The 57,671-nt window shown below is 41.8% G+C and carries 52 protein-coding genes, 2 tRNA genes and 4 pseudogenes (1 of these 58 running past the window's edge); 10 read left to right on the forward strand and 48 right to left on the reverse strand.

The window, feature by feature from the left end; genetic code table 11:
- From DU53_RS09425 to DU53_RS09450, 6 genes are all read right to left on the reverse strand, one after another.
- Nucleotides 1-152 (reverse strand): transposase (locus DU53_RS09425; protein WP_153020852.1); only part of this gene is annotated, 152 nt, incomplete at its 3' end.
- Nucleotides 153-394: 242 nt separating this feature from the next.
- The gene (gene ispD / locus DU53_RS09430; RefSeq protein ID WP_015869114.1) at nt 395-1,102 is read right to left on the reverse strand and encodes a 2-C-methyl-D-erythritol 4-phosphate cytidylyltransferase; all 708 of its coding nucleotides are present in this window, start codon (nt 1,100-1,102) and stop codon (nt 395-397) included.
- Nucleotides 1,099-2,340, reverse strand: coding sequence for a DUF1015 domain-containing protein (locus tag DU53_RS09435; RefSeq protein WP_015869113.1), 1,242 nt, complete (start codon nt 2,338-2,340; stop codon nt 1,099-1,101). Before DU53_RS09435 ends, ispD begins: the two co-directional genes overlap by 4 nt.
- Nucleotides 2,341-2,371: 31 nt before the next feature.
- Nucleotides 2,372-2,809: an rRNA maturation RNase YbeY gene (gene ybeY / locus DU53_RS09440; protein ID WP_015869112.1), complete on the reverse strand. Its 438-nt coding sequence runs from the start codon at nt 2,807-2,809 to the stop codon at nt 2,372-2,374.
- Entirely contained in the window at nt 2,790-4,229 is a 1,440-nt protein-coding gene (locus DU53_RS09445) for an HDIG domain-containing metalloprotein (protein ID WP_049753273.1), read from the reverse strand. Before DU53_RS09445 ends, ybeY begins: the two co-directional genes overlap by 20 nt.
- Nucleotides 4,198-5,178: a PhoH family protein gene (locus tag DU53_RS09450; protein ID WP_015869110.1), complete on the reverse strand. Its 981-nt coding sequence runs from the start codon at nt 5,176-5,178 to the stop codon at nt 4,198-4,200. Before DU53_RS09450 ends, DU53_RS09445 begins: the two co-directional genes overlap by 32 nt.
- A 164-nt stretch (nt 5,179-5,342) precedes the next feature.
- Between DU53_RS09450 and DU53_RS09455 the strand changes: the two genes are divergently transcribed.
- Nucleotides 5,343-6,194, forward strand: a complete 852-nt coding sequence (locus tag DU53_RS09455; RefSeq protein WP_063728486.1) for a DegV family protein — start codon at nt 5,343-5,345, stop codon at nt 6,192-6,194.
- 640 nt (nt 6,195-6,834) lie between these two features.
- Here the strand turns inward: DU53_RS09455 and DU53_RS09460 are convergent.
- The 10 genes and pseudogenes from DU53_RS09460 to DU53_RS09505 all read right to left on the reverse strand — a co-directional run bounded on the left by DU53_RS09460 (nt 6,835) and on the right by DU53_RS09505 (nt 14,683).
- Nucleotides 6,835-8,268 (reverse strand): proton-conducting transporter membrane subunit, encoded by a 1,434-nt coding sequence (locus DU53_RS09460; RefSeq protein ID WP_082853909.1) that lies wholly within the window; start codon nt 8,266-8,268, stop codon nt 6,835-6,837.
- The gene (locus DU53_RS09465; protein ID WP_015869107.1) at nt 8,265-8,627 is read right to left on the reverse strand and encodes a Na+/H+ antiporter subunit C; all 363 of its coding nucleotides are present in this window, start codon (nt 8,625-8,627) and stop codon (nt 8,265-8,267) included. Before DU53_RS09465 ends, DU53_RS09460 begins: the two co-directional genes overlap by 4 nt.
- Nucleotides 8,624-9,319: an MnhB domain-containing protein gene (locus DU53_RS09470; RefSeq protein ID WP_063728488.1), complete on the reverse strand. Its 696-nt coding sequence runs from the start codon at nt 9,317-9,319 to the stop codon at nt 8,624-8,626. Before DU53_RS09470 ends, DU53_RS09465 begins: the two co-directional genes overlap by 4 nt.
- On the reverse strand, nt 9,316-10,011 hold the full coding sequence (locus tag DU53_RS09475; RefSeq protein WP_063728490.1) for a hydrogenase subunit MbhD domain-containing protein: 696 nt from the start codon (nt 10,009-10,011) through the stop codon (nt 9,316-9,318). The genes DU53_RS09470 and DU53_RS09475 overlap by 4 nt, the downstream gene beginning before the upstream one ends.
- Before the next feature lies 1 nt (nt 10,012).
- The gene (locus tag DU53_RS09480; protein ID WP_015869104.1) at nt 10,013-10,285 is read right to left on the reverse strand and encodes a monovalent cation/H(+) antiporter subunit G; all 273 of its coding nucleotides are present in this window, start codon (nt 10,283-10,285) and stop codon (nt 10,013-10,015) included.
- The gene (locus DU53_RS09485) at nt 10,282-10,536 is read right to left on the reverse strand and encodes a hypothetical protein (protein WP_063728492.1); all 255 of its coding nucleotides are present in this window, start codon (nt 10,534-10,536) and stop codon (nt 10,282-10,284) included. Before DU53_RS09485 ends, DU53_RS09480 begins: the two co-directional genes overlap by 4 nt.
- Nucleotides 10,533-10,889 carry a hypothetical protein gene (locus DU53_RS09490; RefSeq protein WP_063728493.1) on the reverse strand — a complete coding sequence of 119 codons (357 nt, stop codon included), beginning with the start codon at nt 10,887-10,889 and terminating at the stop codon, nt 10,533-10,535. The genes DU53_RS09485 and DU53_RS09490 overlap by 4 nt, the downstream gene beginning before the upstream one ends.
- Nucleotides 10,886-11,836: a radical SAM protein gene (locus DU53_RS09495; protein ID WP_063728495.1), complete on the reverse strand. Its 951-nt coding sequence runs from the start codon at nt 11,834-11,836 to the stop codon at nt 10,886-10,888. Before DU53_RS09495 ends, DU53_RS09490 begins: the two co-directional genes overlap by 4 nt.
- A 9-nt stretch (nt 11,837-11,845) precedes the next feature.
- A pseudogene (murA, locus tag DU53_RS09500) lies at nt 11,846-13,112 on the reverse strand (UDP-N-acetylglucosamine 1-carboxyvinyltransferase).
- A gap of 332 nt (nt 13,113-13,444) precedes the next feature.
- Nucleotides 13,445-14,683: a competence/damage-inducible protein A gene (locus tag DU53_RS09505; protein ID WP_015869099.1), complete on the reverse strand. Its 1,239-nt coding sequence runs from the start codon at nt 14,681-14,683 to the stop codon at nt 13,445-13,447.
- 151 nt (nt 14,684-14,834) lie between these two features.
- Between DU53_RS09505 and DU53_RS09510 the strand changes: the two are divergent.
- The 3 genes and pseudogenes from DU53_RS09510 (at nt 14,835) to DU53_RS09520 (ending at nt 17,883) form a co-directional block, all read left to right on the forward strand.
- Nucleotides 14,835-16,177 (forward strand): annotated as a pseudogene (locus tag DU53_RS09510) (GntP family permease).
- Between the two features lie 15 nt (nt 16,178-16,192).
- A complete protein-coding gene (locus DU53_RS09515; protein WP_015869097.1) occupies nt 16,193-17,440 on the forward strand; it encodes a glycerate kinase in 1,248 nt (415 codons plus the stop codon).
- A gap of 23 nt (nt 17,441-17,463) precedes the next feature.
- Nucleotides 17,464-17,883, forward strand: a complete 420-nt coding sequence (locus tag DU53_RS09520) for an RNase H family protein (RefSeq protein WP_015869096.1) — start codon at nt 17,464-17,466, stop codon at nt 17,881-17,883.
- Here DU53_RS09520 and DU53_RS09525 read toward each other — a convergent pair whose 3' ends face one another.
- The 4 genes from DU53_RS09525 to DU53_RS09540 all read right to left on the reverse strand — a co-directional run bounded on the left by DU53_RS09525 (nt 17,884) and on the right by DU53_RS09540 (nt 20,644).
- Nucleotides 17,884-18,174: a hypothetical protein gene (locus tag DU53_RS09525; RefSeq protein ID WP_063728499.1), complete on the reverse strand. Its 291-nt coding sequence runs from the start codon at nt 18,172-18,174 to the stop codon at nt 17,884-17,886. It lies immediately after the preceding gene.
- Nucleotides 18,171-18,533 carry a hypothetical protein gene (locus DU53_RS09530; RefSeq protein WP_063728500.1) on the reverse strand — a complete coding sequence of 121 codons (363 nt, stop codon included), beginning with the start codon at nt 18,531-18,533 and terminating at the stop codon, nt 18,171-18,173. The genes DU53_RS09525 and DU53_RS09530 overlap by 4 nt, the downstream gene beginning before the upstream one ends.
- Nucleotides 18,493-19,215 carry a hypothetical protein gene (locus tag DU53_RS09535; protein WP_015869094.1) on the reverse strand — a complete coding sequence of 241 codons (723 nt, stop codon included), beginning with the start codon at nt 19,213-19,215 and terminating at the stop codon, nt 18,493-18,495. Before DU53_RS09535 ends, DU53_RS09530 begins: the two co-directional genes overlap by 41 nt.
- A gap of 208 nt (nt 19,216-19,423) precedes the next feature.
- Nucleotides 19,424-20,644 (reverse strand): ATP-grasp domain-containing protein, encoded by a 1,221-nt coding sequence (locus DU53_RS09540; protein ID WP_235599803.1) that lies wholly within the window; start codon nt 20,642-20,644, stop codon nt 19,424-19,426.
- A 169-nt stretch (nt 20,645-20,813) separates the two neighbouring features.
- On the opposite strand from DU53_RS09540, the gene DU53_RS09545 reads away from it, so the two are divergent.
- Both DU53_RS09545 and DU53_RS09550 read left to right on the forward strand, forming a co-directional pair.
- On the forward strand, nt 20,814-21,476 hold the full coding sequence (locus DU53_RS09545) for an HAD family hydrolase (protein WP_015869092.1): 663 nt from the start codon (nt 20,814-20,816) through the stop codon (nt 21,474-21,476).
- Between the two features lie 178 nt (nt 21,477-21,654).
- Nucleotides 21,655-22,587: a magnesium transporter CorA family protein gene (locus DU53_RS09550; RefSeq protein ID WP_015869091.1), complete on the forward strand. Its 933-nt coding sequence runs from the start codon at nt 21,655-21,657 to the stop codon at nt 22,585-22,587.
- On the opposite strand, the gene DU53_RS09555 is transcribed toward DU53_RS09550, so the two are convergent.
- From DU53_RS09555 to DU53_RS09570, 4 genes are all read right to left on the reverse strand, one after another.
- Entirely contained in the window at nt 22,580-23,479 is a 900-nt protein-coding gene (locus tag DU53_RS09555) for a glycosyltransferase family 4 protein (RefSeq protein ID WP_015869090.1), read from the reverse strand. The two genes, DU53_RS09550 and DU53_RS09555, sit on opposite strands and share 8 nt — an antisense overlap.
- A gap of 5 nt (nt 23,480-23,484) precedes the next feature.
- Nucleotides 23,485-24,648, reverse strand: a complete 1,164-nt coding sequence (locus DU53_RS09560; protein ID WP_015869089.1) for a DegT/DnrJ/EryC1/StrS aminotransferase family protein — start codon at nt 24,646-24,648, stop codon at nt 23,485-23,487.
- Nucleotides 24,649-24,690: 42 nt separating this feature from the next.
- Entirely contained in the window at nt 24,691-26,595 is a 1,905-nt protein-coding gene (locus DU53_RS09565; RefSeq protein WP_287809233.1) for a nucleoside-diphosphate sugar epimerase/dehydratase, read from the reverse strand.
- Nucleotides 26,596-26,743: 148 nt separating this feature from the next.
- Entirely contained in the window at nt 26,744-27,241 is a 498-nt protein-coding gene (locus DU53_RS09570) for a zinc ribbon domain-containing protein (RefSeq protein WP_063728504.1), read from the reverse strand.
- Nucleotides 27,242-27,382: 141 nt separating this feature from the next.
- Here DU53_RS09570 and DU53_RS09575 point away from each other — a divergent pair, with 141 nt between their 5' ends.
- Both DU53_RS09575 and DU53_RS09580 read left to right on the forward strand, forming a co-directional pair.
- Nucleotides 27,383-28,195: an aldo/keto reductase gene (locus DU53_RS09575; RefSeq protein ID WP_063728506.1), complete on the forward strand. Its 813-nt coding sequence runs from the start codon at nt 27,383-27,385 to the stop codon at nt 28,193-28,195.
- Nucleotides 28,196-28,338: 143 nt separating this feature from the next.
- Nucleotides 28,339-28,782 carry an OsmC family protein gene (locus tag DU53_RS09580; RefSeq protein WP_063728508.1) on the forward strand — a complete coding sequence of 148 codons (444 nt, stop codon included), beginning with the start codon at nt 28,339-28,341 and terminating at the stop codon, nt 28,780-28,782.
- A 171-nt stretch (nt 28,783-28,953) separates the two neighbouring features.
- Here the strand turns inward: DU53_RS09580 and DU53_RS09585 are convergent.
- From DU53_RS09585 to DU53_RS09690, 22 genes and pseudogenes are all read right to left on the reverse strand, one after another.
- Nucleotides 28,954-30,666 (reverse strand): annotated as a pseudogene (locus tag DU53_RS09585) (DNA-directed RNA polymerase subunit beta'); the annotation flags it as partial.
- Between the two features lie 24 nt (nt 30,667-30,690).
- Nucleotides 30,691-34,212, reverse strand: a complete 3,522-nt coding sequence (locus DU53_RS09590; RefSeq protein ID WP_015869163.1) for a DNA-directed RNA polymerase subunit beta — start codon at nt 34,210-34,212, stop codon at nt 30,691-30,693.
- A gap of 107 nt (nt 34,213-34,319) precedes the next feature.
- Complete coding sequence (gene rplL / locus DU53_RS09595) at nt 34,320-34,706, reverse strand: 50S ribosomal protein L7/L12 (RefSeq protein WP_015869164.1); 387 nt, start codon at nt 34,704-34,706, stop codon at nt 34,320-34,322.
- A gap of 21 nt (nt 34,707-34,727) precedes the next feature.
- Nucleotides 34,728-35,267 (reverse strand): 50S ribosomal protein L10, encoded by a 540-nt coding sequence (rplJ, locus tag DU53_RS09600; protein WP_015869165.1) that lies wholly within the window; start codon nt 35,265-35,267, stop codon nt 34,728-34,730.
- A 175-nt stretch (nt 35,268-35,442) separates the two neighbouring features.
- On the reverse strand, nt 35,443-36,138 hold the full coding sequence (rplA, locus tag DU53_RS09605; protein ID WP_015869166.1) for a 50S ribosomal protein L1: 696 nt from the start codon (nt 36,136-36,138) through the stop codon (nt 35,443-35,445).
- A gap of 12 nt (nt 36,139-36,150) precedes the next feature.
- Entirely contained in the window at nt 36,151-36,576 is a 426-nt protein-coding gene (gene rplK, locus DU53_RS09610) for a 50S ribosomal protein L11 (protein ID WP_015869167.1), read from the reverse strand.
- A gap of 70 nt (nt 36,577-36,646) precedes the next feature.
- Nucleotides 36,647-37,711: a transcription termination/antitermination protein NusG gene (nusG, locus tag DU53_RS09615; RefSeq protein ID WP_015869168.1), complete on the reverse strand. Its 1,065-nt coding sequence runs from the start codon at nt 37,709-37,711 to the stop codon at nt 36,647-36,649.
- Nucleotides 37,712-37,737: 26 nt separating this feature from the next.
- Complete coding sequence (secE, locus tag DU53_RS09620; protein ID WP_063728510.1) at nt 37,738-37,944, reverse strand: preprotein translocase subunit SecE; 207 nt, start codon at nt 37,942-37,944, stop codon at nt 37,738-37,740.
- 30 nt (nt 37,945-37,974) lie between these two features.
- Complete coding sequence (gene rpmG / locus DU53_RS09625; protein WP_015869170.1) at nt 37,975-38,142, reverse strand: 50S ribosomal protein L33; 168 nt, start codon at nt 38,140-38,142, stop codon at nt 37,975-37,977.
- A gap of 44 nt (nt 38,143-38,186) precedes the next feature.
- Nucleotides 38,187-38,273: transfer RNA gene (locus tag DU53_RS09630), tRNA-Tyr, on the reverse strand.
- A gap of 13 nt (nt 38,274-38,286) precedes the next feature.
- A tRNA-Thr gene (locus DU53_RS09635) sits at nt 38,287-38,362 on the reverse strand.
- 84 nt (nt 38,363-38,446) lie between these two features.
- Entirely contained in the window at nt 38,447-39,658 is a 1,212-nt protein-coding gene (gene coaBC / locus DU53_RS09640; RefSeq protein WP_015869171.1) for a bifunctional phosphopantothenoylcysteine decarboxylase/phosphopantothenate--cysteine ligase CoaBC, read from the reverse strand.
- Nucleotides 39,655-39,894, reverse strand: coding sequence for a DNA-directed RNA polymerase subunit omega (gene rpoZ, locus DU53_RS09645; RefSeq protein ID WP_015869172.1), 240 nt, complete (start codon nt 39,892-39,894; stop codon nt 39,655-39,657). Before rpoZ ends, coaBC begins: the two co-directional genes overlap by 4 nt.
- Nucleotides 39,878-40,510: a guanylate kinase gene (gene gmk / locus DU53_RS09650; RefSeq protein ID WP_015869173.1), complete on the reverse strand. Its 633-nt coding sequence runs from the start codon at nt 40,508-40,510 to the stop codon at nt 39,878-39,880. The genes rpoZ and gmk overlap by 17 nt, the downstream gene beginning before the upstream one ends.
- The gene (locus DU53_RS09655) at nt 40,507-40,806 is read right to left on the reverse strand and encodes a DUF370 domain-containing protein (RefSeq protein ID WP_015869174.1); all 300 of its coding nucleotides are present in this window, start codon (nt 40,804-40,806) and stop codon (nt 40,507-40,509) included. The genes gmk and DU53_RS09655 overlap by 4 nt, the downstream gene beginning before the upstream one ends.
- Nucleotides 40,807-40,818: 12 nt before the next feature.
- Nucleotides 40,819-41,691: a YicC/YloC family endoribonuclease gene (locus DU53_RS09660; RefSeq protein ID WP_015869175.1), complete on the reverse strand. Its 873-nt coding sequence runs from the start codon at nt 41,689-41,691 to the stop codon at nt 40,819-40,821.
- Nucleotides 41,692-41,746: 55 nt separating this feature from the next.
- Nucleotides 41,747-42,874, reverse strand: coding sequence for a cysteine desulfurase family protein (locus DU53_RS09665; protein ID WP_015869176.1), 1,128 nt, complete (start codon nt 42,872-42,874; stop codon nt 41,747-41,749).
- Nucleotides 42,861-44,880 (reverse strand): annotated as a pseudogene (ligA, locus tag DU53_RS09670) (NAD-dependent DNA ligase LigA). The gene DU53_RS09665 and the pseudogene ligA overlap by 14 nt, the downstream one beginning before the upstream one ends.
- Complete coding sequence (gene acpS, locus DU53_RS09675; RefSeq protein WP_015869178.1) at nt 44,877-45,227, reverse strand: holo-ACP synthase; 351 nt, start codon at nt 45,225-45,227, stop codon at nt 44,877-44,879. The pseudogene ligA and the gene acpS overlap by 4 nt, the downstream one beginning before the upstream one ends.
- 2 nt (nt 45,228-45,229) lie before the next feature.
- Nucleotides 45,230-47,548, reverse strand: a complete 2,319-nt coding sequence (locus tag DU53_RS09680) for an endonuclease MutS2 (RefSeq protein ID WP_063728511.1) — start codon at nt 47,546-47,548, stop codon at nt 45,230-45,232.
- Nucleotides 47,526-47,969 (reverse strand): SoxR reducing system RseC family protein, encoded by a 444-nt coding sequence (locus DU53_RS09685; RefSeq protein ID WP_015869180.1) that lies wholly within the window; start codon nt 47,967-47,969, stop codon nt 47,526-47,528. The genes DU53_RS09680 and DU53_RS09685 overlap by 23 nt, the downstream gene beginning before the upstream one ends.
- 10 nt (nt 47,970-47,979) lie before the next feature.
- Nucleotides 47,980-48,483, reverse strand: coding sequence for a hypothetical protein (locus DU53_RS09690; protein ID WP_015869181.1), 504 nt, complete (start codon nt 48,481-48,483; stop codon nt 47,980-47,982).
- 73 nt (nt 48,484-48,556) lie between these two features.
- On the opposite strand from DU53_RS09690, the gene DU53_RS09695 reads away from it, so the two are divergent.
- Both DU53_RS09695 and DU53_RS09700 read left to right on the forward strand, forming a co-directional pair.
- Nucleotides 48,557-49,243 carry a response regulator transcription factor gene (locus DU53_RS09695; protein WP_015869182.1) on the forward strand — a complete coding sequence of 229 codons (687 nt, stop codon included), beginning with the start codon at nt 48,557-48,559 and terminating at the stop codon, nt 49,241-49,243.
- Entirely contained in the window at nt 49,221-50,501 is a 1,281-nt protein-coding gene (locus DU53_RS09700) for a HAMP domain-containing sensor histidine kinase (protein WP_015869183.1), read from the forward strand. The genes DU53_RS09695 and DU53_RS09700 overlap by 23 nt, the downstream gene beginning before the upstream one ends.
- Here the strand turns inward: DU53_RS09700 and amrB are convergent.
- Together amrB and DU53_RS09710 are read right to left on the reverse strand one after the other, a co-directional pair.
- Nucleotides 50,494-51,327: an AmmeMemoRadiSam system protein B gene (gene amrB, locus DU53_RS09705; RefSeq protein ID WP_063728513.1), complete on the reverse strand. Its 834-nt coding sequence runs from the start codon at nt 51,325-51,327 to the stop codon at nt 50,494-50,496. The two genes, DU53_RS09700 and amrB, sit on opposite strands and share 8 nt — an antisense overlap.
- Nucleotides 51,327-57,671, reverse strand: the 3' portion of a protein-coding gene (locus tag DU53_RS09710) for a type II secretion system protein GspD (protein ID WP_063728515.1). 489 nt of this gene lie beyond the right edge of the window; only the last 6,345 of its 6,834 coding nucleotides appear in the window; its start codon lies beyond the right edge, outside the window — the gene reads right to left on this strand; its stop codon occupies nt 51,327-51,329. The genes amrB and DU53_RS09710 overlap by 1 nt, the downstream gene beginning before the upstream one ends.

Raw genomic sequence — 57,671 nt, forward strand, 5'->3', positions numbered from 1 at the left:
CTTTCGTAGCGCTTTACCCAACTCATGATAAGTGAAGCATCCACATCATATTCGACTCCCAATTCTCTGTAACTCTTGTTTGTTCCTAAATACTCCTTAACCAACTTGATTTTGAATTCTGAACTGTATCTTCGCGGTGTTTTTCCTTTCATTCCTTTTACCCCCTTTTTCTTTCCTTTATTCTATGCTGTTGGGCTTCTTTTGTCCAATCCTTTTAGGGGGTAAATATGTCGATTGTCACGTACAACCTACAACGCACAACCCACAACGTTTTTTTATCAACCACGTAGTGGTTCGGAACAACTCCAAAGGAGTTCGTAACACCGGCGTAGCTGGTCGTGTCAATCCCGAAGGGATTCTTGTCGCTGCGCAGCAGCTACCGGTTCTCGGTTTCTCAATTCTCGGATCTCGGTTTATTTAATTTTAATACACACGAAGCTTCTGCCAAATCTTGAGCAGTAGTTATTTTAGGGTTTTTCCCGCCACATTCAAGAATTTTTACTTTTTTGCCAACTCTGAGGAAAAGCTGAGAGTCATCGGTAGCGTTGGTTATTCCCTGTTCCAGTGCGTGAAGATGAGCTTCAAGAATTTCTGCGAAGAAGAAACTCTGAGGGGTTTTAGCGTGCCAGTAAAAAGATCTGTCCGGAACTTTCTCCACAAAACCATCTTTTACGATATATAGAGTTTCTTTTGCGGGTTCAGTTACAACAACACCAATTTCGGGTTCAACTGAAGCAATAATTTTAGGAATGCAATTTTTCTCGAAAAGCGGGCGTGCCGCATCATGAATCATCACAATGTCAGGTTTGACAGGCTCAAGAGCTTTAAGACCATTCAATACTGACAGCTGACGTGTTTCACCACCAGAAACTACTACGACATCATCCAATTCATAACAAGAAAGAATCTCTTTTGCTTTGTCAATCCAGTCTGGATTCATCACAAGAACTGTATGTGAAATAAAAGGAGACCCGTGGAAGATTTCCACGGATCTCACAAATATTTCCTTTCCTTCAAGCTTGATAAATTGTTTAGGAACATTCGCGCCAAAGCGTGTTCCCTTACCACCAGCAACTATGACGGCCGCTACCTTTATTCTCATTTCAACAAATGCACGAAGAGTCCACTTCTGAGTTTTGGTTCAAACCATGTGGATTTTGGTGGCATTATCATGCCCTTATCCGCCACCGTCATGAGCTCATCAATCGATGTTGGGAACATTGAAAAAGCTACTGCCCAACCTTCATTAACCCTCTTTTCAAGTGCGCCAAGTCCTCTAATTCCACCTATAAAATCAATTCTGGGATCTTTTCTGGGATTCTCAATGCCGAGTATCGGGTGCAACAGATTTTCCTGAAGTATGGAAGCATCCAGACTTTTCACAGGATCATTTTCATCGAAGCTACCGGGCTTAGCTCGCAAAACGTACCATTTGCCGTCAAGGTACATTCCAAATTCATGTTTTTTCTTGGGCTTGTACGGAGCCTCAGGTGCCTCTGAAACCTCGAACTTTTCACCAATCTTTTCAAGGAATTCCTCTTTGCTGAGCCCATTCAGATCTTTAACAACTCTGTTGTAATCAAGAACTTGAAGGTGACTGTGAGGAAATATAACGGAAAGGAAGAAATTGTATTCTTCCGTACCCGTATGAGCTGGGTTTTCTGATTTCATCATTTCCCTGACGCGGGAAGCAGATGCCGCTCTGTGATGACCATCAGCTATATAGAGAGCGGGAATCTCTTCAAAAGCTTTCTCTACTTTTTCTATGTCTTCTTTTTCTTTTACAGGATACACTCTGTGAATTACACCATTTTCATCAGTAAAGTCATAAATTGGGGTTAGCTTTTCGACGAGCTCTTTAAGAAGGTTGTCAAATTTCCCGGTAGAGCGGAAAGTTAAGAACACAGGACCGGTATTCGCTCCAACCGTATAAACATGGTTGGCTCTATCATCTTCCTTGTCCTGTCTTGTGAGTTCATGCTTTTTGATGAGACCTTTCTGGTATTCGTCAACCGATGCACATCCAACAACACCTATCTGAACGTGGTCTCCCATCTTTTGCCAATAAATGTAGTACCGCGGTTCGTCATCTTGAACGAGAATTCCTTTTTCAATGAATTCTCTCAGGTTATCACGCGCTTTTTCATAAACAGGTTTTCCGTAATGAGGTGTTCCCTCTGGAAGATCGATCTCCGCACGGATGATGTGCATGAAACTTTCCGGAGTCTTTCCATATTCCTTTGCCTCTTCATAACTAACCACGTCGTAGGGAGGACAGTTCACTTTTTCAACGAGCTCGGCTTTTGGTCTTACTGCTCTAAATGGACGTACTACTGACAAGATTATCCCTCCTTCGAACTACTTAGCTGTTTTATATAGAGATGTTCTTACCGTATTTATTGAAGTAGTCTTCCTGTTTTTCAAACATTATTTTTGCCTCTTCTTCATCTCCTTCATGATCGTAACCAAGTATATGCAAAACCCCGTGTATAAGCATAAGTGAAAGCTCTTCCTGAAAGGTGTTCCCGAACTCTTTTGCCTGCTTCTCTATCGTTTCCAGAGAAATCACTATATCTCCTACCGCTTCTGGATCATCCAGTCCGTATTCGAAGGAAAGAACATCCGTTGGACCCTTTTTATGCCTGTAAGTTTCGTTGTAATAAGTCATCTCTTCATCAGTTGTGAGCAATACATTCAAAGTTGAATCTGGTAATTCGTCCAATTCACTTTCCAATATTTTCACGATCAATTCTTTTAATCTGTCTGTATCAACTTCCTTGCTTGTAGCATTATTTATGATTATTTTCATTGATTCTTACCACCTTTTCAACCTTCTCTTTTGGATATTCTATCCTTGCCTGACTCATACTTATGAGGACTCGAGTAAAAGCTTCTATGATCTTTTCAAGATCTTCGAGATTCAAACCGCTCTTGTCGAGCTGTCGTTCATTGTATATCCCGTTAACAACCTCTTCTACCAGTTCCTGAATCTTTCCGGGCGTCGGATCTTTCAAACTCTTAAAAGCGGCTTCCACAGAGTCTGCAAGCATTATTATTCCCGACTCTTTGAACCTCGGTTTGGGACCAGGATATCTAAAGGAATCGGGATTATCCTCACCAGAGGTTTTCGCCTTGTGATAGAAATATTTCTTAATCCGCGTACCGTGATGTTCCCTAATGACATCTTCGACTAGTATTGGAAGCCTGTACTTTTTCGCCAATTCGACGCCTAATTTTACATGCTCGTTAATTACAAGGTTTGACATAGAAGGGCTAAGGCTTTCATGGGGATTCAATCCACGCTGGTTTTCGGTGAAATATTGAGGTCTTTTAGATTTCCCTATATCGTGAAAGTACGCCGCAACCCTTGCAAGTATAGGATTCGCACCTATCTCTTCTGCCGCGATTTCAGCGAGGTTCGCGATTGAAACGCTGTGTTGATACGTTCCCGGCGCGCTTAAAGACAGGCTCTTCAAAAGGGGGTGGGATAGATTCCCCAGCTCCAGAAGACCTATATTCGAGTATATTCTGCTTGCGTATTCTATATACGGTAGTATCCCGATTACTATTATTGCTGAAAAAACAGGGTTGAAGAAAGAGATCACGAGCTGCAGCAAACTCAATTTGACCTCAAAAAACGAACGTGCAAAGAGGATCAAAGCGAAGATAATACCAGTTTCGAATCCAGCCCGGGCAATATTTATCCTTCTCAGTATATTTCTGGTCGTCAATGTGCTGATGAGAGCAATCGTGGAAAAGATTACGAAACTCTCAATGGTTCCAATAGAAAAAGCAGAAAGGTAAGCCATAAACAAACCCGTCGCAATTCCCACCTCATAGCCAACTAAAATCGTAACGGTGGCCGTCCCAAGAAAGATAGGGGTTATTACCAGCGAGAATTCCGAGGGCACGACTACTGAAATAAAGGAATTTACGAAAACACCTATACTCACAATCATGAAAACAGTATAGCGATAACTTCTATGAAGTCTGAAAAAATGATTGGATTCAAATGACCCCTCGACAAGTATGTACCAGAAAACGATGGCACCAATGAAAAAAGTAAATTTGTTATCCGGTAAAGAGAAAAAAGAAACCCTGCTGAGCAAAGCGATCATTACCGGAAGTAACAGAAGATTCGTTACTCTATCCAGCGAAAGGCTTTTTCGTAATCTACGTAAAAAACCCACGGAGTTTTCAGCGATCATTTTCCTTTGCCTCTCTTTCATAGACATCGTAAGCTCTTATGATCTCTTTCACAATTGGATTTCTAACAACATCATGCTCCGTAAGGTAAACGAAGTCAACACTCTGAATTCCCTTCAAAATCTTTTGAATGATAACAAGACCTGAATCTCCACTGCTTTCTAAGTCTATCTGCGTTATATCACCGGTAACGACCACCCTTGAATTGAACCCTATTCTGGTTAAGAACATTTTCATCTGCTGATACGTTGTATTCTGAGCCTCATCAAGTATTATGAAAGAATTGTTCAAAGTTCTACCACGCATGTAGGCGAGGGGCACGACTTCAACAATTCCCTGCTCTTTGTAATAGCTCAACCTATCAACGGGTAAAATATCTATAAGTGAATCGTAGAGCGGTCTGAGATAGGGATCCACTTTTTCCATAAGCGTTCCGGGCAGGAACCCTAACCTCTCCCCTGCCTCTACCGCAGGTCGGGTCAAAATTATTCTCTGGACCTTTCCCGATCTCAAAAAATCAACAGCCATCGCCACAGCAAGATAAGTTTTTCCTGTTCCCGCGGGCCCTATGGCAAAAACAACTTCATTTTTTCTCATGGAATCAAGATAATGTTTTTGACCAACGGTCTTTGCTTTTACCCGACTTGCCACCAACGTGGAATTCTTAACCTCACGATAGTATCCTTTAAACTCTGATGAACCTTTTCCGTGAATCTGATGTTGCTCAACCATGTACTCAAACTCTCTCCAATCTATCAAATGACCGTCACGGTTCATTTCTATCAATTCATTTACTATTTCTTCCACCATATCCAGGTTTTCTGCATCCTCGCCTTTGATCCAAACTTCATTACCTATTATGGATAACTTTACCTTGAACCTATCCTGAAGATACTTGGCTTTTCTGTCGTACTCCCCAAAAAGCTCTCTAATCTCAACATCGTGAGGAATCGTTATTTTTCTTACTGGCAACTAATCGCCTCCTTATGGATTTGATACATTGAAATTATACAGCATTCTCCTGTTATGTACAGTTTCCGAACAGCATTGACTGTATTGGCGTACGAAAATCGAACGATTATGTGCTAAATTCCTCTGGCACCCCATTGCAACATACCTTGTGGAGGTGATAGAAAATGAAAATCGGTATTGTGACTGATAGCACTTGCGGGCTTGAAAAAGATATATTAAAAAAACTCAAAGTAAGAGTTGTATCCCTTTACATACAAAAAGGGGGAGAATATTACAAAGCAACTGAGATCGATAAGAAAACATACTACGAAGAACTGGAAAATGCTAAAATTCTGCCAATGACCTCTCAACCCAGTCCACAAGATTTTTATGAGGTTTTCAGAGAGTTATCAACGGAATACGATGCGCTTATCGTACCTGTGATTTCAGCAAAGCTCAGCGGAACCTTTGATTCAGCTTCCATCGCGGCTTCTATGCTGGATATAAATATACGCATCGTCGATTCAAAACTGACAAATTACGCGCTGGGTTTCCTCGTAATGAATTTGAAGTCAATGATAGACCAGGGAAAAAGTCTCGATGAGCTCGTTAAGTATGCCGAAGAATTCCATAAAAATATAAGATTGTATCTCTCCGTGGGTTCTCTAAATTACCTGTACAAAGGTGGCCGAATAGGAAAAGCAAAGACTCTGATGGGAAACATATTGAACGTAAAACCGGTCATTGCAGTAGAAAATGGGGAACTCGTTCCAGTTGGTAGCGTCCGCGGAAACAAACGCTTACTTGCTGAATTGATTAAAAGAGCCACCACTCCTATGGCAGGAAAAGAAATCAAGCGAATCGCTATTCTACATGTAAATAGAGAAGATGACGCAAAATACTTGGAAGAAATATTAGCGGAAAGATTCAAAGGAGCCGAGATTTTCATAACCGAACCAGAGCCCGTTGTCGTAACACACCTTGGACCCTCTGCAATCGCGCTTATTACAGAATGGAGGGAGAAGGAAAGATATTAAGAATCGAGATCCGAGAATCCGAGAGCCCGAGAAAGCTGCTTTGCGGCGTCGCGAATCCCTTTCGGAATTGACACGAACTCCTGATAAGAATCGGGAGTCCGAGAGTCCGAGAACCGAGAGGGCCGCTGTGCGGCTAGTTAGCACGCTTCGCGGGGGTGAGCCCAGCTGCGCTGGGGGTAAGCCTGACTACGTCAGGGGTGAGCACTCCTTCGGAGTGGGGAAATAATAGATGCTTGCAGACGCTGTGTCCGGCTTCGCCCTTTATAAACAGAACCCGTCATCCTGAACACCCCTAACCCGTCATCCTGAACTTGATTCAGGATCTCGCACTTGGGAAAACAAAATTCTGGATAAAAGATTTCCAGAATGACGGTGAGCGGAGAAGATTCTGGATTAAACATTTCCAGAATGACAGTTATCCGTTGACTTCTAAAGAATGACAGCGTCGCAAGCCTCAGCCTCGCGAGCGTCGCTTCATCAGCTGACAGCCTTTGCAAGCGTCCTGCTTTCCAACCACGCAGTGGTTCGGAACAACTCCGAAGGAGTTCGTTACACCGGCGCAGCCGGTCGTAGCAATCCCGAAGGGATTCGGAGCGCTGCGTAGCAGCTACCGGTTCTCGGATTCTCGGATTTTACCCTCTCAAATAATAAACGTCAGCATTATCGCGAAGAATATGAGATAAATCAGTAAAGCATTGTCAAGCCTTTCGAAGGTTTTGGGTAAAGGTCTGAAGGATTTTCTTACCATGAAATACAACGGAATTCCAGCTGCGATCATCACCAGGGCATCTAAAACATGATGTGAGTCAAATTCTATTATCCCATGAGCAAATATCGTGAAAATCATGATGGCATAAGCGAGCATAACATTCCATGGCAGTTGAGTTCTTTCTTTTGATGTGCGTATAAAGACAAATTTAGCGAAGCTGATTACCGTTCCAACAGAAGCTATCACCAGGAGATATTTTGCCGGTCCCACGATGGAATCCATTATGCCGTTCTTGGTGACGAAACCGGATGTTAAGGGTGCACCAGCGATTGCCGCTGATCCCACGAGAAGGGGGATATATTCCCTCAGGCGTACCTTCCCGTTCCATTCTTTTATATTCTGTGTACCAAGCCTCTCATAGATGTTTCCTGCTGTCATGAAAAGAAGTCCCTTAAAAACAGCGTGACTGAAAGCATGCCATGCCGCGGCGATGTTGCTCGCTGCAATTATGAAACCGATCTGCGAAAATGTATGGTAAGCCAGAATATTCTTCGCCTTCCTGGCATTCATCGCAAAGATCACACCAGCAACGGCACTGGCGGATCCCACTATGAGGTAAACTCCCCTGAGCCATTCAAAGGAACTGTATTGGAGAAAACGTATTACAAGGTAATCCTCTATTTTGACCATTAATCCGGAAAGTACGGGAGAAATCTCAGTTATGGCGTTGGCATGCGCATCCGGAAGCCACATTGAAAGCAAGAACAAACCCGATTTTACGGAAAGGCCCACAAATATAAGCATAGCAGGTAGTTTATCCATGTTATCCATAGCAGAAAAAGAGAAGGTCCCGCTTCGCATGTAAACGAGCCCTATTCCGATGAGGTAGAAATTAAAGCCAAGGGCTGATATCAACATATATTTCAACGAAGCCCAGATCTGTTTTCCTTTCCTACCATAAGCTATCAATATGAAACTTATTATCGATGCAAGTTCAAAGGTAACATACACATTGAAAAGATCCCGCGTTATAAAAACCGCGTTCAATGAGCCCAAAAGCAAGGTTATGAGAGCATAAAAAATTCCATCATAATCCTTGTGAAGGGAATTCAAAGTCACAGCAAAAAGAACTACCACTACAGCAAGAAGGAAAGGCAAAGCTATTTCATCGTACCCTATGGATATACCTAACGTTCCCCAATTTCCTATCACTGTCTCGTAACTGTTACCGATATTAAGGATCAATATTATCGCTGAAGATACCAACGATACGAACGTCAAGGCCACGGTTATTTTCCTGTGACGATTGAGTATAAGCGATAGGCCACCGAGAAAAAGCGGAATAAGGCTTATGTAAAGTATCATTTCTCCTCTCCTTCGAGAATCTTTTCTATCAGATTTACATCAACGGTATGATACCTGTTGTGAAGCATTATGGTGAAAACGAGCAATAAACTCAAAATTGTAAAACCTATAACTATGCTGGTTATTACCACTGCTTGAGGTACAGGATCAGCATACCGCAACCTCTCGATAGGCAAATAAGGGATTATCGGCGCACTGGTACCGCTTTTCGAAGATATCGCTGTATAGAAAAGCGTGACTGAAGTTTCCACGATACCAAGAGCCAGTATCTTTTTTATCAAATTGGGCGTCAAAAGCATGCCCAATGTTCCCAGAAAGGCTCCGATCAACGAGGTGTATATGGCTACCTCACTTATCATAATGTCCCCCTTCTCACGACAAATTCACTCGTCATTTTCCAGGAACCCGCATAGACTTTGATCCCAACCAAAAGATTTACCAGCGGAATAACCCCTCCGCTGAGAATGCTACCATAGCTCTGTTTCTCATTTATAGCAAGGATAAAATCGGGGAAAGTGACGCTCATTGTCATAATAGAAAGGGTGATTATCAACGCAAGGTTTTCTATGATCTTCACACGCATATTCTCATAGTGAGATAACGCCCTTATAAAGTTCGAGGAAACTCCATAAAGCACTATGCTGCTGGCGAGTATTACTCCACCTGCGAAACCTCCTCCGGGCGACAGATGCCCATTAAGAACCACGTAAAGGAAGACTGTAATGGAAATGGCAACAATACCTGAGCTATATACCTCAGCCGTTCCAAAAACAGTTTGTTCGGATATTTCGCTTTTGGGTTCAGATTTCAGCATACTCGTAACACCAACAACAGCAACCGAAAAAACAAGCACTTCAAAAAGGGTATCGTAAACCCTCGATTGAAGATAAACAGAGGTAACCGTATTTGGGATTCTTACTTTCTCCACGAGGGTTTCTATTTTCCCTTCAACCGCTTCAGCAGCCTTTGTGGCTGAAAAATCAATCTGAAAAATAAACAGAGTAAAAATATAAACCACAAGAATGACCGCAGCAATTTTTTTCAGATTCATAGATACCTCTCCACTATTTTTTTGAGCTCCCCTGTTGCTTCAAGCCCCTTCAGATCAGATATCACAAAGTTCTTCAAATCTTCAGCCGTTTCAGCCAGCAGAAAGACATAATGCGTTTTTCGTGTAGGAACAGCCTCAACCTTCTCCTCAGTAGTTCTTAGAGATTTGAGGTGAAGGTAATCTACCTCCTTATCTCCAAGTTTGAAGAATATGGTTTTAAGATAGGGAATTTTCACAAAAAACCACGCATCTTCCACACTTTCATCTGTCAAACCGCCACAAACTATATCAACCGTTCCCGCTTTTAGAGCTTCAAGTGCCTTTTGAACATTCTCAAACTCAAAGGGTTCTATATGGTACCCTTCAAGCCCCTGTATTCTGGAGATAATTTCCCATTCCAGTCCGTCGAGGTCTTCATTACGCTTGTAGATCATGTACGGAGTGGAAATGTAACCCACCCTGACCCTTCGCTGTTTTCGGATTGCCATGATATAAACAAGGATAACAAGAGTAACACCGACTGTAAATTGGGTTAACGCAACATCAGGAGCTCCGAGTAAAAGCATCATCACAGAAGAAAAGAAACCGAGAATCCCGTACCATATAACTGCTTTGAAGTTTGTTTTCGCGCCAACAATAGCCAACGCTGCCAGAAGGTAAAGCGATGAGAAAATGAGTACGGCAAAGAGCATTCTATCTCCTCCGGGAACTTAAAAAAGCCCTGCTGATAACATGAGAAACTACCGGACCGGAAACAACAAGTATTCCTATCAACACCAGCATTTCAAGAAATGATATAAGCCCGAAAAAGAAGGCCGAAAGAGCTAATAAGCTCAGTCCAACCGTGTCAGAAGCCCCAAGAAAATGCAATGCCTGAACTATGCCATGAGCAAATATGGCTCTTAAAGTACCAATTAAAACAAGGAAACACCCACTGAAGAAAAAGAGAAATGCAAGTATTCTCATTTGCTGTTCCTCACTCCCAAAAAGTACGCGGCTATTATCGTTCCACCAGCATTTAAGAAAAGAAAAATAAGGATTATCTCAGATAGATATCTGATTTCAAACAAAAGCCCCAAAAAAAGGAGCAGCACAAGTACTTTCACGGTTATCGACGAATAGGCAACGAGAAGCTTCCAGGGATTTCTGTCTCTGGAATATAGGAAAAGGATCAAAACAGAAAAAACTGTAACGGCAAGCGCCGTATAGGTTATCATTTTTCTTTCACCCCATGGATGATAAGTTTGTTCCTGTCTTTGTGCACAACCAATTCTTCAGGTGTTAGTGTTATAGAGACAATTTTTCCGAATTCATCTATCCTGTTATCCGGTGAGACTGTTTCTGTAATTGAAAAAAGCTGTCGGGTTAAAAGCAATCTGAAAGCCTGAAAAACCGCCATCGGATATTTGAAAACCAACTTTGTTAGCACCTTGAAACCGTTTCCCTTCGGGATGACTTTTCGACCAACAAGCCAGGAAATGCTTGCGGAAAGAAGGGCAAAAAATAGATTGTCTGAACTAAGCGAAGGCTCTAGCATCATCCAGATCAAAAAGGAAAGGGGAAAAATCATATTCTCCTCCTCAACGGTTTAGCCCTAAAAGGTTCCTTGCTCTCAAAATGTTGCATCCAGCCAGTTAATCCATAAGCTTCAAGAATATCCAGGGCATTTTCATATTCCTCAACACTTATCCTACGGGATATCTCTGGATACTCCTTTGCTTTATATACCGGCCTGTATTGGGACATAAGGGATATTGGAACGGAAAGCGAAAGTTCGAAAGCAACAAATTCTGCCATTTCTCCTGTACCCGCTATCCCATTTGGCAACACAAGGTGCCTGATAATGACTCCGCGCTTCATTCCGTCAACTTCCTTGAAAGCCCCAACCTGTCTGAACATTTCTTTAACAGCCCTTTTAGTGACGCTCCAATAATCCGGAACTCTTGAATAGATTTTCCCTATCTCATCATCACAATAACGTATATCCGTCAGGTAAATATCGACTATTCCTTCAAGTAACCTGAGCGTTTCAACCTTCTCATAACCACTGGTATTATAAACAATCGGAAGCTTAAACCCTTTTTCAACGGCGTACTTTAAAGCTTTCAGTATTCCAGGCAGATTTGGCGTAGGAGTAACCAGATCAAGAGTTTCCGCCCCTTCCTTTTGAATCTCTAAAAACATCTCACCAAGTTCTTCAAAAGTAAAATTCTTACCAGTGTTGTTTTGACTGAATCCAAAATTCTGGCAATAGACACATCCCATCGAACAACCGCTGAAAAATACCGCTCCGGCTCCTCCTTCTCCTACCAGCGGTGGCTCCTCTCCAAAATGAAGCACAACACTGGAAACTCTCGGGTTTTTTTGCTGTTTACAGTAACCTGTAACTCCAGCATTTCTATTAACCCGACAGTTTTTCGGACAGAGCGTGCAGGCATCCAGTTCTTTTTCTATGGTTTCTATGAGCGAATCAAGATATCCGTTCTCAACCTTTTCTAAATACACCGGGTACTTCATCTAATTGCTTCACTCCTCAGGATATATCTCTATCTGTGCCCCTATCGCGGTTAAATTTTTCTTTCAATTTTTCGTAGCCTCTAAATATATGCGCTGCATTCTTTATCACTGTTTGACCTTCTGCTGAAAGAGCTGCAATAAGCATGCCGGCAGTCGCCCTTATATCGGGTGCATATATCTGGGCTCCACTCAGTTTTTCTACTCCTACTATATGAGCGACCCTGTTCATGACTTTTATATTTGCACTCATTCTGTTCATCTCATCTACATAACCAAACCTGTTTTCAAAAACCTTCTCTTCGATTATCGACTCTCCCGGAACTGTACAGAGTACAGCTGTGAGCATTGGCTGCAAATCCGTTGGAAAACCAGGATAAGGTGCCGTGGAAACACGAATTGGCTTTAGCTCGCCAGAAACAGAAACCTCTATACTATTTTTATCGCAAGTTATACTTACTCCAAGCTCATCCAGCACTTTCAGCAAGGCTTCGAGATGTTCCGGTATCACATTTGAGACTTTCACTCTGCCTCTGGTTGAAACACCTGCAAGTAAATAAGTTCCCGCTTCTATTCTGTCGGGTATAATGTGATACTCGATTCCATGAAGTTTCTCCACACCCTCAATTTCTATTCTATCGGTTCCTGCACCTTTAATCTTCGCACCTGCTTTGTTGAGAAAATTCTGAAGGTCCTGTATTTCAGGTTCTCTGGCGACGTTTTCTATTATCGTCTTACTTTCTGACATGAGTGCCGCTACGGTCATTAACTGTTCCGTAGCACCAACACTCGGAAAAGGCAGTTTATAATAAAGTTCTTCCTTAAAACTCGAGGGTTTTTTCGCTATGACATCACCATGTTCCTCTTTTATCAAAAATCCTAAAGCCTTCAAACCTTCAATGTGAAAGTCCACTGGTCTTTGACCTATATTGCAGCCACCCGGCTTCCCAACTTTCGCCCATCCACATACCATTGTCAGCGGGCCAAGAACGTTGAAAGAAGCCCTCATCATCCTAACCAATTCGTAAGGGACATCTCCCATAAGAACATTCCCCGGTTCCACAACAACCCTATTATCCCTGAAAGACACCTTCTTCCCGATTCTTTGGAGAATGGTTAGCATTGTGAAAACATCTTTGAGTTCCGGTACATTGTCCAATACAACCGGTTCATCTATCATAACGGCAGCTGCCAGAATGGGAAGAGCCGCATTTTTTGAGCCGCTGATTGGTACTTCGCCGATTAATTTCCTGCCACCTTCTACGACAATTTCACTCAACTTAATTCCCTCCATTCAAAGCTGATAAGAACGATTAAAGCCACTATTCCATCCAATATCATTCTAACATGGAAAACTGAAAAGCTGCCCTATACCATGATTTTATAGTAAATAACTTTTCCGCAAATTCCTTAAAAAAAAACCGGATCAACGATCCGGCGGATAATGTGGGGGGTCTATCGTTAAGGGGGATAGGGGGGTCGTACTTTCTATTTCATTCTAAATCCGAATTGTTAACTCCACATTTTTGTTAAGAATCACAACGTTTATCGGAAGTAAAACAACAATTAACAACGCATGCGGTCTACCATCGAAAATCTTCAACGATGCTTTCAAACTAAGGGCAACAGCGCTCTTCTCACAAAATCGAGCGCAAACATCGCCGCACGGTTTCTTATTTTATTCCTGTCTCCTCCCAGCTGAAGTTTTTTAACCGCTGTTTTACCGTTTACATAGAGACCGAGATAAACAAGGCCAACAGGCTTTTCAGGTGTACCACCGGTTGGTCCTGCTATTCCAGTAATTGAGAGCCCAATGTCTGTTCCGGCACTCTTCGCAATACCAGAAGCCATTTCAATAGCCGTTTCTTCACTGACAGCCCCGAATTTAGATAGAGTTTCTTTTTTCACGCCAAGTCTTTTGACTTTAGCCTCATTGCTGTATGCAATTATTCCCTCCATGAAAACCTTTGATACTCCCGCAACATTGACTATCTTCGATGCAACAAGCCCACCTGTGCATGATTCAGCCGTGGAGATAGTCAGTCCTGTTTTTCTTAAAAGATTTACCACAATCTCCTCCAGGCTTTCTTCACCCACACCATAGATGTATTCTCCAAGTTTTTCCCGGATTTGCTTTTCAATAGGGGCTATCATTCCCTCAGCCAGTTCTTTGTTATCTGCTCGAGCTGTTATTCTGAGAAGGACCTCACCTTCCTTAGCATAAGGAGCAATGGTCGGGTTGTCCTGATTTTCAATTATCTCCTTGATCTTCTCAACAACAAGACATTCACCCATTCCAAAGACTCGCAGGACCTTAGAATAGAGCACACAATTCTGGAGTTTCATAAGATATGGCATAACAGCCGTTTCAAACATCGGTTCCATTTCCTTAGGCGGTCCCGGGAGAATGATTAGTATTTTCCCGGAATCCTCGATAATACATCCAGGCGCGGTACCATAGAAATTATCGAGGACGATAGCACCTTCAGGAATATATGCCTGTTTCAGATTTCCCTCTGTTAAGTATTCCTCTCTACCTTTGAAATAATCCTTTATCGCCTGCAATGTGGGTTTATGCAAAACAAGTTTTTTTGAAAAAAACTTAGCCGCAGCTTCTTTCGTGAGATCATCTTGAGTAGGTCCGAGCCCACCTGTTGTTATTACAAGCTCACTGCGCTTAAAAGCTTCATCAAAAGCCTGAAGAATCCTATCCATATTGTCGCCCACTACCGTCTGCCTGTAAAGGAAAATACCCAGCTCTGCGAGTTTTTTTGAAAGATATTGCGCATTTGTGTTAAGAATGTCTCCAAGTAAAAGCTCAGTACCTACTGAGATGATTTCAGCCTTCATATTTTCCCATCTCCTTTCATTTTCCGGCTATTGCTCCTTTTCTTTTTCGATTTTAACTCATAGCTTTTGTTTTCTCATCCTCAAAATAGTCAGTAATTCTAACTATTTTATTCTAGAATATGAGAGTGATTCTATATCAGGGGGTGAGATTATGGGAATTTGGTTGGTTATTTTGTTGTTCCTCTCCATATTCTTCATCATCATTTCGACAGTCAGATGGAAATTACATCCTTTCCTGGCCCTGCTATTCGCTGCATTTGGATTCGGTTTGCTTTCAGGAATGAAGCTACCTGATATAATTTCTTCCATTACCGGGGGATTCGGAGGCACAGTAGGAGCAATAGGAATTGTCATCGTCGCCGGAACGATTATAGGAACCTTTCTTGAAAAATCCGGCGGTGCTTATACAATGGCCGAAAGCGTCCTGAAAGTAACCGGGAAAAAGAATGTCCCGCTTGCTATGGGCATCATAGGTTATATAGTCTCTATACCGGTCTTCTGCGACTCTGGCTTTGTTATTCTCAGTCCGCTGAATAAGGCACTCACAAAGCGAGCCGGTATATCCCTTGCTGCCAGTGCGATTGCGCTCAGTCTAGGTCTCTACGCGACTCACACGATGGTTCCACCAACACCTGGACCGATAGCAGCAGCAGGAATACTTGGAGCGGATTTAGGAGTGGTAATACTCTGGGGACTTTTAGTATCAATTCCAGCACTACTAGTAGGGTGGCTTTTTGCCGTGAGAGCAGGGAAAAGGATAAAGATCGATCCAGAACCCGAGCTTACAGAAGAAAATATAGCTGCAAAAATGAAAGAGGCACCCAGCGCTTCTAAAGCTTTCCTTCCAATAGTTGTTCCCATAATTCTCATTCTACTAAAATCCATTTCCGATTTTCCAACAAGACCTTTTGGCGATGGCGCCTTCAGGCAGTTAATCGGCTTTATCGGACATCCAGTAACCGCATTGATGATCGGTATACTCATTGCATTCACCCTGCCAAAAAAACTGGATAAAGAAATGCTTTCCACATCCGGTTGGGTAGGAGAAGCTCTGGTGAATGCCGCTATTATAATCATGATCACTGCTGCGGGCGGTGCCTTTGGTAAAGTTCTCCAAAATTCTGGAATAGCTAAAGTCATAGGAGATACCCTTGCAAGAGCCAATCTTGGCATATGGCTGCCTTTCATAATCGCTGCCGGTATCAAGACGGCACAGGGATCTTCTACGGTTTCTATCATCACAACGGCATCGCTGATGGCACCACTTATGGAACCTCTTGGATTTACCTCAACGGTAGCTAAAGCACTTGTCGTTGTAGCAATCGGTGCTGGTTCCATGGTTGTTTCACACGCTAACGATAGTTATTTCTGGGTTGTTACCCAGTTCTCACGTATGGATGTTAAACTTGGTTATAGGTTGCAAACCCTGGGCACCCTGCTTGAAGGTTGACGGCTGCGGTGCTGGTATGGATAATAAGCCTTGGAGTTTTATAATTGGAGGCGAAAAGCTTGTCAGATCTCAGAAATGACGCTTTAGATATCATTGATTATTCCATTAAGGCTGTTCTTCCTGACAACGCGGTAAAAGAAGCGATAAAAAAGAGAAAACTCCCGGATAAAATAGTTCTTGTAGCAATTGGAAAAGCCGCCTGGCGGATGGCAAAAGCCGCTCATGAAATTGTTGGCGATAAAATCAAATCTGGCGTTGTAATCACAAAATACCATCACAGCCAGGGGAAAATCGGAGATTTGAAGATATTTGAAGCAGGGCACCCTGTCCCCGATGAAAATACTATAAAAGCCAGCAGTGAAGCTCTCAAAATGGTCTCAAATCTTTCTCCGGAAGACACCGTCCTATTTCTTGTTTCGGGAGGCGGTTCCGCATTATTTGAGGTTCCTCAGGAAGGTGTAACCCTTGAAGATCTGACAGGCGTAACAAACCAGCTTTTAAGATCAGGTGCAGATATAGTTGAAATAAATACAATAAGAAAACGATTGTCGGCGGTTAAAGGGGGGCGCTTTGCCCTCCTTTGCAAGCCGGCAAAAGTTTTGGCGCTGGTTCTCTCAGACGTTTTAGGTGATAGATTGGATAGCATAGCTTCCGGTCCGGCATACCCTGATTCAACCACATGGGAAGATGCCATAAGAATCATTCAAAAGTACGGTATTCAACTACGTCCAGAACTTCTCAAAGTATTGAAAAACGAAACCCCGAAATCTCTTGACAATGTTGAAACAGAGATAATAGGCAGCGTATCCAGAGTATGTGAAGTAGCTGCAGAAAGGGCAAAAATGCTCGGTTACGAACCTATGATTTTCACCACAACGCTTGACTGTGAAGCACGGGAAGCCGGAAGCTTCATAGCGGCGATAATACGCGAGGTCGTTACCAGCAGTCGCCCCTTAAAGAAACCCTGTGCATTAATTTTCGGTGGAGAAACGGTGGTTCACGTCCGCGGTAATGGAAAAGGTGGAAGAAACCAAGAGTTAGCACTGGCAGCAGCAACAAAAATAGAGGGATTAAGAGAAGTGGTTATCGCCTCGGTAGGTACTGACGGGACTGATGGACCAACGGATGCAGCTGGTGGGATCGCTGATGGAAATACAGCCCAAAAACTCAAGAAAAAAGGAATAAATATCGAAAGCGCTCTTGCCAACAATGACTCCTATCACGCTCTCGATGCTGTTGGCAGCTTAATAAAAACAGGCCCTACAGGTACTAATGTCAATGACCTCATAATCGCTCTTTGCAAATAATACAAGATATAAGGAGTAGAGAATTGAAAAATAAAGGAACATACGAAGTTTACGTTGATGGAAGTTTTTTCAACGATTGTGTTAGTTATGCAGCTGTAATCCTGAAAGATGGGGAACTTCAAAAAACCATAAAAGGAGTCGTCAAAGAAGAAGACTTTATAAGCTCCAGACAAGTCGGTGGAGAGCTTATGGCTGTAATGAAAGCACTCGAGTGGTGTAAAGAAAACAAAATTACTTCCATAACTCTCTATTACGATTATATTGGAATAAAAGCATGGGTTACAGGCGAATGGAAAGCAAAGAAACCTCTGACAAGATTTTATGCTGATTATGTAAAAAAAAGCGGTATAAAAATATACTGGAAAAAAGTTAAGAGCCACAGTGGGAATTATTGGAATGACTATGTAGACAAACTTGCGAAAAAAAGTGCTCTGGAAGTGTGATCATTTTTTGTTGTAGAAACCCTGTTCCCATAGATCTATGACAGAATGATTTATAACATGGTACCTCAAATTTCTTCCTGAAAATATCGCAGCGGCAAAAGCCCCCTCACCTTCTTTCATACCTGGAAGGAGTAGTTCGATTCGTCCAACCTTTCTTTTTCTCCTATATTCACTCACAATCTCTTTCAGCGTAGATACAATCTGTTCATCTATCGGAATTTTTTCAACATTCAGTACAGCAATAATATAAAAGTCATATGGCTGATCTTTAGATGTTTCCGCAATCTTCAATATCCTATACGGTAGAACAGTGTCTTTTCCACCCAAAATAAAAACAATAAAGAAAACCACGCTAAAACCGCCATCACACCAAGAATGAGATAAAAATTTCTAACTCCGGAACTGTTATCAACCTCTCTAAAAGTGGGTGAAACTCCAGAATCTGACTTGTTATCAACTACCCTTAACCTTTTTTCCAGTATTTTTCCTTTTATTCTTACCCACTCTTGCTTAGCAATTTTAACGGCTGATTCTCCAAACTCTACTTTAATAAGATTCATGGTTTCATCGTAGGAGTATCCACTCTTAATAAACCACTTAACCGCTTTCCTAAACTCTTCTGGTTTGTTCTTCGGTGGGAGATTTCCCACTTTCTTCACCTGCTTCCATGAGGTTATTTAACCTTTTACGAAGCATTTCAAGTTCTTTGAAAATACTCCCAGGCCCTTCTATTTTTATGTTTTTCTGATTTATCACCCATTTCACAAATTCAAGAAGGTCATAAAAAAAGACCTTATTCCGTTCTTCGTTGAGTTTAACAATTGCGTATTTTACACAATTGTTTTCAATAATATTCCTCACATCTAACACCAACGGTTTAGCAAAACTTTTTCCGATAAGTTGGAGCTGTTTTATCTCGCCAAGATTCAGAATAACCGCGTCCTCTGAAGACTCGAATATTCCCAAAACTTTCTTTTTATAGAAGGCATACGCACAAAATAGCTCGCGAGATCCATCTTTTAGTCTTACTTTCAACATCTTTCTCTGGTTTATCGCCTGTTCTATTAACAGGATACATTTATCGATTTCTCGGAAAGATTTCTTTTCTAAAGATGCAAATAAAACGGGAAGTTCAAAGGGAACAACATACCTGTATCCCTTTTCTTTCCGCGAGTAAACAACAGGCGCTCCAAGAACATTTCTCAAATAGTGTACTTCACGCTCAGCCTGCCTTATAGAAATTCCGAATCTATTTGCAAAATCCTTCAGCGAAGGATACTTCCCTTCACTGATCATCCTGTGCAACCATAAAATACGGGAATTTTCGGGCATTATCACTCCTCCCGATTTAATATTAACATTAAACCCATACGAACTACTCCTTACTGACACACTTTCAATCAATTCTCTGAATGAGATAAACGCTCTCAGTAACACTGTATCAAAATTATTAGCGATAAATGAAAAACACCGGGAGATATTATCTTCCCGGTGCTTTGATCAATTTTAATAGAGAATATTCCTGTTTTTTCTCGAGCTTTTACACCGCTTCATATTTCCGCTGGAGTTCTTCCACAGCCTGCATTTCAGGGAAATACTCCGATTCGAACAAACAACCCGTGTAGTAAAACTCTTCCTGCCCACCAAACAATGGCCCAATTACAGCGGAGCTCAACATGGAGAAGAACATAACGAAAGCCGGAAGCGGATCTTTAGAGTCCCACACATCGTCCATCATGCCCTTTCGGCTACCAAAAAATCCTTTCAATTTTTTGAATTTTCCTTTGAACAACACAGCAAAAAACCATCCAACCTCCAGGTATCCCGTATATGATCCTGTGCCCGTTTTCGCCTTAATAGGCTTCACACTGTCAGGATCCATCAAAAGATCAACATATAGTTTCGGAAAGTCTATACCGCTGGCGTACCCTACATAAAGTCCCGGGCTCATTCTTGGATTCACATCAGTTATGAAGTAGGTGTCTCTTTTTTCGTCATAAAGAAAATCTGCACAGATGAAACCGGTGTAATCAATCTCCTCTACTATTTTCTCAACATAATCGGTAATCTCTGGTATGTCATAACTTATACGATAAGTACCAAATCCCCCAGCCTCCGGGTATTCCCTAATATTTTTGTATATCACATTGGCTATGAGCTTACCGTTGTAAGCGATCCCCGTTGTGCAGTACTGAACACGAGGTAAAGGTTCTTGAACCAGATATTCTGAAGCGTTTAATTTACCTGAAAGCTTCTTGAGTTCATTGAAATCCTTTACAAATCTGATTCCGAGAGCACCTCTATTTCTTCTTGGTTTGATTATTACAGGAAAATCCCATTCAGTGGGTTCAAAATCTCTAAACAACACTGTTTTAGGAGAAGGGATTTCGATTTTTTCTGCAAGTCTGGAAACACTGTATTTGTCATGAAGAAACGCTACTTTTGAAAAATCTGCTACCAGCAATTTCACCTTTCCCTCAAACCGATCCTTATAGTAGGAAATAACAAAAGCGTCTTCAAATCCTGGTAATAAAACGTCTATCTTGTGTTCTTCTACAATTTTCAAAATAAAATTGATGAACTCTTCTGATTGCCTGCTTACATAAGGATAGATAAAAGACTTTTTCACATACCTGGAATAAAGTCCACCAGCGCTCTTAACACTATCAGCCGCGTACACTTCATGCCCTTCCTTGTGTAACAACCTGATCGTATTCAAAGCATACATCATTCGTGCACAGGTAACGAGAACCCTTGCCAAAAAAATCACCTCGCCTTCTTAAAGCAACATTCTATACAAATTCTGACATACTACGCAACGATTATAATGTTAAAATCGATTGCAATGTGCTTGTTGTTATAAATTCACATCGTTTTAAGCTAATAATATCACATCAAACAGATTTAAAAAAAAGACTGCAGGTGATTTTATGAAAGGTATCATATTTGACCTCTTTGGAACACTTATAGACAGCGAAAGGCTCTTTTACCCCATCTCATTAACGATAGCTCAGGAAACCTCTCTAGATGTTCTTGAAATTGAAAATGCTTTTAAAAAGTTCTACCACGAGTTCTTCTCAGGATACCATCTGAAGGAGTTCAAGCCGGAGACAGCTTACTATGAGCAGTTACTCAGTAAAATAAAAAAGAGATTTCGTCTTGCTCGCGAGGTACAATATTATCTGAATTTCATGTTCACTTCTTTTGGACAGTTCAAAGCATATCATGACGTTGAGGTGCTCAAAGAGTTATTTGAAAGTTACACCATATGCATACTGACAAACGCGGACAATGTCTTTGCCGTCAAGGCCGTTGAGAAAAATTCCATTCCACACCATTTTTTGATCACTTCTGAAACAGCGCAAGCATATAAACCATCCAGAAAAATTTTTGAGTTCGCGCTGAAGAAAATGAGATCGGAGAAAACGGATGTCGTGTTTGTCGGAGATAATCCTGAAGTTGACATCGTCGGCGCGTTAAATGCTGGTATTAAGGCGTTCCTTATCGACAGAAAGGCCGAACCCCACGACAGGCATTCAGAAACTCTCCGTTTGTCAAATCTTTTTGAGTTACGAAGCCTACTTAAGGATTAATAATTCGAAAACTCATGGTATAATTTCGAGAAGAGAAAAGGAGGTGAAAATATGGAATTATACAGTAGTGAGAGTGATTTACCGCCATGAACTGGAAGTGAGGGCAAGAGCTCACCCTCCTCAGGCCTCGCATCGTAGTCAACAATCCTAACAAAACGAGGCAAAGGAGAGGAAAATTATGATTAGATATTTCATAACCGAAAAAAGAGAATTGAAAGAACTCAGCGAGTTTCGTGAAAAATCGTGGGTTTATGTGGTTTCACCTGATTCTTCGGACATCGAAGTGCTCTCAAAATTCGGCATAGACGAAGATTTTGTTTGGGACGCGTTAGACCCCGAAGAGAGAGCGAGATTCGAACAGGACGAAGATATAATATATGTTATTGCAAAAGTTCCCTATTACGATGAGAAAGACCCAGAGGTTCCATACAAAACACTTCCGATCGGCGTAGCCATCACGCCTACCGCTTTTGTAACTATTTGTCTGAATGACAACGAGATTTTCAAAGATTTCTTCCAGAACAAAATAAAGGATTTCTCTACCAAAAAACGGAACAGATTCCTGTTGAGAATATTTGAGGTCGCTGTTATCTACTACCTCAGATATTTGAAAGAGATTAGAAAGAGATCTAACGACATCGAGAAAGAACTTCACCGTTCTACAAGAAATAAGGAACTTGTAGCTATGTTGAACCTCGAAAAGTCCCTTGTATATTTCACAACCTCACTGCGTTCCAACGAGCTCATGTTTGAAAAACTCAAAATGGCGAGTATTCTCACACTCTACGAAGATGATGAAGACCTTTTTGAAGACATAATCATAGACAACCGTCAGGCCATAGAAATGGCGAAGATTTATAGCGACATCCTCAGCGGAATGATGGATGCCTTCGCTTCAGTCATATCGAATAACCTGAATGTTGTAATGAAGGTGTTGACCATAGTCACTCTGGTCCTCCAGATACCAATGCTCACAGCATCCATGTGGGGAATGAACATAAAACTACCGCTCAGTGGTAACGATTATGCTTTCGCCATAACAATGGGAATTTCCGCGGTTGCCGCGGTGATATTTGGCTTTACGCTCTTTAAAATAAAGTGGTTCAAATAGACTGCTGTTTTAAGAGTTTAAGCTTGAACACTAGAACCACTGAAAGCAAGCATAAAAGCGATACACTCATGATAGCGTTGGGAAGAAGCCCCAAAACCGACCACAAAAAAGCCATCATAATAGAAAGTATTGTGGTGGCTTTTTTGTTTTCTTTTGTGAGTGAGAAGAGCTTATCGTAAAAATGATCCCTATCCCCTTCAAAGGGAGACTTTCCGGCAATAATCCTCCGTAAGAAACCAGCTGATAGATCAAGTAACGGCAACCATACCACCGCTAAAACCGGTATAAATGATTCAGTACCGTAACTGTTTAAAAGCATCATTCCCATAAACGCACCGGCTATATAAGAACCCTGATCACCAAGGAATATCTTCGCTGGAGGAAAGTTCCAGACGAAAAAACCAAAAAAAGTCCCGGCAAAAGCAAGCAAAAGTGGATGTAACTGAAACACTATAACAAGAACCAGCGCAGATACAACAACCACTCCGCTGCAAACACCATCCATCCCATCTATCATGTTGAAGGCATTTACCACAGCCGCAAACAGGAAAGCAAGAAACAGAGATTCAAAAAAAGAGTTGTTTAGATAATAGAGAGAAAATAAAAAACCTGCTAAAAGTTCAATCATTAACCTTAAAGACGGATTCAATCCTTTAACATCATCTATAAACCCTATCGCCCAGAGTGAAACAACAACAACCATATAACCCGGTTCATGGATCAGCCAAGGGATAAGGCTCAAAAGTATGGCTGTACCCCCGGTATAGGGAATAGCTGTTTCATGAGGTTTGAGTTTCCCGGCAGGTTTATCTAAAAATCCAAATTTTATTCCAATATGCCTGAAGACAAAAGTCATGAAGATGGACAGTGAACAAGCTAATAAAAATTCCATGGCCTTCACCCTGCAAATTCTATTGCTTTTTTTAGCGTTTCGACAACGTATTCTTGTTCTTCAAGGGTTAAAGCGTTGAAAAAAGGAATCGCAAGAGTTCTTTTGGATACTTTTTCAGTAATTTCAAAGGTACCGGGTTCATATCCAAACTGCTCTCTATAGAAGGGTTGCAAATGTACGGGCTTGAAATATTCACGACATTGCACGCCGTTTTTCTGAAGGTATTCCCTTACCTTATTTCTATCGATTTCGGGAGCAAGTTTAACAACGTAAACAAACCAGCTCTTCCTGCTGACGTAACTATCCACAAAGGGAGTTTCGATTCCGTCAACATTCTTCAGTAGCTCATTGTACCTTTTTGCTACCAATTCTCTTTTTTCCAGAATTTCCTCTATACGCTTCATTTGCTCCACACCTATCGCAGCGGAAACTTCGTCAAGCCGGTAATTATAACCAATTCTAACGTGTTCAAGCCAGTTTTCGTTCTCTCCCCTGCCCTGATTTCTCATGCTTTTCACGAGTTTTGCTATTTCGGGATCGTCCGTTACAACTATCCCGCCTTCACCGGTGGTTATCTGTTTGTTGGGATAGAAAGCAAAAGTCCCGGCTGCCCCGAAGCTACCTATCCTTTTCCCTTTGTATTCACTTCCAAGGGCTTCACATGAATCCTCAACTATCTGTATACCCCATTTAGCAGCAACCTCATTTATTCCATCCCAGTCGAGAGGATGACCAAAAATATCAACAGCAACGAAAAACCTTGGTTTGAAAGGTGAGTATTTGACTTTGGAAGTTTTGAACCCCTTCCTGTGGTACCTTTCAATGGCTTCTTTGAAGGTTTTTGGCGTTACATTGAAAGTTTTTTCGTCGATATCTGCAAAAACAGGGATTGCTCCTTCAAAAAGCGCTACATTTGCGGACGAAATAAAAGTGAAAGGACTGGTTATAACGAAATCTCCAGGTTTGACCCCAAGAGCTTTCAAAGCTAGATGGAGTGCACTTGTTCCGCTGTTTACAGCTATCCCATAGGTCCTTTCGCTGTAATTCGCGACGAGTTTTTCAAACTCAACTACTTTTTTTCCTATTGATAAAATCCCAGATTTCATTACCTCTGTTACAGCATCAATTTCTTTCTGGGTTATATCGGGTCTGGCAAGGGGAACAAACATATAATCTGCTCCTTTCAAAAAACTTTTTACAGAACCCACTCACTACTTTTTCTCTTTTCTCAAACCGAGTTCCGGTATTTCAACTTTCACCCTGGCTATCGCGTCTGGTACATATTGCTGAATTATTTTGTTGATTTCAGATATATCGTGCTCTTTTATTGTTATACTCATTTTATCTATAAAAGCCTTCAATTCCTCTCCTTCCATGAATTCCCTGTCATCTTTGAGCCTGAAGATCTTTGGATGGGGTGTTTTATCAAATTTTTCAGAATCCAGTGATAATTCCTCAAAAAGCTTCTCTCCCGGTCTTGCACCTATATATTCTATTTTTATCTCCTGATCCGGAACATAACCAGCAAGGGTTATCATATCTCTTGCTAAATCAGATATCTTCACAGGTTTTCCCATATCCAGGACAAAGACATCACCGTTTTTTGCGTATGCCCCGGCCTGCATAACGAGAGAGACTGCTTCAGGGATGGTCATGAAATATCGCGTCATTCTTGGATCTGTTACCGTAACAGGACCACCATTTTCTATTTGCTTTTTGAACTTCGGAACAACGCTCCCCCTGCTTCCAAGGACATTTCCAAATCGTACAATGCCGATGCGCATCTTCGAATAACGCGCTATTGACTTCAAAATCTGCTCGGCAAGTCTTTTCGAAACACCCATTATTGAAGATGGTCTGACAGCCTTATCGGTGGAAATCATCACGAATCTTTCACATCCATATTTTTCAGCTATGGATGCCAGGATATAAGTTCCAAGTGTATTTACCCTGAAGGCTTCTGTCGGATTTTCCTCCATTATCGGTACATGCTTATGAGCAGCGGCATGAAAAATAATCTCGGGCTTAAAGGTGGCTATTATAAATTCCGTCCTGTCTTTATCCTGAACGTCTCCTATTACTCTATGAACCTTCAGATCTGGATATTTTTCCTTTAATTCTTCCTCTATATTGTGAATGCTGTTTTCACCTTTTCCGAGAATGATGAGAGCTTTCGGTTCCAAATACGCTATTTGGCGGCAAAGCTCGCTGCCTATACTTCCCCCTGCACCAGTTACAAGAACACGTTTTCCGGTTATATAGCCTCTCAAAGATTCCTTATCTATTTCAACAGGTTCACGCCCCAGTAAATCCTCTATATTTATGTCCCTGAGATACCCCAATCGCGCTTTCCTATCTATGATCTCGGTAAGCCCGGGAAGCGTTTGAACCCGAACTTTATTCCTATCGATTCTGTACATTATCCTTCTCATTTGATCGGATGTAGCCGAAGGAATAGCAATTATAACCCTGTTTATCTGGTATTTATCGACTATTTGCATTATCTCTTCCGTTGTACCAAGAACAGGAATTCCACGTATTCTTTTCTTTTGCTTTCTCGGTGAATCATCCACAAATCCTACGACTCTCCCGTATTCGGGATGCCGTGTTATTTCATCAACCAGCGTTGTTCCAGCATCTCCGGCACCCACAATGAGAATTCTATCCAGAGACTTCCCGGAACGCTCTATCTTCAGGAACAGATACGTCAACCAGAATATTCTGGACCAGATTATCAAAAAAGTTGCCCCAATAAACGTCATCGTTGCCACCGTAAAAGGAACGGTGAACACATTCACGCCAGCAAGAAGCATCAACCTTCCAAAAGCAAACCCCGCAGCATAACCAATAAAAGCTCCCCGTAGAATCACCCAGTAATCACGAAAGGAGGAATAACTCCACGCGATGGAATAAACACCGTTGAATATCATCGAGAGCAAGATAAAGAAGCTGAAAAAAAGACCATTTTGAAAGAAATGAGGTTCGTTCAAAGAAAACAAACCGTATCTAAAATACATACCAAGGGCATAAGAGGCGTAGATAAGCAAAAAATCAACGCTGGTAAGAATGATAAACCTTGTGAAATTTCTGATTTTTTCCCTCTCCAAAATCTCCACTCCTTTTCTGGTTATATTTTAACATCTCCAACTATCATGTATTCATGTATTTTTCACGGCGACATCTTTCTTCAAATGAAGAAATTTATTACAGCCTTTTCCCAGCAAGACGAAAAAAACGAAGTTTCTCAATAACAATCTTTAAGGGTTAATCAAGATTAAAATCATGACCACAGTTTTTGCAAAATCGCACGTCTTTATCAACCAATTTGTAGCACAAAGAGCAAACCTTTTTATTCTCAAAAGAAGCTCCACATTTGACACATCTGAAGGCATCCGGTGGATTCTCAGCGTCGCATTCGTGGCATCGAACATATTTCCTCAGCGCGGTATAATGGCGATGTTCATAACGCTCTCTATCACGCTTTTTTTCAACCTTCTCAGAACTTTCCTTTTTTTCTTGGGGTACCTCCTTCTTAGGAAATAATCTGGAAATACTTCTTCCAATTCTCACAAGGATAAAACCCGAAAAAAACAACAAAAAGAAATTTGGAAAAGCGTAATACATCGTTGGAACGAAAAAACTCATCATAGCGATAACAAGCATCAAAGTCCCAACCAGGGTAAAGATTCCTCCAATTATCTTTACAATTATCTTTATCATCTTTCCAACCTGAAAGTCGTTCGGTGAACTAATGCTACTCATAACAGCACCCCCACAGGAACATATCCTGCTTTACGCCTGGCATCATGTTCCGCACTTATCATATCACAACCACAGTGTTGTCTAATGCGTTTTTACTGCAATGGCAATTTGATAAAATAACCCATGAAAGGTGGTGCTTTCATGGTTTTCAAACAATTGGGAAGTACGGGTGAAGAGATTCCCGCTATAGGATTGGGAACATGGGAAATAGGCGGCAGGGAAACCCCAGATTATTCGCGGGACAAAGAAAACATTGAAATTCTTCAGGCTGCGATTGAGATGGGATATACACACATCGACACGGCAGAGTATTATGGTGGTGGGCACACCGAAGAACTCTTAGGAGAAGCAATAAAAACCTTTGACAGGAGTAAACTTTTCATAACATCAAAAGTCTGGCCAACTCACCTTTCAAAAGAAGAGCTTCCGAAAGCCCTTAAAAGATCCCTAAAAAGATTGGGGACAGACTACATCGATTTGTATTTGATCCACTGGCCAGTTCCTGATATGAACCTAAAAGAAACCCTGACCACAATGGCAGAACTGTCAAAAGCCGGATATATAAGATACATAGGAGTTTCAAATTTTGACATGGCACTATTAAAGAAATCGCTGCTGATTTCTCCTGTCCCGATTGTCTGTAACCAGGTTCTTTATAACATTGAAGACCGAGAACCAGAAAATGAGCTTTTGCCCTTCTGTCAGGAAAACGGTATTACCCTTACAGCATATACACCACTTAAAAAAGGAAGCCTTTCAAAACATACAGAAAAAGTGCTTAAAAAAATCGCTAAAAAACATAACGCTACAATCTACCAGATTATGCTTTCATGGCTAATTTCTAAAGACAACGTCATTGCAATCCCCCGCTCCACAAATATTCAACATCTCAAAGAAAATCTCGAAGCCGCTGACATTATCCTTGAACCTGCTGATCTCCAATTACTGGATTAATTATCCTAAATTGGTTATGCGCTGAAAAGTCCTGACCGAGAAAAAGGATTCTTTTATTGGGAATGTAAAACCCGAGTAATATAATCGGAAATAGCTTTTGTTAAAATTTAAGTGAAACATATCACAAACATGGAGGTGTTAATATGCCTGATATGAAATTCAAGATTTCAGCAGTGTCGGATAACCCCGCGCGAGTAACTGTTAATGCAAGAAACTTCACAATGATAGTCGATGAACCACCTCAGCTCGGAGGGACAGATCAGGGAGCTAACCCCGTTGAATACGTTCTTGCTGCTCTTGCCGGATGTTTGAATGTTGTTGGCCATCTTGTGGCAAAAGAGATGGGAATAGAAATAAGAAACCTTTCCATAGAAATTTCCGGAGTTCTTGATCCAGCTAAATTCATTGGAAAACCAACCGAAGAAAGAGCCGGCTACAAAAAGATCGATGTTGTCATGAAAGTTGATACAGATGCAGACGAAGACACTTTGAAGAAATGGCTTGAAACCATCGAACAACGCTGTCCCGTCTCAGACAATCTACAGAATCCAACACCGGTGAATATTACGGTTGAAGCCAGCAGGTAAGCGCTCTTGATAAACACGAGAATCGAGATCCGAGATCCGGTAGCTGCTACGCAGCCGAGGCTTGCTACGCTGTCAGTTGATGGAGCGACACGAACCGCAAGCGGTTGTTACGAACTCCTGCGGAGTTCGTAACACTGGCGCAGCCGGTCGTAACAATCCCGAAGGGATTCGGAGKGCCCCTTTTATAACGTCTTCGAGTACTTCCCAGGCTTCGGGCATTTCCTTTTCTATGATTGTCTTCTTTAGTTTTCTTGCGGTCTTGCTTGATTCACTTCCATGAAGCAATTTACCGAGAACGAAGGGCTTAAAGAGTTCCATGGCCATTCGTTTCGGGATACCACATTCGTGGATTTTGAGATCAGGTCCGACAACGATAACCGCACGGCCGGAGTAGTCCACACGCTTACCGAGCAGGTTTCTTCTGAACCTACCTTTTTTACCCTTCACGAGATCGGTAAGGGATTTCAACGGACGGCCGGATTTATCTGTAACTGCTTTTCCAACACGGCCGTTGTATATAAGGGAATCAACAGCTTCCTGAAGCATCCTCTTTTCATTTCTGACGATTATGTCGGGAGCACCGATACTGAGGAGCTTTGCGAGACGGTTGTTTCTGTTGATTACCCTTCTGTAAAGATCGTTCAAATCGGTTGTAGCGAAACGTCCACCTTCAATCTGGATCATTGGCCTAAGTTCAGGTGGTATGACGGGTAACGCCTCGAGAACGATCCATTCAGGTTTGTTCCCGGATTTCAGGAAATCTTTTACGAATTTGAGCCTTCTGAGAAGTTTCAAGGCTCTAGCACTGCTCTTGGGGATACCCTTCAGCTCGTGCTCTATCTGGATCTTAAGTTCTTCAAGGTCAAGGCTTCGCAACAGCTTCTGGATAGCCAGAGCGCCGTAATCACATTCAATTTTCCCGGGATAGATTTCTTTGTATGCGTCGTATTCGTTTTCAATTATGATGTCTCCAACTTTAAGCCCTGTTTCCTTGGAAACGTCTTCGTCTATTTTGGTTACGATAACAATCGGCCTGTCGCTTTCCGTGTCTGTTTCACTTTCGAACTTACCCGGGTAGTATTCTTCGAAGATCTTAAATTCCTTTTCAGAGAGCACCTCGTCTTCAAACAGGAACCTGTCTGCAAGGGTATCGCCCTGTCTTACTTCGTCGCCGTCCTGAACGTAAATCAAGCCACCTTCGAAGATGGGGTACTTTTTGGTTATTCCATTTTCTCCTTCAATGATAATCCAGTTCAGTTCACGTTCAGTGTTCCCGGTGCCGTTTTCAATCTTTACTTTACCGTCGATCTCTGCGATGACAGGGCCACGTGGAGAACGGATCTTGTAACCCTGTTCAACGTCAAAATCCCATTTCTTTGAGTATATGTCATATTCTGTCTGGTAGAGTGTTTGACCGGGGAAAAAGTCGGTTCCCTTGGGGTCTGTGACGACGTAGAGTTTTTCAATTACGCGTTTTGAGCCGTAGTAAATGATGTTTTCAAGATCCTTTGATGGAATGTTTAAAAGCGATGCGAGAATACTTGGGGCACTCTTGAGATACCAGACGTGAACAACTGGTGCTGCGAGCTCAATATGGCCGATTCTTCTTCGTCGAGCTTCTTTGGACTCCACCCTTACACCACAGCGTTCACAAATTGTGCCCTCGTATTTTTTTCCTTTGTATTTACCGCAGGCACACTCGTAATCTTTGGTTGGCCCAAAGATCTTTTCACAGAACAAGCCATCTCTTTCAGGCTTGAAGGTTCTGTAATTTATGGTCTCAGGTTTCTTTACTTCCCCACTTGACCATGAACGTATTCTCTCCGGAGAAGCGATTTTAATCTGTACAGTAGAGATTTTCCTGTTAAATGTACTTATAGCCATTCTTTTCCCTCCTTGAGGGATTTTTTATAATTTGTCAACATCAAGTTCGTTACCGTTCTGATCGTAAACCCTTATATCCAATGCCAATCCCTGAAGTTCCTTTATGAGAACTTTGAAACTCTCCGGGATACCGGGCCCCGGAACGTTTAAGCCCTTCAGGATGGCTTTGTAAACCTCGTTTCTTCCTTTTATGTCGTCGGATTTTACTGTAAGGACCTCGTTTAGGGTGTGTGCAGCGCCATGAGCTTCAAGTGCCCAGACTTCCATTTCACCAAATCGCTGACCACCAAAGTGGGCTTTTCCTCCAAGAGGCTGCTGGTGAATCAGGGAGTATGGACCGGTGGATCTGGCATGGATCTTGTCCTTTGCTATGTGAACAAGTTTAAGCATGTACATTACACCGACAACAACAGGGTAATCGAAAGGAAGCCCACTCCTACCATCTCTAAGTAGGACTTTACCGTTCTTCTCTTTCTTGGAGTCGCCAACATCTATACCGGCAGCTTTTCTTGCTTTGTAAAGTTCTTCCATTATTTCGTCTTCTTTTGCACCGTCAAATATTGGTGTGGCGAAATATCTGTTGGTTAATTGCCCTAACCATCCGAGGTGAGTTTCAAGAACCTGTCCAACGTTCATACGTGATGGAACACCAAGAGGGGACAAAACTATCTGTACCGGTGTTCCATCTGGAAGGAACGGCATATCTTCCTTTGGTATGATGTTCGAAACAACACCTTTATTACCGTGACGTCCGGCGAGTTTATCCCCAACATCGAGGGGTTTTCGGCAGGCGACATAGACCTTAACGAGTTTGTTCACACCGGAACCGAGTTCGGAAATCTCCTCTTTATCGAAAACCTTGACATCAATTACTCTCCCCTCAACTCCGTGGGGGACTCTTAGTGATGTGTCTTTTACGTCTCTACCTCTGTCGCCAAAGACTGAACGGATTATCTTTTCTTCAGGTGTTGTGTCGGATTCACCCTTGGGTGTGACTTTACCGACCAATATATCTCCAGAACTCACATAGGCTCCAACCCTGACGATTCCATTTTCATCAAGATTCTTAAGCAGTTCTTTGGAGACGTTTGGAATATCAGCTGTGATTTCTTCTGGACCAAGTTGAGTATCTCTTGCTACGGTTTCGTACATCTCTATGTGTATGGTTGTGAAGGTTTCTTCTTCGAGTAGCTCTTGACTCACGAGTATGGCATCTTCGAAGTTGTAACCTTCCCATGGTAGGAATGCGACAAAGATGTTTTTACCAAGAGCAAGCTCTCCCATGTCAGTGGAAGGACCATCAGCGATTGGATCACCTTTTTCGACAGTTTCACCCTGGGAGACAATAGGTCTTTGATTTATTGTGGTATCCTGGTTGGTTCTGATGAATTTGTGCAAAGTATAGACGTCCTGAATGGGTTCGCCACTTTCAGAAAGAATTGGGTTGCCATCTTCGTCGATTCTTTCGATGATGATCTTTCGCGAATCGACTTTCTTGACAATTCCCCTGTGCTTGGCCAGAACAACGTATCCAGAATCTCTAGCGGCAATAGCCTCAACTCCTGTACCAACAATAGGAGCTTCGGGTTTTATAACGGGAACGGCCTGGCGTTGCATGTTGGAACCCATCAGAGCACGGTTAGCGTCATCGTGTTCCAGGAACGGGATAAGAGATGTCGAAACGCTGACGATTTGCTTTGGAGAAATTGCCATCAGGTCAACTTTTTCTTTTTCAACGTATTTTATTTCGCCTGCGTGCCTTACTTCAACGACACTCTCGACAATGTTTCCGTTATCATCGACTTCGATTGTTGATTGGGCAATATTGTAAAGTTCTTCTTCGTCTGCTGCAAGATAGACTATTTCATCTGTGACCTTACCATTTTTGACTTTCCTGTATGGAGTCAGCAAAAAGCCGTATTTATCTATTGTTGCATAGGTAGAAAGAGAAGTCATGAGACCTATATTGGCACCTTCAGGTGTTTCTATTGGACACATTCTACCATAGTGTGAATGATGAACGTCGCGGACTTCAAATCTTGCATGTTCTCTTTTAAGGCCACCAGGTCCGATAGCAGATAATCTTCTCTTATGAGTCAACTCCGCCAGTGGGTTGACCTGATCCATAAATTGCGACAACTGGCTGGTTGCAAAGAATTGATGCAGAGTGGTCATAAGGGTTCTAACATTAACGAGATTCTGAACGGTGACCTTATCGAATGACGTGTAAATGGTGAGCTTTTCTTCTAAAAGCTTATGTATTTTGACAAAGGCTTTTTCGAATTCATTTTGCATTAATTCGCCGACCGTTCTGACTCGTTTGTTCCCAAGATGATCTTTTGTATCCAGCAATTCTGGATGACTTTCCAGCTGGGCCAAATGTCTGGCCGCTAGAACTATATCAAGTTCGGTCAGAACGGTAGATTCTTCGGCGTATTCAATGTCTTCTGGAACTTCAGTCTTTTTAACCTCTTTAAGGTATTCTTTATAAACTTTCCTGAGTCTGGAGTTTATCTTGTGCCTTCCAACCTCAGAAAAATCAAATCTATCAGGACTGAAGTACAGGTTGTGGAGATAGTTCTTTGCGGCGTTGATTCTGGGGATTTCCCCGGGCCTGAGTTTTCTGAATATCTCTATGTACGCGTCTTCAGATTTAATATTCTCACCGTAAGTTCTGTGGAAAGCTTTAAGGGTACTCATTGCTATTGGCATTGGAAGTTTGATAACGTCAACATCGGATTCAGCGATTTTTTTTGCCAGAGCTTCGGTGAGCACTGCGCCTCTTTCTGCTATCAGTTCGTTTCTTGTTTTGACGTCGCTGAGGATAATGCTTCCTACGTGTTCAAGCAAAACATATTCATCGTTGGCATCTACATCATGAACGAATAGGTCAAGAAGTTCGAGGTCATCTTCGTAACCAAGCGTTTTGAGAAGAAGGAAAAGGTTCATTTTTCTTCTTCTGTCAATCCTTACCTGAAGTACTTTCTTATTTGGGTTCAAAAGGATTTCAAGCCAGGCACCTTTTACCGGGAGGAAATGAGCAACGAGAATTGGCAAGGAGCCTGAAGAGGCTTTTGTTGGTTCATCTACAAAGTAAACCCCCGGCGATCTAACCAGCTGGTTTACAATGACTCTTTCCGCTCCGTTGATAATGAAAGATGCGTTGTCCGTCATATAAGGAAGGTAACCGAAGAAGGCTTCTTCTTCCTTGATTTCTCCACTGTAAAGATCAGTTATTCTGACGGTGACATACAGTGGAACGGAGTAGGTAAGACCTTTGTCTTTACACTCCTGAATGTTGTACTTTGGGTTACCAATTCTTGTGCGGACGAACTCCAGTGAGAATCCCTTTTCATTCTTTCGTGAATCTGGGCGTTGAATTTGTGATTTGATAGGAGAGTACTTCTTCAAAACATCCAGAAGTCCTTCTTCAAGGAACCACTTGAAGGACTTGAGCTGAATTTCAATGAGATTGGGAATCTCAAGAGGTTCGATAACTTTCCCGAAGACCCAACGTTCTCTTTTACCAAACATGGCCTTTCTCATCACATCACCTCTTGTTTATCTAAGCACACTAAACCCACATCAGGCATTTCACCTGATGCGGGCAATTAATAATTATAATCTTTGTGTGTAAAGGCTTGATTACCTAATTACTTCAGCTCTACTTCAGCACCGGCTTCTTCGAGCTGTTTCTTGATCTCTTCGGCTTCGGACTTGGATATACCTTCCTTTATAATAGCGTCAGGGGAACCAGCCTTTTCGACGAGTTCCTTGGCTTCCTTAAGTCCGAGACCGGTAATGGCTCTTACGGCTTTAATAACTGCGATCTTCTTGTCGCCGAAGGACTTAAGAACAACGTTGAACTCTGTCTTTTCCTCTTCCTGAGCTGCCTGTCCACCAGCGGCTCCGGGCATGGCAGCAACAGCAACAGGCGCGGAAGCACTAACACCGAATTCCTCTTCAAGAGCCTTAACGAGCTCTGCGAGTTCAGCAACTGTCATTTCTTTAATAGCCTGAATAAGTTCTTCCTTCGTCATTATAACACACCTCCATAAGAATTATTCTGATTTCTTATCTTTTATAGCGTTAAGCGCGTAAACAAGCTTGCTGATGATACCGTTCAGCGAGTACACGAGACCAGAAATTGGGGCGGCAAAACCACTGACGACCATAGCAATAAGCTGCTCTCTGGACGGTAGCTGTGCCAGATCCGGAATCTTGCTTTCATCGTGGAACACTTTCTCCAGGTAGCATCCTCTCAAAACAGGGAGCTTCTTTTTCTTGGAGAAATCGTAGACGATTTTAATCGCCTCAATTGGATCGGCATCGACTATGGTAAGGATAGCTGTTGTCCCGGTAACCTGCTCTTTCCATTCTTCTTCTTCGTAAGACGCGTTTCTCAACGCCAGTCTGATGAGCGTATTTTTGGCAACCTGATAACGGGCTTTATCTTCGAATTTTTCGTACAACTGTCCTCTGAGTTCGGAGATTGTTTGAACATCCATGCCCTTGTAATCGGTGAAGAGAATAAGGGATGCTTTGGAAAATCTATCGGTCATTTCCTGGACAAGTTGTTCCTTTTTGGCTCTTGTGAGCATCCGCTGTTGCACCTCCTTTCAAAAAAAGCGGCCATTGAGGCCGCAGAAATATGTGAAAAATTATTCTTTCAATCTTTTCCGCGTACCTCGGTAGGCGGTATGGAAAACCTTTAGAAACCTACTGTCTTCGGTACATATTCACTTTCACTTCTTTATTCTACCACTTTTAATTCTGTTATTCCACTACTTTCTGGTGATCGAGCTTTATACCAGGGCCCATTGTTGGTGCAACGACCACTTTAACGATGAAGCGTCCTTTGGCGGCTGCTGGCTTCATTTTAGAGATTTGCTCGAGTGCGGATACGAGGTTTTCTTTGAGCTTTTCGCTGTCAAAGGATTTTTTGCCAATCGGGAAGTGAAGATTCCCGGTTTTATCGTTTTTGATTTCGACTCGTCCAGCTTTGAAGGCTTTAACAGCTTCTGCGACGTCTGTTGTTACCGTTCCGGCTTTGGGGGAAGGCATTAATCCCCTTGGACCGAGAATTCTTCCGAGCCTACCGATTTCTCTCATCATGTCAGGAGTGGCAATAGCCACATCGAAATCTGTCCATCCTTTCTGGATTTGCTGGATGAGTTCGTCGGAACCCACAAAGTCAGCTCCTGCGGCTTTTGCTTCTTCAACCTTTTCTCCGCGTGTGAATACGAGAACTTTTACGTTTTTACCGGTTCCGTGGGGAAGACTTATCGTACCTCTCACCTGCTGATCAGATTTGGAAGGTTCAATCCCGGTCTTTATATGAAGCTCAATTGATTCATCGAACTTTGCTGACGGCATCTGTTTCAGAAGTTCAATGGCTTCATCGATTGTATAGGCTTTTGTCCTGTCAACGAGTTTACGAGCTTCGAGATACCTTTTTGATCTTTTAGGCATACAGATCCCTCCTTAGTCTACGACCTCGACGCCCATATTCCTTGCCGTACCCTCGATGATCTTCATAGCAGCTTCGAGAGTCCTGGCGTTCAAATCGGGCATCTTGATTTTGGCTATTTCTTCCACCTGAGCTTTGGTGATTTTTCCAACTTTGACTTTGTTGGGTTCACCGGAGCCCTTCTTGATGCCGGCAGCTTTCAGTATTAAGAAGCTGGCAGGTGGCGTCTTCAGTTCGAAAGTGAAGGATCTGTCAGCGTAGACGGTGATAACGGCCGGGAAAACCATTCCTGGCTTATCAGCAGTGACAGCGTTGAATTTCTTACAGAAGTCCATGATGTTAACACCGTGCTGACCCAATGCGGGACCAACAGGTGGAGCCGGTGTTGCTTTTCCGGCTTCGAGCTGCAACTTGATTTTTGCAATAATCTTCTTAGCCATATTTCACTACCTCCTGTGGTTTTAGCGGGATATTCCCTCCCACGTATTTATCGTGATGCTTCAAAATGCTTCAAACAATTTTTTCTATCTCTGACAGGTTTAGCATAACTGGTGTTTCACGGCCGAATATGCTGACAACGACTTTAACTTCCTGTCTTTCAGGATCAATCTCTGTGATTTTACCTACGAAGTCTTCAAAAGGTCCAGAATTTATACGAACCATTTCGTTGACTTCAAAATCAACCTCAACCTTGATTGGTCTAGTTTTTTCTTCGTATTCCTCGAGCCCAACCAATCTTAACAGCGCCTTGATCTCTTTGGGCTTTAGTTCTATGGGCTGTCCGCCATTTGAGACGAAGTTGACAACATTAGGTGTACTCTTGACGAGATTCCACGTCTCGTCAGTCATGATCATCTCGATAAAGATATATCCCGGGTAAAGCCTTGTGCGGGTGATTTTAAAGATCTTGATCTCTTTTCTACCGGGTAGTTCAGCGATCTCTGTACGCCCATCAATCTTGGAATATATGGTTTTCGAATCGGCTATTTTCTGTCCGCGGCTGACTTTGGCGCCTTTTTTGATGATCTTCGGATCATAGCTCTTCGGATAGACCATGTAGACGTCTTCTCCGCCGTTATCTTTTTCAACTACGATACGTTTCATCTTTTCGGTGAAGACGATTCTACCATCAAGCTCACAGAAAAAATCTCCCTGCTTCGCCAGAGGCATTCCCTGACGAATTCGTGCACCGGCCTTAATCCCTGTTTCGACTTTTGCGCTTTCAGGAATGTAATAGGTTTTAGTATAACGCCTGTCTATTGTTTCTATGAAGATCACCCGGTAATTCTTGATCTCTTTTATTACACCGTCGTTTTTCGCTTTTGCTTCTGGCTCTCTGGCAATGGGATCACCCTTCTTGACATCCTGGTTAGATGATACAAGAAGCTCGGCGTCAGATGAGACAATATGCTTCTCCGCCGCCGCGGAGGTTCTGTCAAGCTTTACCTCTTCCGGGACAAGGATTCTGCCGAAAAGATGATCATAACCATAGGAGCGAACTTTTGCTTCCAGAGCTTCCTTAATAGAATTTTCAAGTCCGGAATAAGTTTGAATTATGTACCACTTTTTACGCACCAGATATCACCTTGCGGTATTCATTATTATAGGCCACCTGTGAGGAACTTAAGAAGGTCGCCTATGACATTAGTAAAAATAATATCGAGAAGTCCGAGAAAAATACCGCAGACCAAGAGAACAACCATAACAGCACCAGTTGTAGAAAGAAGCTGTTTTCTATTTGGCCAGGTTACCTTTTTGGTTTCCTGCCTAACCTCGGAGATGAATCTCCAAAAACTCTTTTGTGCCATTCAATCTCCTCCTAAGGAATGAAACGTCCATTATTTGGATTCTTTGTGCAATGTGTGTTTTCTGCACCTCGGACAGTATTTTCTGCTGTCGAGCTTATACTTTTTTCTTCTGTCCTTGAAACGATAATAGTTTCTGGTACCACATTCAGTACACTTGAGTGTCACGAGTATTTTGTTGCTTTTCGTTTTCTTGGCCATCGTGTCACCTCATCCGTTTTTTTATTCATATATAACATAAACAATGGTGGTAAGGGGTGGGTTCGAACCACCGTAGGCGTTCCGCCAGCGGATTTACAGTCCGCCCCCTTTGACCACTCGGGCACCTTACCACCGCTAACTGTGTGGAGCCAACGAAGGGACTCGAACCCCCAACCTGCTGATTACAAGTCAGCCGCTCTGCCAGTTGAGCTACGTTGGCTCGACACTCGGTTTTTATTATAAACGGTCAATAAGAAGCTGTCAAGATACCAGAAAAAATTTTTGTTTCCAGTGATCAAATTAGTTAGTGTTCTTTGAAATAACGGTCAGTTATTCTTTTCACGATTTCATAAGCCAGTTCAGCTTTTGACATTTGGGGTAGCATTTCAAAATCTCCTGAGTCATATATTATTCCCACTTCGTTGAGTTCGGATTCAAAGCCTATGTCTTTTCTGGATATGTCGTTGAAGATGATCATATTCAACCCTTTTTTCTTGAGTTTTTCCTGTGATCTTTCAAAGACCTGTGAATCTTCGGCACTGAATCCTACGAATATTTTGCCATTAGATTTGTCAAGACTGCTCAATATATCCTTAGTTCTTTTGAGGTTTAGTTGTAATGGTTTATTACTCTTTTTTAGCTTCGCGCTCAAAGTTTTCTCCGGTGTGTAATCAGCGACAGCAGCAGTCATAACAAGAAGATCGGCTTTCTTTACTTCGGTTATTGTAGCTTCAGCCATTTCTGAGGCAGAAACAACGTTTATTACTTTGATCCCGTAAGGTGGTGTTAAATTCGTTGGGCCGCTTATGAGTACAAGTTCTGCTCCCATATATCTGAGAGCACGAGCTATCGCATAACCCATCTTTCCAGAAGAACGGTTGGTTATGAATCTTACTGTGTCAATGTATTCTCTTGTGGGACCCGCAGTGACAACCGCTTTCTTTCCAGAAAGGGGTTTCGGAGAAAGAAGAAATGCCAGTTCTTCAATTATTTTGTCGTTATCTGGATAGCGGCCTTTACCGGTTTCGCCACAGGCAAGATGGCCTTCTTCCGGTTCGATGAAGTACCAGCCGTTATTTTTAAGGATGGCGATGTTCCTTTGTGTTGTTACATTCTCGAACATCCTTGTGTTCATGGTAGGAACGAGAAGCTTTCTATTCCCGTTATATGCCAATACTGTTGACAACAAAAGATTATCGGCTATCCCGTGAGCTATTTTTGCTAGAGTATTTGCTGTTGCTGGTGCAATGATTAAAGTATCTGCCCAACGGGAAAGCTCAGTGTGTGGAATCCATCCTTTTTCTACAGCGTTGAGATCTGTGTATACCGGACAGTTGCCGACAGCGGAAAAAACAACACCAGAGATCATTCCTTGAGCCTCTGGTGTCATAATTATTGCTAAATTTGCCCCTAATTTTCTCAGTTTACTTACAAGATCAACAGCTTTGTAGATTGCTATGCCGCTGCTTATACCTAAAAGTATGTTCTTACCTTTCAGAAATCTGCTTTCCATCATTTTACCTTTGGGACGAGGATTTTCAACATTTCTTCGTTTCTGATGACTATGCGACCCTCTTCCAATTCTTTAAGGGCAATGTTTATCTTGTCGCCGGCTTGTTTCACCATTTGGGGGTCGAGTTTTGGCCTACCAAAGTCTTTTAGACCCTCGGCTCTACGCGCAGCGGCTATAGGGATAGCGTACTTATGCCTTATCCTTTTGAGAAGTTTGTCGTAATTAATTATCACAGACATCGTTATCACTCTCCTTAAAGAAGTCCTGTAGTCCCATATGATCTTTTATTCTATCAACTCTCAGTTGTTCTGCTATTATTACTGCTTCAAGTTGTTTTACCGACTCGTTTAAAGTTCTGTTAACTACCAGATATTGAAAATCTGAAATGTGGGATAATTCCCACTTGGCATCTTTGAGTCTTCTTTCCCGATCTTTCTCTTTTTCAGTGCCCCGGTTGTCAAGGCGCTTTTTCAGATCTTTGAATGATGGAGGGCATATGAATATGGTAACAGCGTCGGGAAGTTTTTTCATCACAGACAATGCACCCTGAACATCAATATCCAGGATAATGTTTATCCCTTTTTCAATCTTTGACTCAACGAAACTTTTTGATGTTCCGTAGAGGTTACCATGGACTTCCGCCCATTCAAGAAATTCCCCACTATTTACCAGTTCCACAAATTTTTCTTTACTAACGAAAAAGTAATCTTCCCCATCAATCTCTCCAGGCCTTTTGGGGCGCGTTGTATAAGAAACAGAAAATGTAAGATTCGGGATTTTTTTTAGGACTTCTTTCAAAATTGATGTTTTTCCAGCTCCGGAAGGACCGGAGACTACATAAATTGTTCCCCTCATTCTTCCGTCCGTCTCTCCGCCTGTCTGATTTCTTCGAGAAGTTTCTCGATGTCCGTGAAGGTTTGCATGAAACGAGAAGCGATTGTTTCTGGTTGAATTGCGCTGAGAATAACGTGGTTACTGTCAGTGATTACAATAGCACGAGTTTTTCTACCGTAAGTAGCGTCTATTAGCTTTCCTTCCTCTTTGGCAACCTCTTTTAGTCTTTTCAAGGGAGCTGATTCAGGGTTAACAATCGCTATAACACGATCCCCAATGATTACGTTTCCAAACCCAACATTGATAAGTCCGTACACTCTCTGCACCTCCTACTCTATGTTTTGCACCTGTTCTCTGATTTTATTTACCAACGTACGTCCTTCGATTGAAAGAGATGTTATGGACAGTTTCTTTGATTTAGCCGCTATGGTAGAAAATTCGCGATGCATTTCCTGACAGAGGAAATCAAGTTGAATACCACATTCGCCATCTTTATCGAGAAGCTTTTCGAAGGAATCTATGTGTGAGAATAGTCTTACTATCTCCTCAGATATATCGGCGCGTTCAGCGAGGATTACCACTTCCTGCTCCAATCTATTCTTATCAGCTTCAAAATTGAGAATTTCTTCCACTCTCTTTTTGAGCTGTTCACGATAAAATTCCAGAAATCCTTTGGATTCCTCTTTTAGAGAATTTGCTATTTGTCTCAAACTGGTGAGATAGGAGCGTATGGCTTGAGAAAGGTTTTCGCCTTCTCGTTCTTTGTCTTTGTTTAAGTCCGTCACCGCTTTTCCCAGAGCGATCTTAGCACAGTCCCATATTTTTTCCATCAACTCTGGAGAGACTTTGTACCTCAATATATCTTTCATTTTCGTCATTACATCGAGACTTATCCTGTCAGCAATTTTGAATTTATCAGCGAGTTGATTTAAAGCTCTGTAATAAGCGCTTGCCATTCCCATATCTGGTTGAATTACATCGGCCTGATCCATGAACAGAATATCTATGTATGCTTTGATTGTTCCCCTTCTGAGGTGATCTCTCAAGAATCTGGAGGCTTTGATTTCGAGTTCGGTGAATCTTCCACCTGTGTTTACATCAATGTTCAGGTGTTTAGAGTTAACGCTCTTTAATTCAACGGAACATAGTATTCCGCCTTTTTCTTCCTCTGCTCTTGCGAATCCTGTCATACTTCTAATCATTAGATCACCTCAAAGAGAATTATATCTGACTGTGAACAATTATACCCGTTTAGAGTCAAAATTTCAAAGCGGCGGCCAGTTTCTTTAGGACATTGACAAAGGTCAGAATTTCCTTTTCAGTATTTTCTCGTGACATACTTATTCTTATTGCCGACGCGGTCTGTTCAGGATTGATCTTCATTGCTTCTAAGACGTATTGACCACCATCGCTTCGTGAAGAGCAAGCGGAAGAAGTTCCCACACAAATTCCTTCATCGGAGAGAGCATTTACCAGAATTTCTCCCCTTATTCCGGGAATAGAGATGTTAAGAGTGTTAGGAATAGAATGTTCGAAAGGTGTATTTACTACACCGCCTATTTCTTTAACTGTTTTGATGATGATTTTTCTGTATTGATTGAGACGGGTAGAGGTTTCTTCGAGTGAATTGACAGCTAATTCTAATGCTAAAGCTGTTCCAACTATTCCGGGAACGTTTTGTGTTCCAGAACGCATGCCCCTTTCCTGTCCGCCTCCGGTGATGAAAGGACGCAGCTTCGTGTTTTTACGAACGTAGAGGATGCCCACACCTTTCGGACCGTGAAACTTATGAGCGCTGAAACTTGCAAAATCGCATGTCACTTTTTTTAAGTTGAAAGGTATTTTTCCTATAGTTTGTACCGCGTCTATATGATAAAAAATTCCTTTTTTCGCAAGAAGGTTTCCTAGTTCTTCAAAGGGTTGAATCGCTCCGGTGACATTATTAACCGCCATCAAAGAGACAAGGTAAGTATTGTCATCGATTTCTTTCAATATTTTTTCAGCAAGGACGATACCGTTCCTTTCCGGGGGTACCTGAATGATTTCGATATTGTGGGTATTTTTGAGATCTTTCAAGGTGTTTAAGACCGCTTTGTGTTCTATGGAGCTTGTAATAACTTTTTTTCTATTTCCTCTGAAACTGGTAGCGGTTCGTAATGCCCAGTTGATCGATTCAGTTGCACATGAAGTGAAGAATATTTCTCTTGGGTTTGTACCGAGAAGATTGGCTATTTTTTCTCTAGCTTCTTCCATAGCCATGCTGGCGGTTAGTCCCATGGAATGGATAGAATTGGGGTTCGCGTAATCTTGCATATAATAGCGTGTCATGGTTTCAAGGACTTCAGGAGCAAGCCTGGTTGTAGCGTTGTTATCAAGATATATCATTTTTTTCTCCCTCCCGAATCAACTTAATGAATTCCTCTTCGTTTATTGTTTTGACGTTTAGGGCTTTGGCCTTTTGAAATTTTGAACCAGGATTTTCTCCAACGACCACGAAATCGGTATTTTTTGAGACGCTGGAACTCACTTTTCCTCCCAGAGAGACTATGAGTTCTTCCGCTTCTTTTCTGGTGAAGTTCTTCAAGGTTCCGGTCAACACAAATTTTTTCCCTTTGAGAAGCTCTTCTTTTTTCGAGGAACGTTCTGAGGTATTAACTTCTTTCTTGAGGTGCTCAATTTCTTCCTTTATCTCTGGAAGGTTGAAAAATTCCACTATGTTTTTTGCCAATTCCAGTCCGATGCCCGGAACTTCAAGAAGCTGGTCGATTGTTGCATTTTGAAGTGCATCAAGGGTTTTAAAATGTTCCGCCAGATCCCTTGCGAGTTTAACTCCGACACCTGGAATGCCAAGCCCGGCAAGAAGCTTGTGCAAAGGTCTTTTTCTACTTTTTTCAAGTTCTTTATAGAAGTTCCTTATGGTTTTTTCTCCTATTCCGTTGCCGAGTTGCGCAAGATCAAAAGGGGTGAGTTTATAGAGGTCAGCCGGGCTTTTTACAAGTCCCGAATGAACGAGCCTTTTTATCATTTTCTCTCCGAGTCCATTTATGTCCATAGCATTACGTGAAACGAACAGCAAAATCCTCCTTTCCGTCTTAGCAGGACAAGCAGGGTTGAGGCAGCGTAAAGCTACTTCGTCTTCTTTTGCTTTCCCAACCTTTCCACCGCAAACTGGACAGCTTGATGGAGGTTCAATGACTTTTTCTTTGCCCGATCGGGTTTCGGCTATTGGTTTAACGATTTGCGGGATTATTTCTCCAGCTTTTTCTACTATTACAGTGTCACCGATTCTTATATCCCTATCTCGAATGTAGTCAAAATTATGTAAAGTAGCACGTTTAACAATTGTTCCGGCAAGTTTAACCGGTTCCAGTTCAGCTACAGGGGTTATTACACCTGTTCTTCCAACCTGAAAGGTAACATCGAGGAGTTTTGTTCGTGCTTGCTCGGCTGGAAATTTGAAAGCGATTGCCCAGCGTGGACTTTTGGCGGTGTAACCAAGCTTATTTTGAAATTCTATCCTGTTTACTTTAACAACGAGTCCATCTATTGCATAGTCTAAGTTATTTCTCGATTCGGACCATTCTTTCCAGAACTCGATAACCTCTGAGATATCGCTGACCAGCCTGGCATGTGGTTCAGTTTTCATACCAATTTCTTTCAGAAACTGCAGAACCTCCCATTGAGTTTCTAATTCATAGTTCTCCGGGGAAACTATCTGATAGAAAAAGGCATCGAGATTTCTTTTGGCTACTTCTTTTGGATCAAGTTGTCTTAGCGTTCCAGCGGCTGCATTTCGCGGATTGGCAAAGAGAGGCAATTCCTGTTCGGCCCTTTCGTCATTTATTTTTTTGAATTTCGCTTTTGGGGAGATAAACTTCTCCTCTTATTTCTATCGTAAGTGGTTTTCTTAGTCTCAAGGGTATTGACTTTATCGTTCTGATATTTTTTGTGACATTTTCTCCAACGGTACCATCGCCCCGGGTAGCTCCCAAAACGAGAATTCCTTCTTCATACCTTAGGGTAACGGAAAGCCCATCTATTTTTAGTTCGCACACATAATCGAGCTGTTCGACATTGAGTAATTTTTTTATTCTTCTATCGAAGCCTTTGAGTTCTTCTTCAGAATAAGTATTGTCCAGGCTGTAAAGCCTGGAAGAATGAATGACCTGTTCAAAGCCATTTAGGGGCTTAGCCCCAATCCTTTGGGTTGGAGAGTCAGGAGTAATTAGCTCCGGGTATTTTTTTTCAAGTTCCTGGAGCTCCTTTAACATCCTGTCATATTCTTCGTCGGTGATTATTGGATCGTTCAGTACGTAATATCTATAGGCGTGGTAATTCAGTTCTTCTCTCAATTTTTTTGCCCGTTCAATTACATCATGGGGGGCTCTCATTTTTCATCCCTCCTCAGTACAATTACAACCGCAATGGCATACTCTTTTTCATGGGATATGCTGACCTGTAATTCAATATCATTAAGTAGTTTTTTGAGTTTCTTTCCGGGGATAGGTTTCCCGTTTTCATCTTTTAGAAATTCTATTTTTTTGAAATCTAAATTTTTTTCACCATAAGCTTTTATAAAGGCTTCTTTGGCAGCGAATCTTCCAGCCACAAATTCCTTTTTTCGTTTTACGCTTTTGAAGCTGTTGTAGATCTTTTTTTCTTCTTCACTCAGAATTCTTTCCGCCAATTCTTCGGAAATTCTCGAGATGGCTACTATATCTGTCCCAACGCTGAACATCATCACACCTCTATCACCGTTACACCGTGGCCACCCTCAGAAGGGGTTCCCACTCTGAAGGTTTTAATTTTCTTTGATTTTCTTAGATAACGCCAGACGGCTTCAGCTAGTTTTCCCGTGCCCTTCCCGTGGATTATATACCCTGTTCTGAGCTCTTCGTTAAGTAACTCATTGATGAATTTATCGAGGACGAATGGAACATCTTCAGTGACCATACCGCGAATGTCAATCTCCTTTGCGGTGAATCCACGGGATCCTGAAGGGGTGTAAGAATCGCTACTTATGTCGGTCAGATTTGTGGGGGTATCAGCGTGTTCAAGTTTTCTTAGAGGGAGATCCAGAGTCAATCGGCCGGATTTTACAATTGCCCGGTTCTCATCTATATCAATTATTTCTCCTGTTAAACCTGTTTCGATTATTTTCACCGTTTCACCTGTTTTGAATTTTTTGAAGGTTTTTTCTCGACTTATTAACTTCCCGGCGTCCATTTCCTTACGAACTTTCTGGAGTTTTTTCACAGCTTCGACCTTATCTTTTTCTCTGCTGGAACGCGAGAGGTTTATTGCATTTTCGATTTCACTCATGAGTCTGGTAACTTTCTCTTCAAGTTCCTTCAACTCTTCGCTAACCTCGGCGTATCGCTTTTTCTTCAGTAGCTCGAGTTTTTTCTCATAGGTTTTTTTCAGTTCTTTGAGATTTTGTTTTTCATTTAACAGTTCCCGCTTGAGTTTTTCTACCGTAGATCTTTCCCTATGCAGTTTGGAAATGAGTTTTTCAAAATCCACAGTTTCTGAGGTAAGGTAACTTTGGGCTTTTTTAACCACCTCCTGTGAAAGCCCGAGCTTTCTGGAAATCTGGATTGCGTTCGAGCTCCCGGGGACACCTATAATCAAATGATAGGTAGGCTTCAGACTTTCTACATCGAATTCGACACTCGCGTTGAGGACTTTTTCTTTCTCCATGGCGTACATTTTCAGAGGGGATAGGTGAGTGGTTATTACGCTTTTGCATTTCTTTTCCAGAAGTTTATCTATTATAGCCATGGAAAGTCCCGCGCCTTCCACAGGGTCGGTTCCAGCGCCCAGCTCGTCGAGGAGAACCAGGGTATTTCTATCAGCATTTTCGAGTATTTTCACGATCCTGCTCATATGAGAAGAAAACGTACTGAGGCTTTGTTCAATTGATTGTTCATCTCCTATATCGGCGAAAAGTTTATCGAAGTATGGAATTTTTGATCCATTAGCTGCTTGAACTGGAAGGCCGCACATCGTTAATGCAACTGCAAGACCAATATTTTTCAATGCTACGGTTTTTCCGCCAGTATTTGGGCCTGTTATTATGACGGCACTTTTGTCAGGAGGAAGCTGAAAATCTATTGGTACAACTTTGTCAGAAGGGATCAAAGGATGTCTTAGATTTATCAGATCAAATTCAAATTCGGTATTGGGGAAGATAAAGATCGCTCGATTTTTCTTCGCATAGATTGCAGCTGCGTAGAGAACATCCAATTCTGAGATAGCTGCAATGTTTTTTTTCAAGCGTTCCAGCGAAAGGAAGAATTTTTGGGTAAGGTTTCTAAGTATCCTGTGTATTTCTTCTTCTTCCATTGAGTAAAGGATTTTGAGCCTATCGTTTAGAGATACCAGCTCCTTTGGTTCAAAATAGACGGTAGCACCACTTGCGGACGCACCATGTATGATTCCTTCATAAAGGTTCTTTCTGGCAGCCAGCAGTGGCAGGACGTATCTTCCTTCACGGGTAACAAGGTTGCTGCTGGTCAGGTTTTCTTGATATTGCGAGATGAGGTTATCGAGTTTTGTTCTGAGGGTTTTTGTTAAGCTTGTCAGTTCCCTTCTTATTCCTTTTAATGCCGGAGAAGCGTTGTCTTTTACATTTCCATTTTCATCTATGGCTTTTTCTATTTCATTAACCAATCCGCGCTCACAATAAAGATTTTCAGCTATTTTCCAGACTTCCGGGTATTTTTCTTTAACAGCTTCGATGAATTCCTTAATTCTACAAAGAGATTTAAGAGTGGAGGAGATTTTTCTCAGATCCTGTCCGCTTAAGATGCTCCCTGATGATGCTCTTTCTATCTCTATGCTCAAATCATGGATACCAGACGTTGGTGGTTCACCTTCGTAGAGCAGAAGTTCAAAGAATTCTTTTCCCCTTTCCAGCCTTTCGTAAGGTTTTTCAGCGGGGGAAAGAATTTTGAAAGCGTTTTTGCCGTAAGTGGAGAAACAATGAAGGGAAATCTTCTCCAGGACATGATCAAATTCGATAAGCCGGAGGGTTTCATCTAGCAGTGAAAAAACCATTGCTTTTACCCACCTTCCTGAGTATACGTGGCATGAGTTTTTCTCTGTTTTTTTTGTCATAGATCGATAATAACAGATAAACTCCAGCAACAGCCAGCAGACCAACGATAACAGCGAATCCCTCCGAGATTCCCAGAGAAACCAATCCCATCATAGTAATGATAAATGCTATTAGGGGGAGTCCATAAAGAAGAAAGGCGAGTTTGGTTGCGGAAAAATTAGGAACCTCTATTTCTACAATATCACCGGGTTTAACATCGATACCGTTTTTCATAGCTCTAATGGTCATTGTTTTTCCTGTGGTGCTATTGGATACGCTACACATATTCTTAGCTGCGCACATCGCACAGGCTTCTTCTCGTGATTTCGTTAATATCGCATATTCTTGCTCTACCTTTTTTACAATCGCTTGTTCGGTCATTTTAATCACCTCAGAAACTGTACATCGTTTCCATCGATACAGACCATAAACTAAGAGTGTTTCCGTCGAGAATCTGTGTTTCTATCCCAAAATTAAATGCGAAAGATAGATTGTTCAAATTAAAAGCAAGTCCCGGGGTTAGGCTTAAGAATGTCCCCATTTGTTTGAATCCTATAACTGAAAAGCCAGTTGCGAAGCAGAACCTTATGCTGAATATCTTTTCGGGAGATGATTCGTAAGCGGTGATATATAAAAATTTCAGAAACAAATTGATGGGATTCTCAAGAAATTCTTGAGAAGAACGAGATTCAATGAGTGCAAAGGTAAGACCGGCTCCGCTTGATAATTTTAGTGATGTTGGACTGAAGTATTTTATTGTTATTCCATCATAATAAAGATTGAGATCGAGAGTATTTGGTATAGAATTAAAATGTCCGGCTTCGAATCCAAGTACAGGAGAAGCTGTTAAAAGGGTGGAGAAACTTAAAATCAGTATAATAACCAGGTATCTCACCTGATCACCTCCCATTAAATTATATCATGTTAATTCTGCCGAAATCTGAAGAGATGCGGAAAGGAGGCAATATTTGAAAGTACTGGTAGTTGAGGACGATGAAGGTTTGAGAAGGCTGCTAAATCTAGAATTAACTCACTATGGTTATGAAGTGAAAACATCTGGAAAAGGAATAGATGCATTAAGGATGTACAGGGATTTCTGCCCGGATATAGTGTTGCTCGACATTTTATTGCCTCAACTTGATGGCTTTGAATTGCTGGTGGCTTTTCGGGAGATCTTTCCGGGTGCCGGAATAATTATATTAAGTGTGATAAATGACAAAGAGAGCAAGCTTAAAGCCTTCAGGCTTGGTGTTGATGATTATGTGACTAAGCCTTTTGACATGGAGGAATTACTGGCGAGAATAGAAGCTCTTGCACGCAGGGCTTTTTTACATGAAAGGGTCAAGAATAATGAAAGGCTATCCGATATATCTTCCCGCATTGAGATAGATGATAAAAGCAGAACCCTGCGGAGTGGTGAAATCGAAGTCAGGTTGTCTTCCCTTGAATTCAGAATATTTAAAATACTTTATTCGAACACGGGAACCGTTGTCGAAAAAGATCAGATTATAGCAGTTCTTTGGGGACAGGAAAGAGCTCCAAGCGAGAGTACAATACCTGTTTATATAAAGTATCTCAGGGAAAAATTAGAACCTTTGAAGATAAAGATTGAGACTGTGAGAGGAGTTGGCTATGTACTCAAAGTTGAGGGCTAATTTCTGGATGACGGTTATAAGTCTTATCGCGTCGCTGATAGTTGTTTTGCTGGCGTATGCGACCGTTTATCGCGTTGTTATTGTCAGTACCAGCAGGAATGCCCTTATCGCATTGAAACAGATTGATCGTGTTTATAATGAAAAAATTCTTCAAACGATTCCTCCAAAGATGTTTAATAGAATTCCCGCTACGGTTATTATCCTTAGGAATGATGAGTATAAGGTTATTCAGGATGCTCTTGGAATTGGAGAACAGGTTGAAAAGATTTTGGTGCTCTCTGCAGAAAAAAAGATATTCGATCTTAATGGTGAATACTTTTTAAAGACACAATTGAAAACAACACGTGGAATTATTGTTGCTATTCAACCTGCGAATCATATTGTCGAACTTTTAAAACGTACAGCTGGATTGTTCTTCATCGTCTGGTTGATAGGTGCAGGTGTAATCCTTTTCTTTTCTTTCCTTTTCAGTTCACGGTTCATAAAGAGTATTGGAAGCATTATAAAGAGAGCCGAAAAGATATCGAGAGAGATGGAAGGATTACTTCCTGAAGAAGGATTGAGCGGAGAGATGCTGGAGCTGACGAAGAGTCTTAATAAAATGATTCTTAGATTAAGAAATGCTCTTGAAGATGAGAAAGCATTTTCTGTAAGTGCTGCTCATGAATTAAAAACCCCTCTGGCGAATATTATTGGATATGTTGGAATGCTGAGGCGCTGGGGGTTGCAACATGAGGATATAGCCTATGAATCTCTAGAAAGAATTGAAAGAACCGCTATTGAACTGAATGATCTTGTATCGAAGTTTCTCAATCTTAACGAACCTATCGACCTTTCCAAGATGCTGGAAATACAGGCGAGTGATTTTCTTAATGACTATATTGATGAACTTAAAGGCAGATTACCGAATAGGAAGATAGAAGTTGATTGTAAAGCCGACCCGTTTTTGAAAATTCCCGATGGACTTTTAGAAAATATCCTCAATATACTTGTTGATAACGCAAACAAGTTTTCTCCGGAGAATCTGCCGATAAGGATTGTTGTTGAGAACAATAAAATAGGTGTTATGAGTTACGGTCCAAAGATACTCGAGGAGTATAAAGAAAAAATATTTGAGCCGTTTTTCAGGCTGGATAAAGAAAAAAAAGGTCATGGACTTGGTTTAACCATCGCGAGACGATTGGCTAGAAAAGCGGGATGGGATGTTTACCTGGATATCTCAAAAGAAGGAAATATTTTCTGGATAAAATTTAACTGAGGATGGCTGAAAGGTAGCCCACTGTATGATATTTATCTCCAGAAACTTCACCGCTCGTGGCATGCTTTAATATTTTCAGTTCGTCGAAAAGGTTCAGAACCACTGCTATTGGTCCCAATCCACATGCAGTTATTCGGTTTTCCCGGGCGACCTGATAAATTCTGTCAATATCTTTTGTTAGCAAAGCTTTTATGAGAAGTTCGTCTTTTCTAAGTGTTGTTTCATGATTATCGTAATGATTCATGTCAGAAGACGCGATAACTAATATTCCTTCGTTTGTTTTTAAGATGGCTGCAATGCTTTCTACCAACGTTTTTACGGCGTTTATGCTTTGGTCTGTCATTATTATTGGAACGATTGTGGGATCGTTATCAAAGATGTGCTGGATGAATGGAAGCTGCACTTCAATGGAGTGTTCGTAAAGGTGAGCGGAAGTGTCCGGTTTCAATTCACCCTGGGAATTCCTTATTAGTTCACCAACAAGGGATTCGTCTATTCGTAATGTTCCAAGAGAAGTATGCCAGCTACCTTCAGGCCATATGGACAGTCGTGCGCCATAACCTGTATGGTTTGGACCTATAATGATTATCTTTCTGGGTTTACCAATTTTCGACAGTTCTAGATAACCGTGGGCCGCAACAGGACCACTGTACATATAACCTGCGTGTGGAGTAATGAGTCCAGCATTTTTGAGCGCAAAAGAAAAAACTGGTCCGGGCAATTCACCCGGACCTACGGGGTGATCGTAACATGCAGTTATCTGCTTTTTCAATTCTTCAGCATTGGAAGCGTAAAATCTACCGGCAAAAACAGGTTTTCTATCCATTACGGTTCCACCACCATCGCCGTTATGAATATGACCATTTCCCTCTGTTCTTTCGTTGTCTTTTCGGCCCTGAAAAGTTTCCCAATGAACGGTAAATCGCCAAAGAAAGGCAACTTGGTAACGCTCACGTTTTCTCTTTCGCTTACAAGGCCACCTATCGTCAGGGTGTTACCATCGGAGATAACAAGTTTTGTTTTTGCTTCTCTGGTTTTTTCACCGTAGAGATCGTTGGCGTAGGGTTGGGGTTCACTGACCTTTATGTAGAGATCTAGCAATATGGTGCCGTCGTCTTTTACCGTTGGTGTTATCGTCATTTCAACACCGGTTTCAAGATATTGGAGTTCTTCAACAATGTTTCCCGTTGCTGGATCGATCTTCTTGAGCAATATAGGTATGGTGTCACCTATATGGATTCTTGCTTCTTCACCACTCAAAGCTACGATAGATGGATTGGAGATTATGCTACCATCGACATTGGATTTTTCAAGTTGTGCCGTTACTGTGGCAGAACCAGTTATGAGATTTTTGAGCAGCTTTGCGAAATCCACACTATCAAGAATACTGAAGCTGAGGTTCAGAGACCCAGAGTTAAAAAGGATATTTGGCTGTTCAAAACCTAAACTGGTACTGAACTGCTTGGTGATATCATCCAGCAACGATTTATCTACGATCCTTGTTTCGATCTTTACCTGCTTTTTTGGTGATGTAAAGGTCCCACTTACCTGCTCCATTAATTCCAGAACTCTGGATTTGGGTAATCCCTTTACAACCAAAATCCCATTGACGGAATCTGCATACACCGTGCCCCCGTAGAATTCAATAAGAGTTTTGAGTTCTTCGATGTTGTGATAAACGCGGTAAATTTGTTCTCCTGTTGCATCATCAGTTGGAGCTTCAGAAACTATCTCTTTTTTTCTCACTATGTATATGTCATTAACCTTTTCTATTTTTACAGGTTCGCATTCCTGAATAGCAGCAACAAAGGTATCCCAGGTCACACCTTCCAACGTCAATGTGAAGGTTTCATCTAATTCTTCCGGGACCATGAGGGAGATACCGAGGCTTTTAGCAATGCGTTTCATGACAGCCACAAGATTCGCATTTTCAGCGTAGACGTAGATTAGTCCGTCTTTAACCATGAAGTTGTCTTCTGGCGAAATCTCCACATCTTTTGATTGAATCTGTTTGATTAGTTTCTCAGCTTTTGCCAGAGCCTCTTGGTCTTTAGATTTAAGTACTATGACACCAAGGTTTTTGAATACTCTTGTTTCAACCTGTGGGAAAGTTGCTTCCATGAAAAGCTCCAGTTCTGTCGAGACATTCGTTACGTTATAAATGTAGCTTTGGTAATCTTTCTCTTCAGTTAGAGCACCTTCTATTATTCCTTTGATTTTGTCAAGAGCATTTTTATTTCCAATCAGCAGCCACGCGTTTTCCAGCTCTATGATGTTTACACTAACGTCCATGCTGTCCACAACGCTTTGCAGTTGCTCTGCCGTTGCCAACGATTTTTCTATCTTTGTGAAATCGGTTTTTTGATCTTTTGCAAGGAAATTCAGTAGTTCTTTTGCACGTTCAAGTTGTTCTACAAAACCTACTCCTATGACTTTATCACCGTAGGCAAAAAGGGATCTTAGTGAAATATCTGCTGCTTTCAGATATTCAGTGATTTGTTCCAGAGTCCAACCTGGGAGTCTTGGCAACTCAGAGATAACTATGTTAGTTTCAGTTGCCGCGGATGTATTGTACGTTGTCGTCAATTCTTCTATTAACTTGTTAGCCCTCTCGATATCATTTTCTTTGCCAATGATAACGAGATTTTGCTCTGTTTCAAGAAGTTTGACCCTCAAGTCCAAACCGCTAAAAATCTCTTCAAGCTGCTGAAGTTGAATACCTGGCTTTTTAATTATCCGATAAGCGAGAGTACCTGTTTTTAGAGAGTAAAGACCGGAGAGAGTCTCTTTGAACTTCAGAATTTGTTCGGTTTTACCGCTTATAAGGAAGGTATTCTCAGAGACTTTGGTTATTCCTATATCCATCATAAGTGAGTCAGCAAGGGTATTCAAAAGCTCTTCTGAGATGTTTTCAGGTACTTCTACAAACTCGTAGGAACGTTTGGTACTATCAGCGAGGTAATTCGTCAGCTGTTGGGCCTGTTCAACAGCAGAATCACTTCCAAAGATCAGATAACCATTATCAACGTCAAAAACATCACTTACTGCTATCCCTTTACTCAACAGATATTTTTTGAGAGTATCAGCATCGATACCAGGCAATTTCTGTAAAAGTTTGACGTTACTCTGACCCTCAGGTTTTTCAGGTACTGCTGTTTTTTCTATTATGTCTTGAATATACTCTATCTCGTTGAGGTCACCAGCGATGAGAACCTGGTTGCCTATCGGTTGAATTTTCAGTTTTAGTTCGAGAGTTTTAGCTATTAAGCTGAGTTCATCCAACGAACTTCCGGGTGGCAGAGTGATTAGTTTATAGCTCAGTTCGTTGCTGACCACCGTGGTTTCAGTGGCTTGAGCTGAATCGACAACCTTTTTAATGAGTCTTTCGGCATCTGCAAGGTTTGTTGCATCACCGGTGACTATCATGAAATCGCCAAGTTGTAGAATTCTTGCGGATATCTGTAATACTTCGAGGACCTTCTCTAATTGGTCTGGATCGATATTTTCAGGTAATTCTACGATAGAGTATTCGAGCTCTTGGTGACCTGTTTCCGCGCTATCTACCTTGAGAGAATCCAAAAGTTCAATGGCTTTTGAAATATTTGAATCTGTTCCTATCAGAATCAGCGAGTTACCAATTTCAATGGCTTTTACGTCGAGACCAACGGAGGTTAACAACTCCCTCAATGTAGCGAGAGCTATCTGCCCCGGGCGTTCAAAAACCTTGTAGCTGTATTCAACAAGTTCTGCAGGTTTCTTTCCCAGTGCTGACAAGGTGGAGATGACGCCTTTGGCGTCCGTTATGGCGCTCTCTCCACCTACCAGCAGGGCCGCCGTACCTGCCGGTATCGTCTCAACATCTATTCCGATTTTTCTTACAATGGTCTGGATATCTGTTGTTGTGAAACCTTCGGGGATGTTGACCAGTTCGTATACCTTCTTGGTTTCTGTCGCCTCAGGTGTATCTTTCTCGAATGCTACCAGGACTTCTTCCGCCTTCGTTATCTCTTCTTCCGGTCCAATGAGTACGAATTTACCGGAAACTTCTATTCCTTCTGCAGCTATTCCTACCTTTTTGAGTAATTCGTTCAGCTCATTCACCGTCAGTGTCGTTTCACGTTCTTCTATTTTGTAACTGAGCTTCACCATTTCTTCTGGTTTCGTGCTCAGTTTTGCGAGCGTCGCTATGACGTTCTGGGCTTTCTGTATCTCTGTTTTGCTTCCTACAACGAGTACAGTGTTGGCAGCTCCTACGAGCTCTGTCTTTATCCCTATCTTTCGTGTTATCGTCTGTAGTTGTTCTATACTGAGTCCTTCCGGCAGATTCACCAGAGTGTATGTCTTCTCTTCTACTTTCGTTGCTTCTTCTGTTATCTCCGGCTTGAGCAGTTCTATCATGTTTTTAGTTTCTTCTATTTCGCCGCTCGTGCCGATCACTATGAGTTTGTCGTCCGTTTTGAGTATCTGTGCTGCCACATTCAGTGCGTTGAGTGCTTCTTTCACCGTGTTGAGGTCAAGACCTATCGGGGCTTCCAGAACGGCGTATTCTATCTTGCTTATCTGTGGCCGTTTGTTCAGCCCGTGCAGTCTGGTTATGACCTCGGTGGCTTTGGCGAGGCTTTCTGCTTCGCCAACCATTACCACAACGTCACCGGCTACTGTTATATCTACCTCTATCCCTATCTTTCTCAGTACCGTTTGCAGGCTCTCAAGGGTGAAGCCCTCAGGTACGGAGATGGTCGTGTATTCTTTCTTCACTGGTGTCGCTTCGGCTGTTTCTTTTGGTGCAAGCGCTTTGATAGCTTCTTCTCCTTTTGCTATGTCTTCGTCCGTTCCCACGAGTACGACGTAACCGGAGATTTCCAGCGTCTTCAGGTTGAGTCCTATGGTTTCGAAGAAGGTACTCAATTCCTGTGGGGTCACACCGATCGGCAGCGTGATTATCTTGTAGCTGTATTCAACCAGTTCTGCTGGCTTTTTTCCCAGTGCGGACAGGGTGGAGATGACGCCTTTGGCATCTGTTATGGCGCTTTCTTCACCGACAAGCAGAGCTGCCGTACCTGCCGGTATGGTCTCCACGTTTATCCCTATCTTCCTAACAATGGTCTGGATATCTGTTGTTGTAAAGCCTTCGGGAATGTTGATCAATGAATAAGTTGTTTTTGTACCTTCTGCTGATTCTTGAGATGAGAATTGTATTTGTTCCAGGAAGGATTTGGCTTTTTTAAGATCTGCACGGGAACCAATTAAAACGAGTGAGTCTGGTAATTCATGTACGGTTAGATTCAGCCCGAGACCTTCAAATATCTGTTCAAGATTTGTGATATCTATACCTGGCCTGGATACCAGGGCGTAAGAAAATTCTTCTTCTTTTATCTGGGATTGAAGTCCGTTTATAAATTCAACCATTGATTCAACATCTTCTCGGGAACCCACAACAATGATGCCGTTTTCTTTGATAAACAGGAAGGTTACCTGTAAGTCCAGGGAAGTTGCTGCTGTTCTAAGGAATTCCTGATTCATGGGCTCAGTTGTTTCTATGTATTTGTAAACGTTGGTTTTAGGAGATGGAAGACCGCTTAGATGCTGAACTATCTCTTTGGCTTTTTGTATTTCCTCCGGATAGCCTATTATAGCGAGTCCGTTGTTGAAAGAATAGAGTTTTACATTGATTGGCATATCATTCAATAAGGCTGAGAGTTTATCTGTTTCTATGTTTACGTTTGTCAGAACCGCTATATCTTTTTTTGGAGGCAATACGTCAGTTGTAGCAGGTTCTGTATCTTCTGGTGCCAGTTCTGAGACGAGGCGTTGAATTGCGGCAACGTCTTCTGGATTTCCAAAAACGATTATTTTATGCTGGGTCTCAACGATCGAAACAGAGAATCCAAGAGTCTTGATCACATTTTCGAGTTCAGAATATGCAACTTTTTTATCGAGTGTTAAGAGCTTTCCTTCACCGTCGCTTTCGAGTTCTTTATACACCGGTATGAAGTCTTCAACATCTTTTTGAGTGCCTATAACGATTACTTTTCCTGCTGCCTCTATGATATTCAGATTGTATGAGAAACTTGAGGCTATGGTTTTCACAGTTCCAAGGTCCAGATTAGCGAGTTTTGGTAATATTGCATAACCTTTGTTAACGGTTTTTTCAACTTCTTCTCTTCGCTTTGAAAGAACAGACTCAATTACTTCCGTGGCCCTTTTTACTTCATTGGAAGTTCCAATTAGTAGCGGACCTGTTGGAGATTGCATGATCTCTACATTGATTCCAAGCTTTGTGATGATGGCCTGAATGGCTTCTATCGAATCTTCAGGAATGTCGACGAAACTGAATACTATAGTTGATGTTGTTGTACCTTCCGTTGTTTCTGCTGGAATTCCCATCTCAATTTGATTTATAAGATTTCTTGCTTGCAAGACGTTATCTCTTGTTCCTGCAAGGATATATTTTGAATTTACAGGGAATATTTCAACGGTAATGCCCATTCGAAGTAACAGATCGTTGAATTGCTCGATTCGTGGGAGTCTTTCAACGATTAGATAATACGGATTCTCTAGCTCTCGTAAACGTTCTATCTCATTTTCAACAACCTTAACGGTGGTTTCATCCCCGATAACAAGGTATCCACCGGTGGTTGGAATTATTTTGATTCTTTTGTAAGCCTCTTCCCCAAGGTAACTTTCAAGATAGGTATTGAATTTTTCGTCGTCCCAACCGGGGAGTGATTTTATGAGTTTGGAGATCTTGCGTTCTTCGATCGGGGAAGTTTTCAATCCGAGATGTGATTCTATCTTGGGTGTCATTTGTTTAATCAGGTTTTGTAAACTGATGAGATCATTCTTGTTTCCACGTGCTATGAGGATTTCTATTGAAGGAATGTAGGTGTAATCGATTTTTCCTGTGTATAAGGTTGATATCAAATCCTTTATACCGCTTTCATAAACGTTCTCAGGAATTTCTATAAAGTATTCTCCTGTTTCCGGGAAGAAAACTTTCTCATATTTTCCCAATTCTTGAAGAGCGCGTTCAAGAGCTTCCTCAGGGGCAGAGATAAATACGAGTCTTTCAGCTATTGCGTCTATAGTATACTGTTCTGGTTTCAATCCTTCAGTGGCGAAGAAATGTTCAAGGAAGTTTTTAACGGAATCGAAAGCGTCTGCAGTTTT

The sequence above is a fragment of the Kosmotoga sp. DU53 genome, from assembly GCF_001639905.1.
Classification (GTDB): Bacteria; Thermotogota; Thermotogae; order Petrotogales; family Kosmotogaceae; genus Kosmotoga; species Kosmotoga olearia.

Excerpts from the sequence above, each read along its gene's own strand:
- ispD (WP_015869114.1), bottom strand. The coding sequence starts at position 1,102 with ATGAGAATAAAGGTAGCGGCCGTCATAGTTGCTGGTGGTAAGGGAACA.
- ybeY (WP_015869112.1), bottom strand. The coding sequence starts at position 2,809 with ATGAAAATAATCATAAATAATGCTACAAGCAAGGAAGTTGATACAGAC.
- DU53_RS09445 (WP_049753273.1), bottom strand. The coding sequence starts at position 4,229 with ATGAAAGAGAGGCAAAGGAAAATGATCGCTGAAAACTCCGTGGGTTTT.
- DU53_RS09455 (WP_063728486.1), top strand. The coding sequence starts at position 5,343 with ATGAAAATCGGTATTGTGACTGATAGCACTTGCGGGCTTGAAAAAGAT.
- DU53_RS09460 (WP_082853909.1), bottom strand. The coding sequence starts at position 8,268 with ATGATACTTTACATAAGCCTTATTCCGCTTTTTCTCGGTGGCCTATCG.
- DU53_RS09465 (WP_015869107.1), bottom strand. The coding sequence starts at position 8,627 with ATGATAAGTGAGGTAGCCATATACACCTCGTTGATCGGAGCCTTTCTG.
- DU53_RS09470 (WP_063728488.1), bottom strand. The coding sequence starts at position 9,319 with ATGAATCTGAAAAAAATTGCTGCGGTCATTCTTGTGGTTTATATTTTT.
- DU53_RS09475 (WP_063728490.1), bottom strand. The coding sequence starts at position 10,011 with ATGCTCTTTGCCGTACTCATTTTCTCATCGCTTTACCTTCTGGCAGCG.
- DU53_RS09480 (WP_015869104.1), bottom strand. The coding sequence starts at position 10,285 with ATGAGAATACTTGCATTTCTCTTTTTCTTCAGTGGGTGTTTCCTTGTT.
- DU53_RS09485 (WP_063728492.1), bottom strand. The coding sequence starts at position 10,536 with ATGATAACCTATACGGCGCTTGCCGTTACAGTTTTTTCTGTTTTGATC.
- DU53_RS09490 (WP_063728493.1), bottom strand. The coding sequence starts at position 10,889 with ATGATTTTTCCCCTTTCCTTTTTGATCTGGATGATGCTAGAGCCTTCG.
- DU53_RS09495 (WP_063728495.1), bottom strand. The coding sequence starts at position 11,836 with ATGAAGTACCCGGTGTATTTAGAAAAGGTTGAGAACGGATATCTTGAT.
- DU53_RS09505 (WP_015869099.1), bottom strand. The coding sequence starts at position 14,683 with ATGAAGGCTGAAATCATCTCAGTAGGTACTGAGCTTTTACTTGGAGAC.
- DU53_RS09535 (WP_015869094.1), bottom strand. The coding sequence starts at position 19,215 with ATGCCCGAAAATTCCCGTATTTTATGGTTGCACAGGATGATCAGTGAA.
- DU53_RS09545 (WP_015869092.1), top strand. The coding sequence starts at position 20,814 with ATGAAAGGTATCATATTTGACCTCTTTGGAACACTTATAGACAGCGAA.
- DU53_RS09550 (WP_015869091.1), top strand. The coding sequence starts at position 21,655 with ATGATTAGATATTTCATAACCGAAAAAAGAGAATTGAAAGAACTCAGC.
- DU53_RS09555 (WP_015869090.1), bottom strand. The coding sequence starts at position 23,479 with ATGGAATTTTTATTAGCTTGTTCACTGTCCATCTTCATGACTTTTGTC.
- DU53_RS09560 (WP_015869089.1), bottom strand. The coding sequence starts at position 24,648 with ATGTTTGTTCCCCTTGCCAGACCCGATATAACCCAGAAAGAAATTGAT.
- DU53_RS09570 (WP_063728504.1), bottom strand. The coding sequence starts at position 27,241 with ATGAGTAGCATTAGTTCACCGAACGACTTTCAGGTTGGAAAGATGATA.
- DU53_RS09575 (WP_063728506.1), top strand. The coding sequence starts at position 27,383 with ATGGTTTTCAAACAATTGGGAAGTACGGGTGAAGAGATTCCCGCTATA.
- DU53_RS09580 (WP_063728508.1), top strand. The coding sequence starts at position 28,339 with ATGCCTGATATGAAATTCAAGATTTCAGCAGTGTCGGATAACCCCGCG.
- DU53_RS09590 (WP_015869163.1), bottom strand. The coding sequence starts at position 34,212 with ATGAGAAAGGCCATGTTTGGTAAAAGAGAACGTTGGGTCTTCGGGAAA.
- rplL (WP_015869164.1), bottom strand. The coding sequence starts at position 34,706 with ATGACGAAGGAAGAACTTATTCAGGCTATTAAAGAAATGACAGTTGCT.
- rplJ (WP_015869165.1), bottom strand. The coding sequence starts at position 35,267 with ATGCTCACAAGAGCCAAAAAGGAACAACTTGTCCAGGAAATGACCGAT.
- rplA (WP_015869166.1), bottom strand. The coding sequence starts at position 36,138 with ATGCCTAAAAGATCAAAAAGGTATCTCGAAGCTCGTAAACTCGTTGAC.
- rplK (WP_015869167.1), bottom strand. The coding sequence starts at position 36,576 with ATGGCTAAGAAGATTATTGCAAAAATCAAGTTGCAGCTCGAAGCCGGA.
- secE (WP_063728510.1), bottom strand. The coding sequence starts at position 37,944 with ATGGCACAAAAGAGTTTTTGGAGATTCATCTCCGAGGTTAGGCAGGAA.
- rpmG (WP_015869170.1), bottom strand. The coding sequence starts at position 38,142 with ATGGCCAAGAAAACGAAAAGCAACAAAATACTCGTGACACTCAAGTGT.
- coaBC (WP_015869171.1), bottom strand. The coding sequence starts at position 39,658 with ATGATGGAAAGCAGATTTCTGAAAGGTAAGAACATACTTTTAGGTATA.
- rpoZ (WP_015869172.1), bottom strand. The coding sequence starts at position 39,894 with ATGTCTGTGATAATTAATTACGACAAACTTCTCAAAAGGATAAGGCAT.
- gmk (WP_015869173.1), bottom strand. The coding sequence starts at position 40,510 with ATGAGGGGAACAATTTATGTAGTCTCCGGTCCTTCCGGAGCTGGAAAA.
- DU53_RS09660 (WP_015869175.1), bottom strand. The coding sequence starts at position 41,691 with ATGATTAGAAGTATGACAGGATTCGCAAGAGCAGAGGAAGAAAAAGGC.
- DU53_RS09665 (WP_015869176.1), bottom strand. The coding sequence starts at position 42,874 with ATGATATATCTTGATAACAACGCTACAACCAGGCTTGCTCCTGAAGTC.
- acpS (WP_015869178.1), bottom strand. The coding sequence starts at position 45,227 with ATGTTCAGCGTTGGGACAGATATAGTAGCCATCTCGAGAATTTCCGAA.
- DU53_RS09680 (WP_063728511.1), bottom strand. The coding sequence starts at position 47,548 with ATGGTTTTTTCACTGCTAGATGAAACCCTCCGGCTTATCGAATTTGAT.
- DU53_RS09685 (WP_015869180.1), bottom strand. The coding sequence starts at position 47,969 with ATGACCGAACAAGCGATTGTAAAAAAGGTAGAGCAAGAATATGCGATA.
- DU53_RS09700 (WP_015869183.1), top strand. The coding sequence starts at position 49,221 with ATGTACTCAAAGTTGAGGGCTAATTTCTGGATGACGGTTATAAGTCTT.
- amrB (WP_063728513.1), bottom strand. The coding sequence starts at position 51,327 with ATGGATAGAAAACCTGTTTTTGCCGGTAGATTTTACGCTTCCAATGCT.